This is a genomic window from Streptomyces sp. NPDC048196, assembly GCF_040652715.1.
GTDB lineage: Bacteria > Actinomycetota > Actinomycetes > Streptomycetales > Streptomycetaceae > Streptomyces > Streptomyces siderophoricus.
This window is the reverse complement of sequence record NZ_JBEZMM010000024.1, coordinates 1-56,379: the sequence shown is the minus strand read 5'-3', so window position 1 is coordinate 56,379 and position 56,379 is coordinate 1. Positions and strand designations below refer to the sequence as shown.

Genomic DNA, 56,379 nt, shown 5'->3' with positions numbered 1-56,379 from the left:
TACCCGCCCGGGCCGACGCCATCCGCGCCCAGGAATGGGGCCTGCAGGCCGTCCACGCCCAGCAGGCCTGGCGCACCACCAAGGGCGAGGGCGTCACGGTCGCCGTCCTGGACACCGGCGTCGACGCCAACCACCCCGACCTCCAGGGCCAGGTCCTCCCCGAGAAGGACCTGGTCGGCTTCGGCGCCGGCCCGGGCGACGCGGCCTGGGCCCGGCACGGCACCGGCATGGCCAGCGTCATAGCGGGCCACGGCCACGGCGCCGGCCGCCAGGACGGCGTGCTCGGCATCGCCCCCGCCGCCAAGATCCTCCCGGTCCGGGTGATCCTGGAGGACAACGACCCGCAGCGCGAACGCGCCCGCACGGAGAAGGCCGGCGCGCTCGCCGACGGCATCCGCTGGGCCGCCGACCACGGCGCCGACGTCATCAGCATGTCCCTGGGCGACGACAGCGAGTCCGCCCACCCCGAGCCGCGCGAGGACGCCGCCATCCAGTACGCCCTCGGCAAGGGCATTCCCGTCGTCGCCTCCGCGGGCAACGGCGGCGACAAGGGCAACCACGTCTCCTACCCCGCCGCGTACCCGGGCGTCATCGCCACCACGGCCGTCACCCACCAGGGCGACCGCGCCCACTTCTCCACCCGCCACTGGTACGCCACGGTCAGCGCCCCCGGCGAGGACATCCTCATGGCCGGCAACGACGACGGCTACCTCTCCGGCTGGGGCACCAGCCCCGCCGCGGCCTTCACCTCCGGCGCCATCGCCCTGATCCGCTCGGCCCATCCCCACCTGAGCCCCGCCCAGATCCGCCACCTGCTCACGTCGACCGCCCAGGACACGCCCCAGGGCGGCCGCGACGACGACTACGGCGCGGGCCTGATCGACCCCGCCGCCGCCCTCAACGCCGCGGACGGCCTACGGCCCGTCCCCCAGAAGCCGTCCCCCGCCGCCTACAACGGCCGCTACTTCGGCCCCGGCCCCACCGAGGACACCCCCGAGGACACCCCCACCAACTGGCTCCCCTGGTCAGCCGGCGCCGCAGGCGTGGCCCTGATGGCGACCGCCTTCCTCCTCTGGCGAACCCGCCCCTGAACCCACCCCAGCCCCCACCGACCTTCCCCTCCCCCAACGGGAGGTGACGGGCCTCCGGGGCCTTGTTCGTGGACTGCTGGCGCTTTACGTCCACGAACAAGGCCCCGGAGACTCGTCACCGCACCCAACAACAACCCAGCCCGCCGCAGGCGCAACGGCGAGAAGCCCTGCGGCGTCGCAGACGGGTACGTGCGGGGGCGCCGCAAGGCCCAACGGCGAGAAGCCCCGCGGCGGGTAAGCCAGCTACGTGCGGGGGCACCGCAAGGTCCAACGCCGAGCAAGCCCCGCGCCGGGAAAGCCAGCTACGTGCGGGGGCACCGCAAGGTCCAACGCCGAGCAAGCCCCGCGCCGGGAAAGCCAGCTACGTGGGGGGCGCCGCAAAGCGCAACGGCGAGAAGCCCCGCGCCGGGAAAGCCAGCTACGTGCGGGGGCGCCGCAAGGCGCAACGGCGAGAAGCCCCGCGGCGGGTAAGCCAGCTACGTGCGGGGGCGCCGCAAGGCGCAACGGCGAGAAGCCCCGCGGCGGGTAAGCCAGCTACGTGCGGGGCCGCAAGGCCCGACGGCGGCCAAGCCCCGCGGCGGGAAAGCCAGCTACGTACGAGGCGCCGCAAAGCGCAACGGCGAGCAACAACCACGGCGGCCCAGCCGAAAACGTACGCCGAGCCCCCGATACGCTCGGGCACGTGCAGAAGAACATTCCCGAGTCGACCTTTTCCGACGACGACGGGTCCGCCGATCCCGCCCTCGCCGCAGCTCTGGCGGCGTACCAGGAGGACCGGTCCACCGAGCCCGCGCTGCTGACCGCCCTGGCCGGCGCCCGCCTGCTCGTGCCGGTCGTCGCGATCCTGGGTGAGGTCGAGACGGGACCCGACGGCCTGCGTCATGAGAAGACCAGTGACATGGCCGTGCCCACCCTCCAGGCCCCGGACGGGCGGCGTGCCCTGCCCGCCTTCACCAGCATGGAGACCCTGCACCGCTGGCGCCCGGACGCCCGGCCGGTGGCCGTCCCGCTGCAGCAGGCGCTGCTGGCCGCCTCGCACGAGAAGGCCGACACCGTCGTGATCGACCTGGCGGGCCCGGTCACCTACCAGCTCACCGGGCCCGCGCTGCGCGCCCTCGCCGAGGGGCGTACGACCGCCGACCCGCTCGCCGACCCGGCCGTCACCGAGGCCCTGCGCGCCCTCCTCGCCGCCGAGCCGGCCGTCCTCGCCGCCCGGCTGGCGCCGTCCAGGGAGACCGACGGGACGCTCGCCCTGGGCCTGGCCGCCGACGCCCCCACCGCCGAGGTCGCCCAGCGGCTGGCGCAGGCGCTGGCCGCCGACGAGGTCCTGCGCGCCCGGCTCGTACGGGGCCTGGACCTGGTGCTCCTGCCGCCCGGTGCGGCGTCCACCGGGGAACCGCTCTACCAGCGCTGACGGGCTCCGCGGCGGGTGCCTCCCCGGGCCGTTGCCACGGCCGCCCGGGGAGATCGCCGACGGGCGGGTTCCCCTCCTGGGCCGCACAATGCGAGGAGAGCTCAAGATCCACGCGAGGAGAGCCCACATGGAGACAACGGAGACCCCCTCGGTCGTGACCCGCACGGTCGTATCCGAATTCCTCGGCACGCTGCTCCTGGTGTTCTTCGCCGTCGGCTCGGCGGTGCTGGCCGGCGAGTACATCGGCACCTTCGGCATCGCCCTGGCCTTCGGCTTCACGATGCTGGCCCTGGCCTACGCGCTCGGCCCGATCTCGGGCAGCCACCTCAACCCGGCGGTGACGCTGGGCATGCTGCTGTCCCGCCGCATCACCCTCCGTACCGCCGTCGAGTACTGGATCGCCCAGATCCTCGGCGCCATCGTGGGGGCCGCGCTGCTCTTCCTGGTCGCCAAGCAGATCCCGGGCCTGCAGACCCATGCGGCCTTCGGCACGAACGGCTGGGGCGACCGTTCGGCGGTGCACCTCAACCTCGGCGGTGCCTTCGTCGCCGAGATGGTGATGACCTTCCTCTACGTCTTCGTCTTCCTGGCGGTCACCCACCGGGTGGCCGTGATCGGCTTCGACGGCCTGCCGATCGGTCTGGCACTGGCCACCGTCCACCTCATCGGCATCCCGCTGGACGGCACCTCGGTGAACCCGGCCCGCTCCATCGGCCCGGCGCTGTTCGCGGGCGGCGCCGCCATCACCCAGCTGTGGCTCTTCATCGTCGCGCCCCTGATCGGCGGGGCGATCGCCGCGGTGGTCCACCAGGTCACCCACCCGCCGCAGGAACCGGTGCTCGTCGCCGACCAGGTCTCGCCCCACGAGCCGACCGCCGGCCCCGGCGAACGGGTCTGACCCCACGGATCACTGGTCGTGGGTCACGGGGCACAGGTCACGGGCCCGGCGAACCCGTCCCCTCACCACACGAGCCCCGGCCGCACCGGCCGGGGCTCGTCGTCGCGCGCAAATGGTGCGGACGAAAGGGTGCGGACTCGCCGCAACTAGCCGTAGACCGGCCCGGTGAACTTCTCCCCGGGGCCCTGACCCGGCTCGTCCGGGACGACCGAGGCCTCGCGGAAGGCCAACTGCAGCGACTTCAGACCGTCCCGCAGCGGTGCCGCGTGGTACGAGCCGATCTCGGTGGCGCTGGCGGTGACCAGACCGGCCAGCGCCTGGATGAGCTTGCGCGCCTCGTCGAGGTCCTTGTGCGTCTCGCCGCCCTCGGCGAGCCCCAGATTGACCGCCGCCGAGCTCATCAGATGCACCGCGACAGTGGTGATCACCTCGACCGCCGGGACGTCCGCGATGTCCCGGGTCATGGCATCGAAGTCGGGGCTCGCCGCGTGCGGGGTGCCGGACGGCTCGGGCGCGTCGGACGGCTGCGGGGTCTGGTCACTCATGTCTTAAGGGCTTCTTCCTGAAAGAGGGGTCGGCTCCAGCCTATGGCCCCCTTCCGCGGGCCCGGCGTCCGGGACCGGCACCCTTGACGGGCGGCGCCCGCGGAGCGGCGTACGAGTGGGGGCCAGGGCTTGACTCGTGTATCCTGGTGTTCCGACCGGCCGGACACGCATGTGACCGGCCCACAAGTGGAGGCTCCGATCTCCCACCCGGCCGACCTCAGGTTGGCGGGTCAACGGTCCGGCTGCGCCCCGCGGAGACTTCGCGGCGGTGCTCCAGATCTATGTGGAGCCCCGCCTGTGTCCCGTCCGGGGCATTTTTCATGTACCGGCGCGGTTGGTCACACCGAACAGACGTTACGCGGCAGTCCGCCAGGCCGTCGCGTGGTGCTACCGAGGAGGATCCATCAGCGCCGAGCCCCGCATCAACGACCGGATTCGCGTCCCCGAGGTGCGACTCGTCGGTCCCAGTGGCGAGCAGGTCGGCATTGTGCCGCTTGCCAAGGCCCTGGAGCTTGCGCAGGAGTACGACCTCGACCTGGTCGAGGTGGCGGCGAACGCCCGTCCGCCGGTCTGCAAGCTCATGGACTACGGAAAGTTCAAGTACGAGTCGGCCATGAAGGCCCGTGAGGCGCGCAAGAACCAGGCGCACACGGTCATCAAGGAGATGAAGCTCCGGCCGAAGATCGACCCGCACGACTATGACACCAAGAAGGGTCACGTCGTCCGGTTCCTCAAGCAGGGTGACAAGGTCAAGATCACGATCATGTTCCGTGGTCGCGAGCAGTCCCGCCCCGAGCTGGGCTTCCGACTGCTGCAGCGGCTCGCGGAGGACGTCCAGGAGCTCGGCTTCATCGAGTCGAACCCGAAGCAGGACGGCCGCAACATGATCATGGTCCTCGGTCCGCACAAGAAGAAGACCGAGGCGATGGCCGAGGCCCGTGAGGCGCAGGCCGCCCGCAAGGCGGAGCGCCAGGGTGGTGCTCCTGCGGAGGAGCCCGCCGGGGAGCCCGCCGAGGCGTGATCCATGGGCGAGAGCCCCGGATTCATGCCGGGGCAACCCGCCCCGGACACCAACCGATACATCTGACGCTCCCGCCAGCCGGCCCGTGCCGGTGGGAGCGCCACTGACGAGGAGAGAACGGCGCATGCCGAAGAACAAGACGCACAGCGGTGCCAGCAAGCGCTTCAAGGTCACCGGCTCCGGCAAGGTGCTGCGCGAGCGCGCCGGCAAGCGCCACCTGCTCGAGCACAAGTCGTCCCGCGTGACGCGTCGCCTCACCGGCAACGCCGAGATGGCCCCGGGCGACGCCGCGAAGATCAAGAAGCTTCTCGGCAAGTGAGTCGCCGCGCCCCCGCTGACCGAGCGGGGTGCGCGACTCGGACCGGGACCCAATCGATTCGGGCTGTGTGACGACAACCACGGCCCCGCTACAAGGAGTTAACAAGTGGCACGCGTCAAGCGGGCAGTCAACGCCCACAAGAAGCGCCGGGCGATCCTCGAGCAGGCCAGCGGCTACCGCGGCCAGCGCTCCCGCCTGTACCGCAAGGCGAAGGAGCAGGTCACCCACTCCCTCGTCTACAACTACAACGACCGCAAGAAGCGCAAGGGCGACTTCCGTCAGCTGTGGATCCAGCGCATCAACGCCGCTGCCCGCGCCAACGGCATGACCTACAACCGCTTCATCCAGGGTCTGAAGGCCGCCAACATCGAGGTGGACCGCAAGATCCTGGCCGACCTCGCGGTCAACGACAGCAACGCGTTCGCCGCGCTCGTCGAGGTGGCCCAGAAGGCCCTGCCGAGCGACGTCAACGCCCCGAAGGCTGCCTGAGCACCAGCCTGACGACCTGGCGTGACGACCGACGCGGTCGTGACACCGTCGTGATCGGACCCGCAGGCCCCGGGCCTGCGGGTCCGCCGCTTTTCCGGCCCGGGCCGCCCGGTCCGGTCCCGCCCCGAACCACAGAAGCGAGCCGCCGCCCATGGGCACCCCCGAGCTGATCTCCCCGCGTTCCCCGCGCGTCACCGCCGCCCGGCGGCTGGCCCGCCGCGCCTTCCGCGGCAAGGAGCGCCGGTTCATCGCCGAGGGCCCGCAGGCCGTACGGGAGGCCATCGCGCACCGCACGGACGGCGCCGCCACGCTCATCGAGCTGTTCGCCACCGTCGAGGCCGCCGAGCGGCACCACGAGATCGTCGGGGCGGCCCGCGCGGCCGGGGTCCGGGTGCACCTCGCCGACGACCGGACCATCGGGGACATCTCCCAGACGGTCACCCCGCAGGGCCTGCTCGGCGTCTGCCGCTTCCTCGACTCGCCGTTCGAGGAGATCCTCGCCGCCCGCCCGAAGCTGGTCGCGGTGCTCGCCCACGTCCGCGACCCCGGCAACGCCGGTACGGTGCTGCGCTGCGCGGACGCCGCCGGCGCGGACGCCGTGGTGCTCACCGACGCCTCCGTCGACCTGTACAACCCCAAGTCCGTACGGGCGTCGGTCGGTTCCCTCTTCCACCTCCCGGTCGCGGTCGGCGTACCGGTCGAGCAGGTGGTGTCCGGGCTCAAGGGCGCCGGGGCGCGGATCCTCGCCGCGGACGGCGCAGGTGACCGGGACCTGGACGCCGAGCTGGACACCGGATCCATGGGCGGGCCCACCGCCTGGGTCTTCGGCAACGAGGCGTGGGGCCTGCCCGAGGAGACCCGGGCGCTCGCCGACGCCGTCGTACGCGTCCCCATCCACGGCAAGGCGGAGAGCCTCAACCTCGCCACCGCCGCCGCGGTCTGCCTCTACGCCTCGGCCCGTGCCCAGCGCGGCCCCGGTGGCTGCCGCTCCGCGTCACCCGCGTGAGGGGCGTCCACCGGATCGCCCGGCACATACGGGGCGAGCTAGTAGTGTTGCGTGCCCGGGGGCCCGGAAGGGGGTAACGGGGATGAGTGTGAGGACTTCCGGCATCACAGCACGCGCTGACGGCAGCCCGTCCGACCGACCGGCCGGCGGCCCGCCGCCGGCCCGCGCGGTGGCGTCCACCGCCCCGGACACCGGGCTCGGGCTCGACCCCGACGACCTTCCGGACGGCCTGGTGGTCGCCGACGCGACCGGCCGGGTCAGCTGCTTCAACGCCGCGGCCGCCAGGATCACCGGCCTCGCCCCCGAGGACGCGCTCGGCCGCCCCCTGGAGGAGGCCCTGCCGCTCCAGGACATCGAGGGCCGCCGTTGGTGGCGGCTGACCGACCCCTACGGTGGCCTGGCCATCCGCCGCGGCCAGCCCGAGCGCAACCTCCTGCTCGGCGGCCGCGAGGTGCTGGTCTCCGCCCGCTACGTCCGCGGCCGGCCGGGCGGGCCGGTCGAGCGGCTGGTGATCGCGCTGCGCGGCACCGAGGCCCGGCGCCGTACCGAGCTCAGCCACGCCGAACTCATCGCCACCGTCGCCCACGAGCTCCGCTCGCCGCTGACCTCCGTCAAGGGCTTCACCGCCACCCTCCTCCAGAAGTGGGAACGCTTCACCGACGACCAGAAGCGGCTGATGCTGGAGACGGTGGACGCCGACGCCAACCGCGTCACCCGGCTGATCGCCGAACTGCTGGACATCTCCCGGATCGACTCCGGTCGGCTGGAGGTGCGCCGGCAGCGGGTCGACATGATCGCCGCGGTGCGCCGGCACGTCCAGGCGCAGACCACCGCGGGCCAGCGGCCGGACCGCTTTCTGATCCGGATGAGGGAACCCCTGCCCGATCTGTGGGCGGACCCGGACAAGGTGGACCAGGTGCTCGGCAACCTCCTGGAAAATGCGGTGCGCCACGGCGAGGGAACGGTCACCATCGAGGTCGGACCGGCAACGGACGCCACCAGTACGGAAGGGACGAGCGTCACCGTGAGCGACGAGGGCCCCGGCATCCCGGAGGAGTCGATGAGCCGCGTGTTCACCCGCTTCTGGCGGGGCAGCAAGCGCGGTGGCACCGGCCTGGGCCTCTACATCGTCAAGGGCATCGTCGAGGCCCACGGCGGCACGATCACGGTCGGCCGGGCGTCCACCGGCGGCGCCCAGTTCCGATTCAGCCTGCCCGTCGCGACGCCGGCCTTCATGAGCTAGGAGGAACGGACGCGGCGGGCGCCCCGCGGGGGCTCGGGCCGGCCGCGCCACCCGTCCCCCTTAGACTTGACCTTTGGCACCTTTGGCGCACAGGCATCGCGGGCGCAGCGCGGGCTCGGCCATACGACCCATGTGATCGAAGAGCCGAGGCGAAGCGAGCCAAGCCAAGCCAGTCCACCGGAAGCACGGGAAGAGATGTCCGCACCCAATAAGTCGTACGACCCTGTCGAGGTCGAAGCCCTGAAACCGGAAGAGATCGCCGCCCGGCTGGACGAGGCGCTGGCCGCCGTCGCCGCCGCGGCCGATCTGGAGCAACTGCGCGAGGTGAAGGTCGCCCACGCCGGTGACCGCTCGCCGCTCGCCCTCGCCAACCGGGAGATCGGCGCCCTGCCGCCGCACGCCAAGGCGGACGCCGGCAAGCGCGTCGGCCAGGCCCGTGGCCGCGTCAACCAGGCGCTCAAGGCCCGCCAGGAGGAGCTGGAGGCGGAGCGCGACGCGCGGGTGCTGGTCGAGGAGGCGGTGGATGTCACGCTGCCCTACGACCGCGTCCCGGCCGGCGCTCGGCACCCGCTCACCACGTTCATGGAGCGGGTCGCGGACGTCTTCGTCGCGATGGGCTACGAGATCGCCGAGGGCCCCGAGGTCGAGGCGGAGTGGTTCAACTTCGACGCCCTGAACTTCGTGCCGGACCACCCGGCGCGCCAGATGCAGGACACCTTCTTCGTCAAGGCCAACGGCGCCCAGGACGATGAATCCGGTGTCGTGCTGCGCACCCACACCTCGCCGGTGCAGGCCCGCACCCTGGTCGACCGCGAGCCGCCGGTCTACGTCGTCTGCCCGGGGCGGGTCTACCGCACCGACGAGCTGGACGCCACGCACTCCCCGGTCTTCCACCAGATCGAGCTGCTCGCCGTCGACGAGGGCCTGACCATGGCCGACCTCAAGGGCACCCTCGACCACATGGTCCGGGCGCTCTTCGGCCCCGACATGAAGACCCGGCTGCGGCCGAACTACTTCCCGTTCACCGAGCCGTCCGCCGAGATGGACATGGTCTGCTACGTCTGCCGTGGCGAGTCCGTGGGCAACCCCGACCGGCCGTGCCGTACGTGCTCCAGCGAGGGCTGGATCGAGCTGGGCGGCTGCGGGATGGTCAACCCCAAGGTGCTCATCGCCTGTGGCGTCGACCCGGAGAAGTACAGCGGCTTCGCCTTCGGGTTCGGAATCGACCGGATGCTGATGTTCCGGCACAACGTGGAAGACATGCGCGACATGTTCGAGGGCGACGTCCGGTTCACCCGGCCGTTCGGGATGGAGATCTGATGCGGGTCCCGCTTTCTTGGCTGCGGGAGTACGTCGACCTGCCGGCGACGGAGACCGGCCGGGACGTACAGGAAAAGCTCATCGCGGTCGGCCTGGAGGTCGAGACCGTCGAGCGCCTCGGCGCGGACCTCAAGGGCCCGCTCGTCGTCGGCCAGGTGCTGACCATCGAGGAGCTGGAGGGCTTCAAGAAGCCGATCCGCTTCTGCACGGTGGACGTCGGCCGGGCCAACGGCACCGGCGAGCCCCAGGAGATCGTCTGCGGCGCCCGTAACTTCGCCGTCGGCGACAAGGTCGTGGTCGTCCTCCCCGGCGCCGAGCTGCCCGGCGGCTTCAAGATCGCCGCCCGTAAGACCTACGGCAAGAAGTCGCACGGCATGATCTGTTCCGGCGACGAGCTCGGCATGGGCGACGACGGTACGCACGGCATCATCGTGCTGCCGCCGGAGTACGAGGTCGGCACCGACGCCATCGAGCTGCTGGAGCTCGTCGACGAGGTGCTGGACATCGCCGTCACCCCGGACCGCGGCTACTGCCTGTCGATGCGCGGTGTGGCCCGCGAGACCGCCACCGCCTACGGGCTGCCGCTGCGCGACCCGGCGCTGCTGGACGTCCCGCCGCCGAACGCCGCCGGCTACCCGGTCCAGGTCGCCGACCCGATCGGCTGCGACCGCTTCACCGCGCGGACGGTCACCGGTCTGGAGCCCGGCGCCCGTACCCCGCTGTGGATGCAGCGCCGGCTGCAGAAGGCCGGCATGCGCCCGATCTCGCTCGCCGTCGACATCACCAACTACGTGATGCTGGAGCTCGGCCAGCCGCTGCACGCCTACGACCGCACCACGGTCGACGGCCCGATCGGCGTCCGCCGTGCGACCCCCGGCGAGAAGCTGACCACCCTGGACGGCACCAAGCGCGCGCTGGACGCCGGGGACCTGGTCATCACCGACAACCGCGGTCCCATCGGGCTCGCCGGCGTCATGGGCGGCGCCAACACCGAGATCGCCGCCCCGGTCACCGACCCGGAGACCGGTGAGCTGCGCGGCACCACCGACGTCGTGATCGAGGCCGCGCACTTCGACGCGATCGCCATCGCCCGTACGGCGCGCCGGCACAAGCTGTCCTCCGAGGCGGCCAAGCGCTTCGAGCGCGGGGTGGACCCGGAGGCGGCGTCGGCGGCGGCGCAGCGCACCGTCGACCTGCTGGTGCTGCTCGCCGGTGGCACCGCCGGGGAAGGCGTCACCGAGGTCGTCTCGCCCCGCGGGCCGCGCACGATCACCATCCCGGCGAACCACCCGGACAAGGTCGCCGGTGTCACCTACGGCCGGGAGACCGTCGTCCGCCGCCTGCAGCAGGTCGGCTGCGACGTCTACGGCCAGGACGAACTGGTCGTCACCGTGCCGTCCTGGCGGCCGGACCTCTCCGACCCCAACGACCTGGCCGAAGAGGTCATCCGTCTGGAGGGTTACGAGAACCTGCCCTCCACCCTGCCGAAGCCGCCGGCCGGCCGCGGTCTGACGGAGCGTCAGCGACTGCACCGCCGGGTCGGCCGGGCGCTGGCCGGTGCGGGCTACGTCGAGACGCTGAACTACCCGTTCACCGGCTCGCACGTCCTCGACCAGCTCGGCATCGAGCCGGACGACCCGCGCCGCTCGGCGGTCACCCTCGTCAACCCGCTCTCCGACGAGGAGCCCGACCTCCGCACGACGCTCATCCCCGGGCTGCTGGGCGCGCTCCGCCGCAACCACGGCCGGGGCACGCACGACCTCGCGCTCTTCGAGACCGGTCCGGTCTTCCGAGCGAGCGGCGACGAGAAGCCGGCCAGCCGGCTGGTCGTCGACCGCCGGCCGACCGACGACGAGATCGCCTCGCTGGACGCCTCGCTGCCGCAGCAGCCGCGGCGCGCCGCCGTGGTCCTCGCCGGCCACCGCGAGCAGCCCGGCTGGTGGGGCGGCGGCCGTCCGTCCGACTGGGCGGACGCCATCGAGGCCGGCCGTACGGTCGCCCGTGAGGCGGGCGTCGAGCTGATCATCCGTCAGGATCAGCACGCGCCGTTCCACCCGGGCCGGTGCGCGGCGCTCCTTGCCGTCGTCGACGGCGAGGAGGTGCTCGTCGGCAACGCCGGTGAGCTGCACCCGCGGGTCATCAAGACGCTGTCCCTGCCGGAGCGCACCTGCGCGATGGAGATCGACCTGGACCGTCTGGAGCGGGCCGGTGCCGGTTCCCTGAAGGCGCCCTCGATCTCCTCGTTCCCGGTCGCCACCCAGGACGTGGCGCTCGTCGTCGACGACACCGTCCCGGCGGCGGACGTCGAGGCCGCGCTGCGCGACGGGGCCGGTGAACTGCTTGAGGCGCTGCGGCTGTTCGACATCTTCACCGGTGAGCAGCTCGGGGCCGGCAAGAAGTCGCTGGCGTACGCGCTGCGCTTCCGCGCCGCGGACCGCACGCTGACCGCGGAGGAGGCATCGGCCGCCCGGGACGCGGCGGTGGCGTCGGCCGTGGAGCGGACCGGAGCGGTGCTGCGCGGCTGACCCGCGCACGAGCCCGGTGGAGGGCGTGGACGGCACGGCCGTCCACGCCCTCTTCGCGCGCCGCGCCGTTTTGTCGACGATCCGATCCATACACCATCACCCAATCGGGTGGTGATGTACGTTTCGTCGCGGAACGGATACGGAACGTCGCGAGAATCGATCCGGTCGAGCCAGACCACCGGCTGGGGGGACCATCGGCATGATCCGAGCCTGGGCGAGGACAGGCGCACGCGACGGGGCGAGCCGTGCCCGGCGCGGTCTCGTCCTCGTGCTGCCCGGACTCTGGGTGCTGGGCGTGGTCACCTGGGAGCTCTGCGAGCCGACCGGCGGCCGGCTGCTGCAACTCCTCGCCGCGGCGCCGGCCATCGCCTGTGCGGGCACCGGCCGCCGGCAGTGCGTCCTGCTCGGCGGGGTGTGCGCACTGGCCGCCCTGGTCCCGTTCGGCGCGGGCGACGCCGGCCCCGGCCCGGGTACCCGGGTGATGACCTGCGGGGCGGTCCTCGCGGTGGTCGGCGCCAGCTATCTGACGGCCGGCCGCAGGAAGCGGCTGCTGCGGGAGCTGGAGCGCACCCGCGAGGTCGCCACGGCCGCCCAGCGGGTCCTGCTGCGGCCGCTGCCGCCACGGATCGGCGGGCTGGTCCTGGCGGCCGACCACCTCTCCGCGAGCGAGGGCGCGGTGGTGGGCGGGGACCTCTACGAGGTCGTCGGCACCCGGTACGGCGTCCGGGCGGTGATCGGCGACGTCCGCGGGCACGGCCTCGCGGCCATAGGCACGGTCGGGGCGATGCTCGGCAGCTTCCGCGAGGCCGCCCACGACGAGCCCGAACTCGCCGGTGTGCTGCGGCGGTTGGAGCGGGCGCACCAGCGGCATCTCGGGGAGCGGGCGCGACGGGCCGACCCGGCGGACGGCGGTGCGGCGAGCCCGGTAGGGGAGGAGTTCGTGACGCTGCTGCTGGTGCAGATCGCCCCGGACGGCTCGATGACGGCGCTCAACTGCGGGCACCCGTGGCCGTACCGCCTCGTGTGGCGGGCGGTGGACCCGGTGGCGCCGCTCGCCCCGGGCGAGCCGATGCCGCCGCTCGGGCTGTTCCCGCTCCCGGCGGACGCGGCGCCGGTGCGCTGCGGACGGCTGCGACGCGGGGAGGGGCTCTTCCTGCACACCGACGGTGCGGTGGAGGCCCGGGACCGGGCCGGGGAGTTCTTCCCCCTGGCGCAGCGCCTCTACAGCAGCGTGGTGACGACCGCCGGAACGCCCGGCCCCGCACCGGCCGGAGTGGTGGACGACGTACGGGAGGCGCTGCTGCGGCACGCGGGCGGGCGGCTGTCGGACGACGTGGCGTTCGTACTGCTCTGCGCGGACGGCACGGACCACGACCCGGCCGCACCGCTCCCCGCCACGGGAGGACACGCACCGTGCGAGACGGGCTTCACCACCCTCCACGGGCGAAGCGGTTGAGCGACGTGGCGATGCCGACGCCCCAGCGGCCTGCCCGGTGAACGCCGAAGGACCGGCGGACGAGCTCCGCCGGCCTTGGCATCCGCGGGGCCCGGACTCAGTACGGGTAGAACCCCGACCCGCTCTTCCGCCCCAGCCGCCCCGCGTCCACCATGCGCTGGAGCAGCGGGGGAGCGGCGTAGAGGGGCTCCTTGTACTCCTCGTACATGGATGCGGCGACCGAGGCGACGGTGTCCAGGCCGATCAGGTCGGACAGCTTGAGCGGGCCCATCGGGTGGGCGCAGCCCAGTTCCATGCCGTTGTCGATGTCCTCGCGGCTGGCGATGCCCGACTCGAACATCCGGATCGCGGAGAGCAGGTACGGGATGAGCAGGGCGTTGACCACGAAGCCGGAGCGGTCCTGGGCGCGGATGGCGTGCTTGTCCAGGACGTTCTGGACCAGCGCCTCGGAGCGCTTGATGGTCTCCTCGCCGGTGGTCAGCGCCGGGATGAGCTCCACCAGCTTCTGTACCGGCGCCGGGTTGAAGAAGTGGATGCCGATGACCTGGTCCGGGCGGGAGGTGGCCACCGCCAGCTTCACCAGCGGGATGGAGGAGGTGTTGGACGCCAGGATCGCGTCCGGGCGGCTGACGACCTGGTCGAGAACCTGGAAGATCTCGGTCTTGACCTGCTCGTTCTCCACCACGGCCTCGATGACGAGGTCGCGGTCGGCGAACTCCCCGAGGTCGGTGGTGAAGCTGAGCCGGTCGAGCGTCGCGTCGCGTTCCTCGGGGGTGATCTTGCCGCGTTCGGCGGCCTTGCCGAGGGAGTTGGTCAGGCGGGTACGCCCCAGTTCCAGGGCCTCGCCCGTGGTCTCGGCGACCATGACGTCCAGCCCGGCGCGGGCGCACACCTCGGCGATGCCTGCGCCCATCTGGCCGCAACCGACCACTCCGACGCGTTCGATGTCCGTCACCTCGTGCCTTTCGCTGATCTTCAGGACCGGCGGTGCGCCGTAAGGGTCCGGCGGCCGCCTCGGCCCCGACGTTACTCCGCGCGGTGCTGGGCCACGGCTTCCGGGGCGGGCATTCTGAGCCCGCAGGACGGGACGAACCGGACAAGCTGGGGATTTTTGATGCAACAGATCACACGCAGGGTGTTCGGCAGGGCGGCGATCGGCATCGCGGGCTCGGTACTCGGGCCGGCGGCGGCCGGACCGGCCGGGGGAGCGGCGCGGCGCGAGATGCGCGGGGTGTGGCTGGCCACCGTCGGCAACCTCGACTGGCCCTCGCGTACGAAGCTGACCGCCGCCGAGCAGCAGCGCGAACTGCGCGCCCACTTCGACGCGGCGGTCGCGCACAAGCTCAACACGGTGTTCTTCCAGGTCCGGGCCGCCGCGGACGCGCTCTGGCCGTCCCCGTACGAGCCCTGGGCCGAGTCGCTGACCGGGCGGCAGGGCGGCGATCCGGGCTGGGACCCGCTGGACTTCGCGGTCCGCGAGGCGCACCGGCGCGGCCTCGAACTGCACGCCTGGTGCAACCCGTACCGGGTCGCCAACCACACCGACCCGGACCGGCTGACCGCCGACCACCCGGCCCGCCGGCATCCGGAGTGGATCGTGCCCTACAACGGCAAGCTGTACTACAACCCCGGCCTGCCCGAGGTCCGCACGTTCGTCCAGGACGCGATGCTCGACGCGGTGGAGCACTACTCCGTCGACGGGGTGCACTTCGACGACTACTTCTATCCGTATCCGGCCGCCGGCAAGAGATTCGACGACGACGAGGCCTACGACACCTACGGCGAGGACTTCGACAACCGGGCCGACTGGCGGCGGGACAACATCGACCGGCTGGTGTACGAGATGGCGCAGCGGCTCGGCGAGGGCGGCCAACAGGACGGCCGCCGGGTGCGGTTCGGCGTCAGCCCGTTCGCGGTCTGGCGCAACCAGGCCACCGACAGGAACGGCTCCCGGACCCAGGCGGGGGTGGAGACGTACGACGACCTCTACGCCGACACCCGCCGCTGGGTGCGCGAGGGTTGGCTCGACTACATCGTGCCGCAGGTCTACTGGCCGATCGGCACCAAGGCCGCCGACTACGCCGAACTGGTGCCGTGGTGGTCACGGACGGTCGACGGCACCGGCGTCGACCTCTACATCGGCGAGGCGCTCTACAAGGCGGGCGACAGTCAGCCGGCGGCCTGGAAGAACCCGGCCGAACTCTCCCGCCATCTCACCTTCGCCCGCGGCTACCCCCAGGTCGGCGGGCACGTCTACTTCTCGGCGAAGGAGGTGGCCAAGGACCGGGTGGGCGCACTGGCCCGGGTCGTGCGCGATCACTACGGCAGCGCGGCACGGTCCTAGGGGCGTTCGCCCCGGGCCGGTCCGCGCGGCGCGGGTCGGGTGGCGGGGCCGGGTGGCCCCGCTGGGGCCTCGGCCGGTCGGTCGAGGGGGTCAGCGGCCGGGTTCGACGTCGGAGGTCTCGGCGTGCCGGACGACCGAGTCGGGCCCGGGCGACACGATCGCCTCGTGTCCGTCCTCCGCGCGGACGCGGTAGGGCGGATCGCCGTTCGTCCCCAGTACTTCGACGATTTCCACGACCCGGTCGTGATGCCCGACGGTCCTGCCGTGCACCACCAGCCGGTCGCCCTTGGTCGCGTGCATCAGGGTCCTCCCCGCTTCGGGCGGCCATGCGACCCGAACGGCCGACGAGGGGACGGCCGAGCGGTTGAACGGCCAACGGTTTAAGGGGTTACGGGCCTGGCGCGGCCCGGACGGCGCGCTATCTGCCATCGCGGCAAGTTTACGTCCGCGGGGGCGCGGCGCATCCGGGGAGCGGCCGCCGGTTCCCCCGGAACCGGCGGCCGGGCCCACGGGCGCCGCCCCCGGGTCGGTCACCCGCGGGCCCGCTGGGTGACCGCGATGCAGGCCAGGACCGCCAGCGCCGTCGCGGGCGCGGCCGGCGGCAGGTGTTCGCCGAGCAGCAGGACCGACCACACCAGGGTCAGCAGCGGCTGGGCGAGCTGCAGCTGGCTCGCCTTGGAGACGCCGATCACGGCCATCCCGCGGTACCAGACCACCAGCCCCAGGAACTGCGAACCGGCCGCCAGCCACAGCAGTCCGGTCACCGCGTGGGCGGTCAGTCGCAGCGGCTCGGTGGACAGCGCGACCGCCGCACCCGCCACCGTCACCGGCAGGCACAGCACCAGCGCCCAGCCGATCACCTGCCAGCCCGGCATGTGGCGGGCCAGCCGGCCGCCCTCGGTGTAGCCGGCCGCGCACACCAGCAGCGCCGCGAACAGCAGCAGGTCGCCCCGTCCCGGGGCGCCGCCGCTCTGCTGCACCGCGAAGCCGAGGACGACGGCGGCGCCGACCAGGGACGCCACCCAGAAGGTGCGGGACGGGCGGGCACCGGTGCGCAGGGCCGAGCAGACGGCGGTGGTCAGCGGCAGCAGGCCGACCACGACGGCCGCGTGGGAGGTGGTGGAGGTCTGCAGCGCCAGGGTGGTCAGCAGCGGGAACCCGAGCACCACACCGCCCGCCACGACCGCGATCCCGGCCCAGTGGCGGCGCTCCGGCAGGCGCACCCGGAGGACGGCCAGCGCGCTGCCGGCGAGGACGGCGGCCAGCACGCTGCGCAGCATCACCACCGTCCAGGGACCCATGCCCTCCAGCGCCCAGGCGGTCCCCGGGAAGGTGAGGGAGAACGACGCCACGCCCAGGCCGGCGAGCAGCGCCCCGCGGCCGGCCGGGGTGCGGCCGGCGGACCCGGCGGACCCGGCGGCCTCCGGGGCCTCGACGGCGGTGGCGGCGGCGGTGGCAGCGGTCCGGGGGGACGTGGCGGGGGCGTTCACCGCTATCGCCGTGGCGGTAGTAGCGCTATCGTTGGCTCTCATGCAAGAGCGTAGCAGTGTGGCTGAGCTGGCCGCGAGCCTGAGGAATGAACTGAAGCGCTACTCTCCAGGAGAGAAGCTGCCGTCGAGCCGGGTCCTCGTGGAGCGGCATCGGGTGAGCCCCGTGACCGTCTCCCGGGCGCTCGCCGAACTCGTCGCCGAGGGCCTCGTCACCACCCGGCCCGGCGCCGGCGCCTTCCGGGCGGAGCCCCCGGCAGCGGCCCCCCGGCCGGTCGACACCTCCTGGCAGGAGATCGCGCTCAGCGCCGAACCGGGCGGCGACCAGGTGCCGCGCAGCGTCGACGCGTCGGGCGTGGTGGCCACCCTCGCCCGCCCGGCCGCCGGCGTCATCGAACTCAACGGCGGCTATCTGCACCCCGATCTGCAGCCCGAACGCGCCCTCGCCGCCGCCCTGGCCCGGGCCGGCCGCCGGCCGGGCGCCTGGACGCGGCCCCCGGTCGACGGCGTGCCGGAGCTGCGCGCCTGGTTCGCCCGGGAGATCGGCGGCCCCGGGGGCGCGCTCGCCGCGAGCGACGTACAGATCACCGCGGGCGGCCAGAACGCGCTGACCGCCGCCCTGCGCGCGCTCGCCGCGCCCGGCGCCCCCGTCCTCGTCGAATCGCCGACGTACCCCGGCATGCTCGCCGTCGCCCGTGCCTCCGGGCTGCGGCCGGTGCCGGTCCCGGTGGACGCGGACGGTGTGCGGACGGACCTGCTGGCCGACGCCTTCCGGGTCAGTGGCGCCCGGCTCTTCGTCTGCCAGCCGCTGTTCCAGAACCCGACCGGGGCGGTGCTCTCCGCGGAGCGGCGGCGCGAGGTGCTCCGGGTGGCGCGGGCGGCCGGCGCCTTCGTGATCGAGGACGACTTCGCCCGGCTGCTGGTCCACGGCGACGCGGCCGCGCCGCCGCCGACCCTGATGGCCGACGACCGGGACGGCACCGTCGTGCACATCCGGTCCCTGACCAAGGCCACCTCGCCCAACCTCCGGGTGGCCGCACTGGCCGCCCGCGGCCCGGTCCGCGACCGGCTGCGCGCCGTCCAGGTCGTCGACAACTTCTTCGTGCCCCAGCCGCTCCAGGAGACCGCCCTGGAACTGGTCGGATCACCCGCCTGGGGCCGCCATCTCCGGTTCATCGCGAGCGAGTTGACCGTCCGCCGGAACGCGCTGACCGCGGCGCTCGCGGGCCGGCTGCCGGCCCTCGCCGGGCCCGGCGCCGCGTACGGCGGCATTCCCGGCCGGGACGGCGGCCCGTACGTGCCGTGCGGCGGCTACCAGCTCTGGCTGCGGCTGCCGGACGGCGCCGACGAGGCCGCGCTGACGGATGCGGCGCTGCGGGCCGGGGTCGCGGTCGCGGCCGGCCGCCCGTACTTCGCCGCCGAGCCGCCGGCCGGGCACCTCAGGCTGAGCTTCGCGGCCGCGGCCGGCCCGGCCGAGATCACCGAGGGCGTCCGCCGGCTGCGCACGGCCTGCGACGAGCTGGGGGTGGCCGTCGAGTGACGGCGTCCGGGGGCACACCGGTTCGACGACGCCGCCGTCCTTCTGGGAATCTCCCGGCATGAACGCGCACGCCCTCGACGGCTACGAGATCTCCACCGACCCGGCCCGCCTGGACGCCGACCTGGTCCACGACTGGCTCGCCACCGACGCCTACTGGGCGCTGGACCGGCCCCGGGCCCTGCACGACCGCGCCGTCGCGGGCTCGCTCAACTTCGGCCTGTACGCGTCCGGTTCCGGCCGCCAGGTCGCGTACGCCCGGGTCGTGACCGATCATGCCACCTTCGCCTGGCTCTGCGACGTCTACGTCTGCCGGGACGACCGCGGCAAGGGGCTGGGCACGGCCCTGGTCGAGGCCATCGCCGACTACCTGGCGCCCAGCGGGCTGAACCGGCTCACCCTCGCCACCAAGGACGCCCACGGCGTCTACCAGAAGGTCGGCTTCCGGCCGCTGGTGGCGCCCGAGCAGTGGATGACCCTCGGGCTGATCGACCCGGGCCCGCTCGGAATCTGAGGCGGACCGCACGGATCCGAGGCGGACCGCTCGGGATCCGCGCAAGCGAGGTCCCGTCGGCCGGTCCTCCTCTTACCATCGGCGAATGAGCGTTCGACTCTCGCTGCTGGCCGCGGCCCGCAGCTCCGCGCTGCTCGCCACGCAGTTCGACGACGACCGCCCGCTCGACGCGGTGGGCTGGCAGGAGGTCGAGCGGGCCGCGCCCGTGCTGTGCCGGCTCGCCGCCGCCGAGCTGCGCTACTGCTCGCCGTCGGCGCGCTGCCGGGAGACCGGGGAAGGGCTGGGCCTGCGCCCGCTGCCCCAACCGGCGCTGCGCGACTGCGACATGGGGCGCTGGCGCGGCCGGACGCTGGGGGAGGTCGCGGCGGCCGAGCCGGCGGCGGTCGAGACCTGGCTGGCCGACCCCCGTTCGGCCCCGCACGGCGGGGAATCACTGCTGGCCTTCATCACCCGGGTCGGCAACTGGCTGGACACCCGCCCGGTCGAGGACGCCGCCGGGCTGCTCGCGGTCGCCGAACCCGGCGTGGTCCGGGCCGCCCTGGTCTACGCCCTCCAGGCACCGCCGCACGCGTACTGGCGCATCGACGTCCAGCCGCTGTCGGTGGTGGCCCTCACCGGCCGCTCCGGCAAATGGGACCTCCGACTGGAGGCGTGACGGGCCGCGGCGCCTGCTTCCGCCTCTCGCTGACCGTCACCAACCGTCACCACCCGTAAGGCCCAGCCCGCGCGTTCCGCTGTCCGGGGCATGCGCACCCGGTGTGACCTGCGTAAACGGTGTCGGTGGCGACATTGTCCCTGGTCGCGGGCGGCAGCCGCGGTCCTCATCGAGGTGCGGGCCGCCGGGCGGGGCGCTTCTCTGTGGGGTATGCACATAAGCCACATTCCTCTCTATGCGCTGGCGGCCGGTGGTCTGGCGGTGTCCGTCCTGCTCTTCGGCGACGGGGACGGCGCGGGCGCCGCCACCGATGCGGTGAGCGAGGCGGTGGGCGGCGCCGCGTCCAAGGCCGCCTCCGGGCTCGCGCCGGACGCCTCCGGCGCGGTGACCGTCCAGCCCGAGCGGGTGGCGCCCGGCGGGGCCTTCTCGGTGTACGACGGCGGTGTCTGCGCGGGCGGGTCCGCCGAGGCCCGTTTCGACAGCCCGGACATCCCGGTCCTGCGGCTGTCCGCGACGGCCGGCCAGGCGGGCGGCACCGCGGTCCTGCCGCGGGGCGTCGCCCCGGGCACGTACCGGGTCACCGTCGTCTGCGGTGGCGCTACGGGCGCCGGGCCGCACCACGCGGTGTACCGGGCGGCCCGCGCCGGGCAGGAGGACGGCGGCGGCCGGAAGGCGGCGAAGACCGCCACCGGCACCCTGACCGTCACGGACGGCGCGCTCCTGGCCACCCCGGTCTCCGACGGCGCCGGGACCTTCTCCGGTGGTTCGGCCGCCGAGGACGGGGCCCAGGCGGACGATGTGCTCTCCGACCGCTCAGGGCTCGACGATTCCGGGCTCTCCGACGACTCCGGCGGGTATGTCCCGCAGGGCGGTTCGCGCACCGGTCTCGGCGGCGCGGCCGGCCACGACGGTGACCGGACGGCGGCGGTGCTCGGCGGCCTGGCACTGCTCGGCGCGGCCGGCTGGGGAGCCTCGGCCCACCACCGGCGCGCCCGCCGGGCCCAGGGCTGACGGCGGTGACCGGCCAGCCACCGCCCCGCCGCGGGCTGCTCCTCGGCCTGCTCACCGCCCTCCTCGCGGCCGGCGCCGTCCTCCTCGTACTCGTCGTGCCCGCGCTGTACGGCCGGGACGCGACCAGCGAGGTCGACGACGGCACCCACACCGTGCCGCGCAGCGAGATCGCCCGCACCCTCAGCGGCCAGCTCACCCTGCCGTTCCGCAGCGGCCCGGACGCGGTGCACTGCTCGGGCGACCTGCGGCCGGTGCGGTCCGCCGCGGTGCGCTGTACGGCGCACTTCCCGATCGGCCGGTACCGCCACCTGACCGTCGAGGTCACCCGCGTCCACGACAACAAGGTGACCTACCGCCGCCGCTCCGTTCCGCACTGAGCCCCTGCGGAGTCCCCAACGCGCCGACAGTCAGCGGCCGTTGGGGACCCTGCCCCGTCAGTTGAGGGCGGTGCGCAGCGCGGCCAGCCAGTGGTCGGTGGTGCGGCGGGCCAGGCCGGATTCCGGGGCGTACGCCTCGAAGAAGTGCCAGGCGCCGGGGACGTCCCTGACCTCGACCGGGACGTCCGCCTCCATGAGGCGCCGGGCGTACTCCAGTCCCTCGTCGCGGAGCGGGTCGAGGCCGCAGGTCAGGACGTACGCGGGCGGCAGTCCGGTGAGGTCGGTGGCCCGGGCGGGGGCCGCGTAGGCGGGGGTGTCGGGGCCGCGGCCGGGGCCGAGGTAGGTGTCCCAGGTGCGTGCGATGCCGGTGCCGTTGATGATCCGCGGGTCGGTGATCCGCCGCCGGGAGGCGGTCCGGTCCCGGTCGTCCAGGCAGGGGATCAGCAGGCACTGGAAGGCGATCCGCGGCCCCTGGCGGTCACGGGCCATCAGGCAGAGCGCGGCGCTCAGATTGCCGCCGGCGGAGGCCCCGGTGACGGCGATCCGCTCGCGGTCGATGCCGAGTTCGTCCGCCGCCGCGGCCATCCATTCCAGCGTGGCGTAGCAGTCCTCGACCCCGGCCGGGTAGCGGTGCTCGGGGGCCAGCCGGTAGTGGACGTTGACCACCACGGCCCCCGCGGCGACACAGGCGTGGCGCGCCATCGGGCTGGGCCCGTCCAGCTCCCCGTACGCGAAGCCGCCGCCGTGCAGGTAGAGGACGCCGGGCAGCACCCCCTCGGCGCCGGCGGGGCGCAGCACCTGTACGTCGAGGCGGTTTCCGTCCGGCCCCGGCAGGGTCATCTCGTGCACGGTCACCAGCGGGTCGTGGGCCGGCATCAGTGGTGCCATGAGCTGCCGGAAGCCGCTGCGCACCGCCTCGATGTCGGCGTACGGGTCGGCGGGGCGCGGTGGCAACTGGCCGAGGACCGCGGTCAGTTCGGGATGCGGACGGAGGGCGGTCGTGGTGGTGCGGCCGGTCATGGGATTCCCCGTTTCTGTGGCACATGGCTGGGAGACGTCACGCAACCATCTCATTGAGACGGTCTCGGTGAGAGGGAAGGTATGGTCTCAATGAGATGGTGTCAAGGTGAGTGGGAGGCGGCGGAGGATGGCGGAGTACAGCCCGGCGAGATACGTCGTGCTCGGTCTGATCGCGCGGCACGGGGCGATGACGCCGTACGAGCTCAAGTCCCGCGTCGAGGACGACATCCAGCCGTTCTGGCCGATCCTCCATGCGCAGCTGTACCGCATCCCGGCGGAGCTGGCGCAGGCCGGTCTGCTGCGCGAGGAGACCGAGACGGCGGGCCGCCGCCGGCGGATCTTCCACCTCACGGCCGAGGGCCGCACCGCCCTGGAACGCTGGCTGGCCGACCCCGACACCCCCGAGGCGGAGACCCGCGACCCGGCCCAGCTGAAACTGTTCTTCGCCGATCTCGGCACCGCCGCGGACATCGTCGCGCTGGCCACCCGGCAGGCCGAACGGCACCGCGGATGGCTCGCCCACTACGAGTCGCTGCGCGCGGCCCTCGATCCGGCCGAGGACTCCCGGCAGCGCTCCCGGGCCCGGTTGCTGCGCCTCGGGGTGCTGCACGAGCGCGCCCACGCGGAGTTCTGGGAGTCGGTGGCGGCCGACCCGGACCGGCTGGACGCCTGAAGACGACGGCGGCGGCGGACGCGCAACCGCCCCTACGGGACCGGAGGCCCAACCGCCGCTACCGGGCCGGCCGGGCAACCGCCGCTACCGGACCGCCCGCGCCGCCACCGCGTCCCGCGTCAGCCACGCGTTCGCCGCCTCGACGCGACTGCCGACCCGCAGCTTCGCGTAGACGTGCTCCAGGTGCTTGTCGACCGTGCGCGGGCTGATCGCCAGCCGGTGCGCGATCTGCTGGTTCGTCAGACCGCGGGCCAGCAGGGCGAGTACGGCGGACTCCCGGCGGGTGACCGGCGGCGGGGCGGGCAGCGCCGGGGCGAGCCGGGTGAGGACCCGGGTGAGCCGGCTGCGGAGCAGCGCGGCGGTGGCCACGTCGTCGTCGGAGAAGTCGCTGCCGTCCCGGCTGACCGCCACGCACACCCTGCGCGGCGGCTCGTCGGCGCGGCCGGCCGGGAACGACATCGCCAGCTGCTGTTCGGCGCCGAGCGGCCGGTAGACGTCCGGGTAGGCGGCCAGTGCGTGGAACTCGCGGCGGGTCTGCAGCGTCGAGCGGCGCATCGGCGTGCCGGGGCCGACGGTGGTGTGCAGGACGAGGGAGTCGGCGGCCGCCTCGCGGTCGAAGGCGTCGCGGACGTCCTGGCTCAGCAGGCCGGCGGGGACGGTGAACGGACGCTTGGCACTCCCGGCGTGCGGCGACCAGACGATGCTGTCGCCGGGGACCGCCCCGAGCAGCAGCGGAAGCAGCACCGGAACGAGGGTTTCCTCGTCGACGGCATCGATGACGGCATCCATCAGGAGGTCCACGACGGCGAGGATCCGTCGCAGGCCGACCTCCGCGGCCGGGGTCATGTACACCAGCCTGCCGAGGGGGCCGGGGCCCGTCAAGGCAGGTCCGCCCGGCCCCCGGGGTGCCACCCGGCCGGCCGGGGGAAGACCGGCCGGGCGCGTCAGGCGCGGTTAACGCCCGACGGCATAGACGCGGTTGACCGGGCTCTCGGCGGCGAGCCGCCAGTGGTGGAGCCCGGCGTCGTCGGCGATCTTCCGCATCGCCTCCTCACCCGCGTGGTTCCCCAGCGCCTGCGGTCCGTGCTGGGCCAGCGCGGACGGCAGGCAGACGGCGACCGAGGCGGCGGTCAGCGCCCGGCCGACGGGGTTGGTGTTCTCCTGGGCGTGGCCCGAGGCGTTCGGCTCGACGATCATGCAGGTGCCGCCGTCGGCCAGCGCCTGCTCGGCGTGCCGCAGCGCGCCGCCCGGGTCGCCGATGTCGTGCAGACAGTCGAAGAACGTGATCAGGTCGAAGCCCTCGCCCGGGAAGTCCTGTGCGGTGGCGACGTCGAAGCTGACCCGGTCGGCCAGTCCCCGCTCGGCCGCGATGCCGCGGGCGGCCTCGACGGACGGGCGGTGGAAGTCGAAGCCCCGGAAGTACGACCGGGGGAAGGCCCGGGCCATCAGCGTCGTGGAGTAGCCGTAGCCGCATCCGACGTCGGCGACCCGCGCACCGCGCTCCAGCTTCTCCACCACACCGTCCAGCGAGGTCAGCCACTCCGGTACCAGCGCGGCCGTGTAGCCGGGGCGGAAGAACTTCGCGGTGCCGGCGAACAGCGCCGGTCCGTGCTCCTCCCAGCCGACCCCCTCGCCGGTGCGGAAGGCGTCCATCAGGCTGTCCTCGGTGGCGTACACGGCCTGCAGCATGGTGAAGAACCCGGCGGCGTACGTGCTCCGGTCCGGGTCCGCCAGTACGGCGGCGTGCTCGTCGGGCAGCTGGTAGGTGTCGGTCCCCGGGGCGTACGTGACGTACTCGCCGGCCACCTGGGCGTCCAGCCATTCGCGGACGTAGCGCTCCACCAGGCCGGTGCGGGCGGCGAGCCGGGCGGAGGTGAGCGGACCGGCGCCGGCCATGGCCGTGTACAGGCCCAGTCGGTCGCCGAGCGAGGTGCACAGCCCGGCCACCGCGGCCCCGCCGTCGGTGATCACCTGCTCCAGGAACTGCTGCACCCGCTCCTGGTCCACGGCGCCGGAGGGGGCGCCGGCGGAGGTCGAAGTCGCCACGTCCCGCACCTCCCGTCGCCTCCAGGCGGCCACCAGATCGTCTTCCACTCCACCAGCCCCGCCGCCCCGCGCGCCATACGGGATTCGCCGTATACGGCGGGCCCCGGGCGCCCGCCGACACTGGAAGCGAGGAGGTGCGCCATGCGCAAGAAGATCGACTGCCGTGACTACCCGAGCGAGATGAACTGCTCCCTCGTGATCTCCGGCGAGGAGGAGGAAGTGGTGCGCGCGGCCACCGAGCACGCCATCTCCGTCCACGGCCACACCGACAGCCCCGAGCTGCGGGAACAGATCCGGGAGTCCCTGAAGAACGAGATGCCGCAGCCCGCCTGAGCCCCGGCACCCACCCGGCCGCCGGGGAAAGCCGAGGTCATCGGCCGCCCCGCAGCACGGGGCGGCCGTACGTACGGCAGGAAGCAGGAAGAGAGCGGGGTGTGAGTCAGCGCTTCGCGGGGGCGAGGACGCAGAACTCGTGGCCCTCCGGGTCGGCCAGGCACGTCCACGGCACGTCGCCCTGGCCGAGGTCGAGGTCGGTGGCGCCGAGGGCCCGCAGCCGGGCCACCTCCGCCGCTTTGTCGTCACCCGGGTACGGCAGGAGGTCGAGATGCACGCGGTCCGGCACGGTCTGCACGCCGGGCGTGCGGAGGAACTCCAGATACGGGCCGACACCCTTGGCGGAGCGCAACACCGCACGGTCGTCGGCCACCTCGTGCAGCGTCCAGTCCAGCGCCTCGTTCCAGAACCGGGCCATGGCCCGCGGATCCGCGCAGTCGACCACCACCGCGGCGATCGGCCCGGTGTCCCGGTAGATCTCCCGGGGCTCCAGCACGCAGAACTCGTTGCCCTCGGGATCGGCGAGGACCGTCCACGGCACGTCGCCCTGGCCCACGTCGGCGGGCGTCGCACCGAGGGCCTTCAGGCGCGCGACCAGCTCCGCCTGATGGGCCGCGGAGGCGGTGGCGAGGTCGAGGTGCACACGGTTCTTCGTGGTGGTCTTGGGTTCCGGGACGGCGACGACGTCGATGCAGACGGCGACCGGGTCCGGCCAGACGAAGCCGCCCCCGGGTTCCACGTTGGTCACGCCCGGCCCTTCGCTGGACAGCCCCCAACCGAGCGCCTCCGCCCAGAACCGGCCGACCGCCGAGTGATCAAGAGCCTTGATGTTCACCTGAACAGGTCGCAGTGCCATGCCGGCGATCTTAGGTGCCCGCTGGGAACGACATCCGCAGGTGGGCGGAAACGCGCGGGGACCGGAAGGCGGGTGGAGGGACCGGAACGGAACGGCATTGCATAAAACTGTTGCGGTCCGTATAGTCATGCCATCGACGAGGAGGGTCCATGACGGTACGAGCGGCAGTGGCCGGTGCGAGCGGATATGCGGGCGGTGAAGTCCTGCGCCTGCTGCTCGCCCACCCGGACGTGGAGATCGGCGCGCTGACGGCCAACTCCAACGCCGGGCAGCGCCTGGGCACACTCCAGCCCCATCTGTTCCCGCTGGCCGACCGGGTCCTCGCGGAGACCACCCCCGAGGTCCTCGCCGGCCACGACGTCGTCTTCCTGGCGCTGCCGCACGGCCAGTCCGCGGCCGTCGCCGAGCAGCTCGGCCCGGACGTCCTCGTCGTCGACATGGGCGCCGACTTCCGGCTCACGGACCCCGGCGACTGGCAGAAGTTCTACGGCAGCGAGCACGCCGGGACCTGGCCCTACGGCCTCCCCGAACTCCCCGGTGCCCGCGCCGCCCTTGAGGGCTCCAGGCGCATCGCGGTGCCCGGCTGCTACCCGACGGCCGTCTCGCTGGCCCTCTTCCCGGCGTACGCCGCGGGGCTCGCCGAGAACGAGGCCGTGATCGTCGCCGCCTCCGGCACCTCCGGCGCCGGCAAGGCCCCCAAGCCGCACCTGCTGGGCTCGGAGGTCATGGGCTCCATGTCCCCGTACGGCGTCGGCGGCGGGCACCGGCACACCCCCGAGATGATCCAGAACCTCAGCGCGGTCGCGGGGGAGCGGGTCTCGGTCTCCTTCACGCCCACGCTCGCGCCCATGCCGCGCGGCATCCTCGCCACGTGCAGCGCGAAGGCCCGGGACGGGGTCACCGGGGAGTCCCTCCGCGCCGCCTACGAGAAGGCGCTCGCCGACGAGCCGTTCGTCCACCTGCTCCCCGAGGGCCAGTGGCCGTCCACGGCCGCCGTCCACGGCTCCAACGCCGTACAGATCCAGGTCGCGCACGACGAGGCCGCCGGCCGCATCATCGTGATCAGCGCCATCGACAACCTCACCAAGGGCACCGCCGGCGGTGCCGTCCAGTCCATGAACATCGCCCTCGGTCTCGACGAGACCACCGGGCTCACCACGATCGGAGTCGCGCCGTGAGTGTGACGGCAGCCAAGGGATTCACGGCGGCGGGTATCGCCGCCGGGATCAAGGACAGCGGGAACCCGGACCTGGCCCTCGTGGTCAACAACGGGCCCCGCCAGGCCGCCGCGGGCGTCTTCACCTCCAACCGCGTCAAGGCCGCCCCCGTCCTGTGGTCCGAGCAGGTCCTCAAGGGCGGCACGGTCTCCGCCGTCGTCCTCAACTCCGGCGGGGCCAACGCCTGTACGGGCCCGAAGGGCTTCCAGGACACCCACGCCACCGCCGAGAAGGTCGCCGAGGTCCTCGACCTGAACGCGGGCGAGGTGGCCGTCGCGTCCACCGGCCTGATCGGCGTCCTGCTCCCCATGGACAAGCTGCTGCCGGGCGTCGAGACCGCCGCCGCGCAGCTCTCCGAGCACGGCGGTGAGAAGGCCGCCCTCGCCATCAAGACCACCGACACCGTCCACAAGACCGCCGTCCACGAGGGCGACGGCTGGACCGTCGGCGGTATGGCCAAGGGCGCCGGCATGCTCGCGCCCGGCCTCGCCACCATGCTCGTCGTGCTCACCACGGACGCCGACCTCGACGGCGACGTCCTGGACCGGGCCCTGCGGGACGCCACCAAGGTCACCTTCGACCGGGTCGACTCCGACGGCTGCATGTCCACCAACGACACCGTGCTGCTGCTCGCCTCCGGTGCCTCCCGGGTCACGCCGGCATACGCGGAGTTCGCCGAGGCCGTACGGGCCGTCTGCGACGACCTGGGCCAGCAGCTCATCCGGGACGCCGAGGGCGCCAGCAAGGACATCAAGGTCGAGGTGATCAACGCGGCGAGCGAGGCGGACGCCGTCGAGGTCGGCCGCTCCATCGCCCGCAACAACCTCCTCAAGTGCGCCATCCACGGCGAGGACCCGAACTGGGGCCGGGTGCTCTCCGCCATCGGCACCACCGCCGCCGCCTTCGAGCCGGACCAGCTGAACGTCGCCATCAACGGCGTCTGGGTCTGCAAGAACGGCTCGGTGGGGGAGGACCGCGACCAGGTCGACATGCGCTACCGGGAGGTGCGGATCACCGCCGATCTCGCCGCCGGCACCGAGTCCGCGGTCATCTGGACCAACGACCTCACCGCCGACTACGTCCACGAGAACAGCGCGTACTCCTCATGACCACCACCCGCAAGCACACCGCGCTGCCCAAGGCCCGCACGCTCATCGAGGCGCTGCCCTGGCTGACCCGCCACCACGGCAAGACCGTCGTCATCAAGTTCGGCGGCAACGCCATGGTCGACGAGGAGCTCAAGCGCGCCTTCGCCCAGGACGTGGTCTTCCTCCGGCACGCCGGACTGCGCCCCGTCGTCGTGCACGGCGGCGGCCCGCAGATCAGCGCCCATCTGGACCTGCTGGGCCTGCCGTCGGAGTTCAAGGGCGGCCTGCGGGTCACCACGCCCGAGGCGATGAACGTGGTCCGGATGGTGCTGGCCGGCCAGGTCCAGCGCGAGCTCGTCGGGCTGCTCAACGAGCACGGCCCGCTCGCCGTCGGCATGACCGGCGAGGACGCCCATCTGATGACCGCCACCAAGCACTACGCCGACATCGACGGCGAGCGGGTGGACATCGGCCGGGTCGGCGAGATCACCGACATCGACCCCGGCGCGGTCCAGGCGCTGCTGGACGACGGCCGGATCCCGGTCATCTCCTCCATCGCCCGCAGCAGCGATGACGGCGACGAATCCGGCGTCTTCAACGTCAACGCCGACACCGCCGCGGCCGCCCTGGCCGCCGCCCTCGGCGCCGAGACGCTGATGGTCCTCACCGACGTCGAGGGCCTCTACGAGGACTGGCCGCACAGCGACGAGGTGATCTCCCGGCTCACCGCCGGCCAACTGGAGAAGCTGCTGCCCGACCTGGCCAGCGGCATGGTCCCGAAGATGCAGGGCTGTCTGTACGCCGTGCGCAACGGCGTGCACACCGCCCGGGTCATCGACGGGCGGGTCCAGCACTCGATCCTGCTGGAGATCTTCACCGACGAAGGGATCGGCACGATGGTCGTGCCGGACGCGGAAACCGAGGGGGAGTCATGAGCCAGGAGGCACACGACCAGGGGCCGGCGACCAACGAGGGCCTCACCCGGCGCTGGCAGGGCGCCATGATGGACAACTTCGGCACCCCGCGCGTCCCCCTGGTCCGCGGCGAGGGCGTCAAGGTGTGGGACGCCGACGGCAAGGAATACCTCGACTTCCTCGGCGGCATCGCGGTCAACGCCCTCGGGCACGCCCACCCGGCCGTGGTCCGCGCGGTCTCCGACCAGGTCGCCACCCTCGGCCACGTCTCGAACTTCTTCGTCGCCGAACCCACCGTGGCCCTCGCCGAGCGGCTGCTCGCGCTGGCCGGCGGGCGCCCCGGCCGGGTCTACTTCTCCAACTCCGGCGCCGAGGCCAACGAAGCCGCCTTCAAGATCGGCCGGCTGACCGGGCGCACCCACATGGTCGCCACCCAAGGCGGCTTCCACGGCCGCACCATGGGCGCCCTCGCGCTCACCGGCCAGCCCGCCAAGCAGGCCCCGTTCGCCCCGCTCCCCGGAGACGTCACCCACGTCCCGTACGGGGACGTGGAGGCGCTCCGGGCCGCCGTCACCACCGACACCGCCCTGGTCGTCCTGGAGCCCGTCCAGGGTGAGAACGGCGTGGTCGTGCCGCCGCCCGGCTACCTCCGCGCCGCCCGGGAGATCACCGCCGCCACCGGCACCCTGCTGGTCCTGGACGAGATCCAGACCGGTATCGGCCGGACCGGTCACTGGCTGGAGTCCCAGGCGCAGGGCGTCGAGGCGGACGTCATCACCCTCGCCAAGGGCCTCGGCGGCGGCCTGCCGATCGGCGCCACCCTGGCCTTCGGCCCCGCCGCCGACCTGCTCACCCCCGGTTCGCACGGCTCGACCTTCAGCGGCAACCCGGTCGTCTGTGCCGGCGCCCTCGCCGTTCTCGACACCATCGAGGCGGACGGCGTGCTCGCGAACGTCAAGCGCGTCGGCGAGCGGCTGCGGGACGGGATCGAGGCGCTGGGCGACCCAATGGTCGGCCAGGTCCGCGGCGCGGGCCTGCTCCTCGGTATCGTCTTGACGGAGCCGCTCGCGCCGCGCGTGCAGCAGGCGGCTCAGGACGCGGGTCTCCTGGTGAACGCGGTCGCGCCGGACGTCATCCGGCTCGCCCCGCCGCTGATCGTCTCCGACGACGAGGCGGACACGTTCCTGCGGAGGCTCCCCGCCGTCCTCAACACGGTCCGCCAAGGGGCCGACGGGGAACAACGATCCGGAGACTGACGAGACCGATGAGCGAGCCGCAGGACAACGAGGTGCACAACGGCCAGGCCGTACCGCAGACCCGCACCGCCCGCCACCGCCGGATCGTGGACATCCTCAACCGGCTGCCGGTCCGCTCCCAGAGCCAGCTCGCGAAGCTGCTCGCCGACGACGGCCTGTCCGTCACCCAGGCGACGCTCTCCCGCGACCTGGACGAACTGGGTGCGGTGAAGATCCGCAACACCGGTGGCGAGCTGATCTACGCGGTGCCCAGCGAGGGCGGCGACCGCAAGCCGCGCGCCCCGCTGGGCGAGGCCGCCAAGGAGGAGCGGATGCGCCGCCTCTCCGGCGAACTCCTGATCTCCGCCGAGGCGTCCGCCAACCTCGTCGTCCTGCGCACCCCGCCCGGCGCCGCCCAGTTCCTGGCCTCCGCCATCGACCAGGCGGAGCTGCACGACATCCTCGGCACCATCGCCGGCGACGACACCCTGATGCTCATCAGCCGCGACCCGCTCGGCGGCCAGGCCCTCGCCGACCATCTGCTCCGCCTGGCCCAGAAGGCCCGCTGAACCACCCGCACCGCCGTCCCGCCCGGCCCCCCGGGCGGGCACGCACCGCCCGTGGCCTCCCGCCCGCCTCACGCCGGCGGGACCACGTCCATCCGGCCGGGTGGCCGGCTGCGGGCGGGTCGGCGGTGCCCGCCCGCAGGAACGCCGAAGGCCCTGCCGCACCGAAGTGTGGCAGGGCCTTCACGTGGGCCATGGGCCCTTTGCACCGTCGGGACGACAGGATTTGAACCTGCGACCCCTTGACCCCCAGTCAAGTGCGCTACCAAGCTGCGCCACGTCCCGGTGCTGCGGCCGGCCGGAGGAGTCCCGGCCGGGGCGTGCAGAAGAAAAATACCCTGTCCCGGGCCGCGAATCCAAAGCGGGGTCCCCGAGGGGCGCTTCCCGGCCTCGCGGCGGGGCGGTGGCTTCCGTGTTTCGATGGGGATATGGGTGAAATGTCCGATGGTGCGGGGATCCGGGTGCGGCGGGTGTACGAGCCGGCCGAGAAGGCGGACGGGGCGCGGGTGCTGGTGGACCGGCTGTGGCCGCGCGGGCTGTCCAAGGAGGACGCGCGGCTGACGGAGTGGTGCAAGGAGGTGGCGCCCTCCTCGGAGCTGCGGCGCTGGTACGGGCACGAGGAGGGGCGGTTCGAGCGGTTCGCCGAGCGGTACCGCGCGGAGCTGGCGCAGGAGGAGGCGGCCGGGGAGGCGCTGGAGCGGCTGCGGGGGCTCGCCGACCAGGGGCCGCTGACGCTGCTGACGGCGACGAAGGAGGTGCCGCTCAGTCATGTCGCCGTGCTGGTCGAGGTGCTGGAGAAGGGGCTCTGACGGGGTTCTGAGGGGTTCGGCGGGCGGTCGATGCGTCCGGCCCGTCGCTGATCCGACGTCGTTGACCTGGACCTTTCCCGGTTCATTGACGAAACATACGGTGGAGTGCATACTTATGCCTATCGAGGAATGCACGTAAGGAGAGACCCGTGACCGAGCGCGTCGTACTCGCCTACTCGGGCGGCCTGGACACCTCCGTCTGCATCGGCTGGATCGCCGAGGAGACGGGCGCCGAGGTCATCGCCGTCGCCGTGGACGTCGGTCAGGGCGGCGAGGACCTGGACGTCATCCGCAAGCGGGCGCTCTCCTGCGGCGCGGTCGAGGCCGAGATCGCGGACGCCAGGGACGAATTCGCCGACGAGTACTGCCTCCCGGCGATCAAGGCGAACGCGCTGTACATGGACCGGTACCCGCTGGTCTCGGCGCTCTCCCGGCCGGCGATCGTCAAGCACCTCGTGGCCGCCGCCAAGAAGCACGGCGCCACCACCGTCGCCCACGGCTGCACCGGCAAGGGCAACGACCAGGTCCGCTTCGAGACCGGCATCTCCTCCCTCGCCCCCGACCTGACGTGCATCGCCCCGGTCCGTGACTACGCCATGACCCGGGACAAGGCCATCGCCTTCTGCGAGGCGAAGAACCTCCCGATCGCCACCACCAAGAAGTCGCCGTACTCCATCGACCAGAACGTCTTCGGGCGGGCCGTGGAGACCGGCTTCCTGGAGGACATCTGGAACGCGCCCATCGAGGACGTCTACGAGTACACCCAGAACCCGGCCACCCCGCGCGAGGCGGACGAGGTCGTCATCACCTTCCACGAGGGCGTGCCGGTCGCCCTCGACGGCAGGCCCGTCACGGTCCTGCAGGCCATCAAGGAGCTCAACAAGCGGGCCGGTGCCCAGGGCGTCGGCCGGATCGACCTGGTCGAGGACCGCCTCGTCGGCATCAAGTCCCGCGAGGTGTACGAGGCGCCCGGCGCGATCGCGCTGATCACCGCCCACCAGGAGCTGGAGAACGTCACCGTCGAGCGCGAACTCGCCCGCTACAAGCGCCAGGTCGAGCAGCGCTGGGGCGAGCTGGTCTACGACGGCCTGTGGTTCTCACCGCTCAAGCGGGCGCTGGACGGCTTCATCGAGGAGGCCAACCAGCAGGTGTCCGGTGACATCCGGATGACCCTGCACGGCGGCCGCGCCGTGGTCACCGGCCGGAAGTCCGACCGGTCGCTGTACGACTTCAACCTGGCGACCTACGACACCGGCGACACCTTCGACCAGTCGCTCTCGAAGGGCTTCATCGAGCTCTTCGGCATGTCGAGCAAGATCGCGGCACAACGTCAACTGCGGGCCTAGGCCCGAACGCGACCCGGCCCGGGCCCGGCTCGTTGGCCCGGCGGCAGTTCGTACCACGGCCGCCTCCCCGCCCAGCGGTGGGGAGGCGGCCGCACATCCCATCCCTTGCGAGGAGCAGCAGTGAGCAGCAACAGCGGTGACGTCCGGCTCTGGGGCGGCCGGTTCGCCGACGGTCCCGCCGAGGCCCTGGCCCAGCTGTCGGCGTCCGTCCACTTCGACTGGCGCCTCGCGCCGTACGACATCGCCGGGTCGAGGGCGCACGCCCGGGTCCTGCACCAGGCCGGGCTGCTCAGCGAGGACGAGCTGGCGCGCATGCTCGCCGGGCTCGACCAGCTGGAGGCGGACGTCGCCGACGGCTCGTTCATCGGCACCGTCGCCGACGAGGACGTGCACAGCGCCCTGGAGCGCGGGCTGCTGGAGCGGCTCGGCCCGGACCTGGGGGGCAAGCTGCGGGCCGGCCGGTCCCGCAACGACCAGGTCGCCACCCTCTTCCGGATGTACCTGCGCGACCACGCCCGGATCATCGGCGGCCTGATCGCCGACCTCCAGGAGGCGCTGATCGGCCTGGCCGAGGCCCACCCGGACGTGGCGATGCCGGGCCGTACGCATCTGCAGCACGCCCAGCCGGTGCTGTTCGCGCACCACGTGCTGGCGCACGTGCAGCCGCTGTCCCGGGACGCCGAGAGGCTGCGGCAGTGGGACGAGCGGACCGCCGTCTCGCCGTACGGCTCGGGCGCGCTGGCCGGTTCGTCCCTCGGCCTCGACCCGGAGGCCGTGGCCCGCGACCTCGGCTTCGAGCACGGCAGCGCCGGCAACTCCATCGACGGCACCGCCTCCCGCGACTTCGTCGCCGAATTCGCCTTCATCACCGCGATGATCGGCGTGAACCTCTCGCGGATCGCGGAAGAGATCATCATCTGGAACACGAAGGAGTTCTCCTTCGTCACCCTCCACGACGCCTTCTCCACCGGCTCGTCGATCATGCCGCAGAAGAAGAACCCGGACATCGCGGAGCTGGCGCGCGGCAAGTCGGGCCGCCTCATCGGCAACCTGACCGGCCTGATGGCCACGCTCAAGGCGCTGCCGCTGGCGTACAACCGCGACCTCCAGGAGGACAAGGAGCCGGTCTTCGACTCCTGCGACCAACTGGAGGTGCTGCTCCCGGCGTTCACCGGCATGATGGCCACCCTGACCGTCCACCGCGAGCGGATGGAAGAGCTCGCCCCGGCCGGGTTCTCGCTCGCCACCGACATCGCCGAGTGGCTGGTCAAGCAGGGCGTGCCGTTCCGGGTGGCGCACGAGGTCGCCGGCGGTTGCGTCAAGGAGTGCGAGGCGCACGGCATCGAGCTGGACGAGCTCACCGACGAGCAGTTCGCCAAGATCTCGCCGCATCTGACCCCCGAGGTCCGCGAGGTGCTCAACGTCCCCGGCGCGCTCGCCGCGCGCAGCGGCCGCGGCGGCACCGCGCCCTCGGCGGTGGCGGTCCAGCTCGCCGAGCTGCGCGCCGACCTGGTGCGGCAGCAGGAGTGGGCGGCGGCCAAGCAGCCGCGGTAGACGACGACGGACCCGTACCGACGGCCCGCATCCGGGAAAGACCCCGGATGCGGGCCGTCGGCGTACGAGAAGAGATGTCTCGCGTGAGACATTGATGTCTCATTCGGCTATCCTGCGTCTCATGGCCGTGGATCGTGAACGGGTACTCAAAGAAGCCGCCGCGCTGCTGACGCGCCGGGCGTCGACGTCGATGGACGAGATCGCCCGCGCCGCCGGCATCAGCCGCGCCACCCTGCACCGGCACTTCGCCGGCCGGGACGCCCTGATCAGAGCGCTGGAGGAGCACGGGATCGCCCGGTTCGCGCAGGCGATGGACACCGCCCGGCTCGACGAGGGCGACGCCCCCGCCGCGCTGCGCCGGCTGATCCGAGAGGCCGAACCGGTCGCCGCCGTCCTCGGGTTCCTCTTCACCGAGAACCAGCTCTTCGAGGACGGCGAGATCAACGCCGGCTGGGCGGAACTCGACGCCCGCATCACCGCCCTCTTCCGCCGCGGCCAGGAGGACGGCGACTTCCGCCTCGACCTGAGCGCCGCCTGGTTCACCGAGGCGTTCTACGGCCTGCTCGGCGCCGGTGCCTGGTCCGTCCACGAAGGACGGGTCGCCCGCAACGACCTCACCCACTCGATCGCCGAGCTGCTGCTCGGTGGCATCCGACGGAGCATGGAGAAATGACCGAGACCATAGCGTCAGGCCGGGCCGGTTCGGCCCATGTGGACGACCAGCCCCGCCCGGGACGCTGGCTCGCGCTGGCCGTCCTGGTGCTGGCCGTCCTGCTGGTCGGCGTCGACGCCACGGTCCTCGGCCTCGCCACGCCCTTCCTCAGCGAGGACCTCCGCCCGTCCGGCACCCAACTGCTGTGGATCGGCGACATCTACTCCTTCGTCATCGCCGGACTGCTGGTCTCCATGGGCAGCCTCGGCGACCGCATCGGCCGCAAGAAGCTGCTGCTGATGGGCTCGGTCGCGTTCGGCGCGATGTCGGTGCTCGCCGCCTACGCCACCAGCCCGGAGATGATGATCGCCGCCCGGGCGCTGCAGGGCGTCGCCGGCGCCACCCTGATGCCGGCCACCCTCGCGCTGATCCGCAACCTCTTCCACGACCCCAGGGAACGCAGCCTGGCCATCGGCATCTGGGGCGCCATGGCGTCGGCCGGCATGGCCGTCGGCCCGGTCCTCGGCGGCTTCCTGCTGGGGCACTTCTGGTGGGGCTCGGTCTTCCTCATCAACCTGCCGGTGATGCTGCTGCTGGTCGTCGTCGGCGCCAAGGTGATCCCCGAGTCCCGCAACCCCGACCCCGGCCCCTGGGACATCCCCAGCGTGCTGCTGGCCCTGGTGGGCATCGTCGGTGTGGTCTACGCCGTCAAGGAAGCCGCGGTGGACGGCTACCGCTGGGACGTCGCGCTGACCGCCGTCCTCGGCGTCCTCGCCCTGGTCGTCTTCGCCCGCCGGCAGCTCACCCTGGAATCCCCGCTGCTCAACATGAAGCTCTTCCACCACCGGGGCTTCTCGGGGGCCGTCCTCGCCGACCTGCTGACCATCCTCGGACTGTCCGGCCTGGTCTTCTTCCTCTCCCAGTTCCTCCAGATGGTGCAGCTGCGCTCGCCCCTCAACGCCGGCCTCGTCGAACTACCGGCCGCCGTCGGCGCGGTGGGCGCCGGGCTCGCCGCCGGCTGGGTCGCCCGCAAGCTGTCCGTACGGATCGTGGTGGCCGGCGGCCTGGCCATGGTCGGCATCGCGCTGGCCGGCTGCACGACCCTGCACGGCGACACCGGCACCGCCGCGATGTGCGTCATCCTCTTCGTCGTCGGCGTCGGTGCCGGCTTCTCCTTCACCGTCACCGCCGACGTGATCCTCTCCAGCGTGCCCAAGGAGGAGGCCGGCGCCGCCTCCGCGGTCTCCGAGACCGCCTACGAACTGGGCGCCGCGCTCGGCATCGCCCTGCTCGGCTCCATCGTCACCAGCATCTACCGGGGCTTCCCCGCCCCGGCGGGCGTGCCCGAGCACGCCGTCGGCGCGGCCCGCGAATCGCTCGGCGGCGCCGTCGAGACCGCCGTCCAGCTCCCCTCCCACCAGGGCGCGGTCCTGATGAGGGCGGCTCAGCACTCCTTCGTGGACGGCGTGGACTCCGCCGCCGCGGTCGCCTCCGCCGTGCTGCTCGCCGCGGCGGTCGCCGCCTGGTTCCTGCTCCGCGGCCAGGAACTCGCCGACAGCAGGTAACCCCGCCGCACGCCCCCCGCTCCGCCGGACGGCGGGCGCACCCCCGCCCCAGGGCGTGTCTGGTGGATCACCCCGCCCCGCACCCGCGATGATCCACAGGACACGCCCTGGGGGCGACTGTCCCCCGCCCGTTCACGCCCGGTACGCGCGCTGGTGACCGGCCGTCAGGCGCGGCTCGTTTGACTCTCCGGTCGTCCCCCTACGGACGGCCCGCTCAGGAGAGTGACGCAGTGCGCGACATCGGACGACGGTCCTTCTTCACCGCCGCAGGGGCTTTGGCCACCGCGAGCGCCATCGGAAGCAACGCCTACGCCACCGGCCACGCCCGCGACGCGGCCACCGCCGACGAATACGTCGACGTCCAGCTCCTCAACATCACCGACCTGCACGGCTATCTGCAGGGCGCCCCGGGCGCCCACTCCGTCATCACCGGAGCCGGCGGGAAGACCTACACCGTGGGCGGCGTCGCCTATATGGCCGCCCACCTGGAGCGGCTGCGCGACGGCCGCTCCAACTCCCTGTTCTTCGCCCCCGGCGACCTCTTCTCCGGCTGGGAGTTCGACGCGGCCGCCTTCGCCGACGAGCCCACCATCGAGGCGCTCAACGCCATGGGCCTGGACTTCGCCTCCGCCGGCAACCACGAATTCGACAAGTCCGCCCGCTTCCTGACCTCGCACATGGAGGACGGCGACGCCTTCCCCACCGCCGGCCGCGACGACGACTTCAAGGACTCCACCGGCCGCCGCTTCCGCGGTGCGGACTTCCCGTACTACAGCGCCAACATGGTGTGGAACGCCACCGGCGAACGCGTCCTTCCGCCGTACAACATCGTGCACGTGGACGCCGGCGGCGGCCGCCGGCTGCCGATCGGCTTCATCCACCTGACCGCCATCGGCACCGAGTCCTTCCCCGGGTCCTACCAGCCCGGCCTGCGCACCCTGGACGAACTGGAGACCGCCAACCGCTGTGCCGCCGAGCTGAAGTCACGCGGCGTCAACGCGATCGTGCTGAGCATGCACGACGGCGCGGTCGCCGGCAGCGACTTCTCCAGCGGCAAGAACCCCTCCGGACCCGCCTACGAACTGGCGCTGCGCGCCTCGCCGGACATCGACGCCATCGTCACCGGCCACTGGCACTGCGCCTTCACCATGATGCTGCCCGACCCCGACGGCGAGCCCCGCCCCTTCGTCGAGGCCGGCTGCTACGGCCAGATCATCAACGAGATCAATCTGCGCCTCGACCCCGACACCGGGTCGGTGGTCCGGGAGCTGACCACCTCCGTCAACCACCCCAACGCCCGCGATGTGGCGCCCGATCCCGAGCTCAAGTCGATCGCCTCCTACTGGGCCGGCTACGGCAGCCGGCGGGCCCGCACCAAGATCGGCACCCAGACCGCCTCCTTCACCCGGCGCCGCAACGCACTGGGGGAGTCCACCATGGGCAACCTCGTCGCCGACTGGGCCCTGTGGGCGGGCCGGCAGCCGCCCGGCCCGACGGCCGACCCCGCCGAGCACCCCGACACCCCCGCCGACCTCGCGGTCATCGCGGTCGCCCCGCGCGTCGGCCAGGCGGTCATCGCCGGGGACCTGATCCTCGACGAGGAGTCGGACGGCACCGTCACCTTCGCCCAGGCCTGGAACGCGGTCGGCTTCGGCGACCCGATCGTCACCGTCACCGTCACCGGCCGGCAGATCCACGACGCCCTGGAGGAACAGTGGGCGCCGACCCCCGGCGGCGGCCTCGGCTTCTCCCCCCTCGCCGTCTCCGCCAACGTCCGCTACACCTTCGACGCCGCCGGCAGGGTCGGCCGCCGGGTGGACCCCGCCGAGGTCCTCATCGACGGCAGGCCCCTCGACCTCAAGCGCAGCTACCGCCTCGCCGCGCCCTCCTACACCCTCATCAACCAGGACGGCTTCAGCGCCTTCACCGGCTTCACCGCACCCGTCCGGCACACCCGCGACTTCGAGAGCTTCATCGCCTTCGTACGGGCCCGGAAGCGGCTGGTGCCCGCCCCGCTCGACCGGGTCGCGGTCAAGAACGCCGCGGTGCGCGGCGCCCGCACCGGCACCGTCACCCAGCGCCAGCAACTGCTCCAGGACGGCAGCGTGGTGCCGCGCCCCGAGGCGGCCCTGCGCTCCGCGCTGACCGGCGGCGCCGAGGGCCAGCGCGCCCCCGGCGGCTTCCGGGTGCCCTGCTGACACACGAAGGGCCCCGTCCGCAGCTGCGGACGGGGCCCGGTGACGCCGGATCGGACCGCCGGCTCAGGCGGCGGCCCTGGCCTTGGTGGCGTAGATGTCGACGTACTCCTGGCCGGACAGCTCCATGACCTCGCTCATCACCTCGTCGGTGACGGCCCGCAGCACGTAGCGGTCCCGGTCCATCCCGTCGTACCGGGAGAAGTCCAGCGCCGCACCGAAGCGGACCGTGACCGGGGCGATCCGCGGCCGGCCCTTGCCGCCGGGCTGCACCTTGTCCGTGCCGACCATCGCGAACGGGACGACGGGCGCGCCGGTCATCAGGGCGAGCCGGGCGATGCCGGTACGGCCGCGGTAGAGGCGGCCGTCGGGGGAGCGGGTGCCCTCGGGGTAGATGCCGAACGCCTTGCCCTGCTCCAGGACCCGGCGGCCGGTCATCAGGGCCGCCACCCCGCCGTGGCCGCCGTCCCGGTCCACCGGGATCATGCCGGAGCTGGTGAAGAACCAGGCCATCAGGCGGCCCTTGATGCCGGTGCCGGTGACGTACTCGTCCTTGCCGATGAAGTACACCGGCCGCTTGACCACCAGGCTCAGGAACAGCGAGTCGATGAAGGTCACGTGGTTACCGGCCAGGATCACCGGTCCGGTCGCCGGAATGCGCTCCATACCCTCGACCTTCGGGCGGTAAAGGACACGCATGACGAATCCGAGAATCGCCTTGAGCACAATGCGGGACAACGGGTCCTCCGGGTCGTGGCTGTCTGGTCAGCGTCAAGCGGGCGCAGAACTCTGCAGCCCAGGACGATACTCGCGGGTTACTCCCGCGCGCACATCGGGTTCATGAGGTCGATACGCACAGTTGACTCACGGTTGACGTGTGTTACCACCATGTTCCCCCCGGAGTCGTCGTGCGTCTCCCCGGCATGACCCGTCCGTGCCTACGATCGGCCCGGTTGCCCGGGTACCCGGGCAACACGCCTTGACGCGGGCCGGAAAACACCCGGAAGCACTCGGCGGCACCGGAAAGCACCGAAGCGCCCGGGCGCACCCGGAAACGTACGAAACGACGCACAACAAGGAGCGTGGGCATGCAGAAGCGGCAGCAGCCGGGACGGCGGACGGTGCTGGGGGCGGCGGCCCTCGGTGCGGGCGCGGCGGTGCTCGGCGGGGCCGGGCAGGCGGGCGCCGCCGGGCGCGGCACGGCGGGCCGGGAGCTGCCCGTGCCGCTGATCGTCGGCCACCGCGGCGCCAGCGGCTACCGCCCCGAGCACACCTTCGGCTCCTACCAACTCGCCCTCGACATGGGCGCGGACGTCATCGAGCAGGACCTCGTCCCCACCAAGGACGGCCATCTGGTCTGCCGGCACGAGAACGACATCACCGCCACCACCGACGTCTCCGCACACCCGGAGTTCGCCGGCCGCAGGACCACCAAGACCGTCGACGGACAGCAGCTGACCGGCTGGTTCACCGAGGACTTCACGCTCGCCGAACTCAAGACCCTGCGCGCCAAGGAGCGCATACCGGGCACCCGGCAGCACAACACCCTCTACGACGGCCGGTGGCAGGTGCCCACCTTCGAGGAGGTCCTGCAGTGGGCCGAACGGGAGGGCCGCAAGCGGGGCCGCCGGGTCTGGCTGCACATCGAGACCAAGCACCCCACCTACTTCCGGGGGCTCGGCCTCGGCCTGGAGGAGCGCCTCGCCAAGGCCCTGCGCGCGCACGGCCGGCACCGCCGCAACTCCCCGAACTTCCTGCAGTCCTTCGAGCCCAGCAGCATCCGGCGCCTCGGCGAGCTCGTCGACTGCCCCAAGGTCGTCCTGCTGGGCACGCTCAAGGACCGCCCCTGGGACTTCACCGAGGCGGGCGACCCGCGCACCGTCGCCGACCTGGTCACGCCCGAGGGCCTCGGCTGGATCGCCGGCTTCGCCGAGGGCATCGGCCCGGACCTGACCGTGATCGTCCCGCGGGACAAGGACGGCAAGCTCGGCACGCCCAGCTCCGTCGTCAAGGACGCGCACGCGGCCGGGCTGGTCCTGCACCCGTACACGGTCCGTAACGAGAACACGTTCCTGCCGACCGACTTCCGCCGCGGCACCGACCCCAACGCCTACGGCGACTCCCTCGGCGTCTTCAAGGCGTACCTCGGCACCGGCATCGACGGACTGTTCTCCGACAACCCCGACACCGCACTGCTGGCCGCCGAGGAGTTCCGCACGCGCTGACCGGCCGCCCGGCCACGCACCGGCACCGGGTCCTGAGTGACCTCCCCGTGCTCTCATCTGAGTTGGGAATGTCACAGAGGAGCTCGGTGCCGGTCCGTTCCGCTTGCCCCAATTGCCTGCGCAGAATGCTCCCGGCGGCGATTGCCGCCGCCACATTCCGGGGAGTCCGGAAGTCAGGGCACCACGTCCGGGCGCACACCCCTCACACCCTCGCGCGCCCGGGCCAACCGAATAAGGGGAGGCATACGCGCATGGGCACGAGCGTGACCATCTCTGCGGCGACCGACGAGGACGCCGAGCAGATCCTCAAACTGCAGTACCTCTGTTACCAGTCGGAGGCCGCGCTGTACGACGACTACGGAATCGAGCCGCTCACCCAGACGCTGGCCGCGCTGCGTGCTGAACTCGGCGAGGGCTGCGTGCTGGTGGCCCGGCTCGGCGACGAGGTGGTCGGATCCGTGCGCGGCACCGTCGACGCGTCGGGCACCGCGGCGATAGCCAAGCTCATCGTGCACCCCCGGCTCCAGCGGCACGGTCTCGGCGGCCGGCTGCTGGCCGCGGTCGAGCAGCGGCTCGCCGAGGAGCGCTCGGCCACCCGGTTCCGCCTCTTCACCGGCCACCGCAGCGAGGGCAATCTGCGGCTGTACCGCAGCCACGGCTACGCGCCCGTGGGCACCGAGGAGCTCAGCCGGCGGCTGAGCCTGGTCACGCTGGAGAAGGAGGCCGTGGCCGAGGAGTTCGTGGCCCAGGCGTAGCGGCCCGCGCGTCGCTGGACGTCACGGAAGGGAACGGGCCCGCACCGCGGCGGGCCCGTCCACCGGCGACGTGCCGCAGGTGCCCGTGGAGGCGACCGTTACGCCGTGCGCGCCCGGCGCAGCCACAGCATCCCGGTGACCGGCAGCAGCACCGGGATGAAGAGGTAGCCCCTGCCGTAGTCGGACCAGACCGTGGCGTCGGGGAACGCCGACGGCTCGATCAGCGTCCAGGTGCCCACGGTCAGCACGCCCACCAGCTCCGCCGCACAGCACACCAGCGCCGCCCGGCGGGCCCGGTCGCCGCCGCGGACCAGCGAGTAGGTGATGAAGCCGTAGACCACCCCGGCGAGCGCGGAGAGCGCGTACGCCAGCGGGGCCCGGTCGAAGTCCGTGGCGATCTGGAAGACCGAGCGCGACACGGCGCCGACCACCATCACGCCGTACAGCCAGACCAGCAGGATCCCCGGGCCGGTGATCAGCTTCCGGCGGGTGCCCGGCGCACCCTCCTCGGTGGTGCGGTCGGTCGCCGTCACGTCAGCCTCCCCAGATGTCGAACAGCCGCACTTCGAGCACGGCCAGCACCACGCCGCCGGCGGAGACCGTCAGCGAGCCCCAACGGGTGCGTTCCGCAAGGGACATGAAGCCCGCGGCGGGCACACAGGCGAACGCGCCGAGCAGATACGCCACGAAGATCGCCGTGCCTTGCGCGGGCTTCTCGCCGCGCGCCAGCTGGACGATGCCGACGACCAGCTGCACCACGGCGAGCAGCGTCACCACGGCCATGCCGAGGAAGTGCCAGTCCATGGTCCGCTGGTCCCGGTAGGCGGCGAAACCGCACCAGGCGGCGAGCGCGAGCGCGGCCACACCGGTCGCGATCGTCAGGGCATCGAGCATGCCGAGACCCTATTACGGGCCAAAAGACCCGATGCGCCCGCCCCCGGACCGCACATACGCTCGGTCCCCATGAAGATCCACGCGGACGCACTCCTCTTCGACAACGACGGCACCCTGATCTCCTCCCTCGACTCCGTCCACCGCTGCTGGACGCGGTGGGCCAAGGAGTACGGCATCGCCCCCGAGGACTTCGCCCGGGTCGAGCTGCACGGCCGTCCGGCCGCCGAGATCGCCGCCGATCTGCTCCCGGCCGGGCAGGTGCCCGGTGCGCTGGCACGCATCGAACAGCTGGAGGTCGAGGACGTCGCCGGGGGAGTGACCCTGCTGCCCGGCACCCGCGCCCTCCTCGCGGGCCTGCCTCCCGAGCGGTGGGCGGTGGTCACCTCCGCCACCCGGCGGCTGGCCGAGGCCCGCCTCGGTGAGGTCGGGGTCCGGCCGAAGAAGCTGATAGCCGCCGACGACATCACCCGCGGCAAGCCCGACCCGGAGCCGTTCCTGCTGGCCGCCCGCCGGCTCGGCGTGGACCCGGCCCGCTGCGTCGTCTTCGAGGACGCCCCGGCCGGGCTGGCGGTCGGCCGCGCGGCCGGCATGACGACCGTGGCGTTGACCACAACCCACCCGGCCGCCGAGCTCTGTGCCGACGTCGTCGTCCCCGACCTGTCGGCGGTATCCGCGCAGGCCACGGACGGGACGGTGGAGCTCACCCTGGCCGGATGAGGCGCTGTCCACAAGCCGGTCGGTCGGGTCCGCCATTCGGACACGGTTGATCGGCCCGCACGGCCGTCTGGTTTACTTGCCGCCATGACCACGACGAGCAACCGCACCCCTGCGACCGAGGCGAACCTGACGCCCGGTGCTCGTTGCATGTGTCGAATGTGTGACCGCTGAGGGCCCCCGCCTGAGCCTCGCGCCCCGAAGCGAGACCCCATGCCGTGCACCGGTCCCCGACCGCGACGGCCGCCCCGCGTCACCGGAACCAGGAGCCGGGCCCCGCGCCCGCCACCGCTCCCGTTCCCCCCTGCCGCACTCGCAAGAATGCCCCGTGCCGGCGGCGACCCCGCCGCGCACTCGACAGTGACGGAATTCCCTGTGATCACCACAACGGGCCTGACCAAGGTCTACCGTTCAGGAGACCGCGACGTCACCGCCCTGGACGGCGTCGACCTGCACGTCCGCGAGGGCGAGGTGTACGGCGTCATCGGCCAGAGCGGCGCCGGCAAGTCCACCCTCATCCGCTGCCTCAACCTCCTGGAGCGCCCCACCTCCGGCACGGTCACCGTCGCCGGCCAGGAGCTGACCTCCATCGCCGGGCGCGGCAAGCGCGCCGGCGCCCAGCTCCGGGCCGCCCGCAGCCACATCGGCATGGTCTTCCAGCACTTCAACCTGCTGTCCTCGCGCACCGTCCAGGACAACGTCGAACTGCCGCTGGAGATCCTCAAGGTCGACCGCCGCGAACGCTCCCGCAAGGCCCTGGAACTGCTGGACCTGGTCGGCCTCGCCGACAAGGCCCAGGCGTACCCCGCCCAGCTCTCCGGCGGCCAGAAGCAGCGCGTCGGCATCGCCCGCGCCCTGGCCGGCGACCCCAAGGTGCTGCTCTCCGACGAGGCCACCAGCGCCCTCGACCCGGAGACCACCCGCTCCATCCTGACCCTGCTGCGCGACCTCAACCGCCAGCTCGGCCTGACCATCGTCCTCATCACGCACGAGATGGACGTCGTCAAGACCATCTGCGACTCGGCCGCGCTGATGAAGAACGGCCGCGTCGTCGAGCAGGGCACCGTCGCCGAACTGCTCGCCACCCCCGGCTCCGAACTCGCCCGCGAGCTCTTCCCGGTCGGCGGTGAGCCCTCCGCCGACGACCGCACCGTCGTCGACATCACCTTCCACGGCTCGGCCGCCACCCGCCCGGTGATCTCCGAGCTGGCGCGCACCTACAACGTCGACATCTCGATCCTCGGCGCCGCCATGGACACCGTCGGCGGCAAGCAGATCGGCCGGATGCGGATCGAGCTGCCCGGCCGCTTCGAGGAGAACGTCGTCCCCATCGGCTTCCTGCGCGAGCAGGGCCTCCAGGTTGACGTGGCCGACGTGGCCGACGTGGCCGATGCCGCCCCCGCCCCCGCCGCCGTGGCCGTCCCGGCGCCCGCCGCCGCCCCGCTCCTGAAGGAAGGTGCCAAGTGAGCTGGACCGAGATGCAGCCGCTGCTCTACGACGCCACCCTCGACACCCTCTTCATGGTGTGGTGGTCGACGTTCTACGCGGTCCTCTTCGGCATCCCCGTCGGCATCCTGCTGCACCTGACCGACCGCGGCGCCCTGCTGCAGAACGCCGTGGTGAACAAGGTCCTCGGCGCGATCGCGAACATCGGACGGTCCTTCCCGTTCCTGATCCTCATCGTCGTGCTGCTGCCCTTCACCCGGCTCGTCGTCGGCACCTCCATCGGCCCCACCGGCGCGGTCGTCCCGCTCGCCATCGCCGCGATCCCGTTCTTCGCCCGCCTCGTCGAGGCCGCGCTGCGCGAGGTCGACCACGGCCTGGTGGAGGCCGCCCAGGCCATGGGCGGCGGCACCTGGACCATCATCTTCAAGGTGCTGCTGCCGCAGGCCCTGCCCGCGCTGGTCGCGGCCGTCACCACCACCGTCATCACGCTGATCGGCTACTCCGCGATCGCCGGTGCGGTCGGCGGCGGCGGACTGGGCTCCCTCGCCTACAACTACGGCTACCTGCAGTACGAGACCAAGCTGATGGTCATCACCGTCATCGAGCTGATCGTCATCGTCACCGCCGTCCAGCTGCTCGGCGACCTCATCGTCCGCCGACTCGCCGGCCGCGGCACCCGTCCCTCCTCGCCCGTACGCGTCGGCCTGCGCCGCGCCCGCGCCGAGGAGCCGGCGGCCGTCACCGAGGCCGCCTGACTCCCCAAGCCACCCGCGTCACCCGCACCACCCGAGAGCCCGGACCCTTTGCCGGGCGGACAGCACACGGACACCCCGTGTGGCAACAAGAAAGAGGCACTCTTCGTGCGCAACACCGTCAAGATCACCGTGGCCGTCGCCGCCGCCTCCGCCGTCGCCCTGGGCGCGAGCGCCTGCTCCGCGCCCTCCGACACCACGGCCAGCAGCGACAAGAGCGACAAGAACGCCCCCCTCGTCGTCGCCGCGAGCCCCACCCCGCACGCCACCATCCTCGACTTCGTCAAGAACGAGCTGGCGGCCAAGGCGGGCCTCAAGCTCGTCGTCAAGCCGTTCAACGACTACAAGATCCCCAACAAGGTCACCGACGACGGCCAGGTCGACGCCAACTTCTTCCAGCACAAGCCCTTCCTGGACACCTTCAACAAGGAGAACGGCACCCACATCGTGCCGGTCCAGAACGTGCTCATCGAGCCCCTCGGCCTGTACTCCAAGAAGATCCACAAGCTCTCGGAGCTCAAGTCCGGCTCGACCGTCTCGGTCCCCAACGACCCGTCCAACGAGGGCCGCGCGCTCAAGCTGCTCGCCGACAACGGCGTGATCACCCTCAAGCCCGGCGTCGGCGCCGACGCCAAGCTCACCGACGTCAAGGACGACAAGGGCATCAAGATCACCGAGCTGGAGGCCGCGCAGACCGCGCCGCGCATCGACGACGTCGACGCCGCCGTCATCAACGGCAACTTCGCCATCGGCGCCCACCTCAAGCCCTCCAAGGACGCCCTCGCGCTGGAGAAGGCCAAGGGCAACCCCTACGCCAACTTCCTCGCCGTCAAGAAGGGCAACGAGAACGACCCGCGGATCAAGAAGCTGGCCAAGCTCCTGAACTCCCCCGAGGTCAAGAAGTTCATCGAGGACAAGTACAAGGACGGCTCGGTCATCCCCGCCTTCGGTCCCGCCAAGGCCTGACCCCCCAAGCCACCACCGGGCCCCGGCAGCGCACCCCGCGCGGCCGGGGCCCGGGCGCGTGGCACACCCACCCACCGATGCTGCATGCTGGTGCATTCAAGACGGTCAGACGGCCCGTGACCTCGCGCTGAACCATCCCGCGACGTCCCGGAGCACCCACGGTCAACGGCGTTGGAGCAGCGGCATGACATCCACCTTCCCGGACATCTCCCTCAGCACGGACCGGCTGGTGCTGCGCCCCTTCGAAGAGGCCGACGTCCCCGCCCTCGCCGAGATGATGTCCGACGAGCTGGTCACCGCCTGGACCGCACTGCCGCACCCGTACACCACCGCCGAGGCCCGCGCCTGGGCCACCGGCAAGGCCGCCGCGCTCCGCACCACCGGCCGCGGCCTCGCCCTCGCCGTCACCGAATTCCTCACCCAGCGCCTGGTCGGCACCGTCCACCTCGAAAACACCGACTGGCGCATCCGCTCCACCGAGATCGGCTACGTCACCGCCCCCTGGGCCCGCGGCGAGGGCTACGCCTCGGAATCCGTCCTCGCGGTCGCGCAGTGGCTCTTCCACCACGAGAAGTTCGAACGCCTCGAACTGCGCACCGCCGCCGACAACACCGCCTCCCAGCAGGTCGCCCAGAAGATCGGCTGCATCAGTGAGGGCGTGCTGCGCAACGCCTGGATAGCCCGCAGCCGCACGGAGGACGGCGGCTGGACGGACATCCGCACCGATCTGATCGTCTGGAGCCTGCTGCCCGAGGACCTCGACGGGATCCCCGGCCGGATGGCCGACGCGAACGGATTCACCTACCCCGAGTGGAACTGACCCACGCCCGCGCCCAGGTCCGTACCTCTCGGGGTACCCTCGGCCTGCCGCGCACCCGCGCGACCAGCACGGACCTGCGTCCGGCGCACCACAGCGGCGCGCCACCGGCCCGCGGCCACCCCGCGGCCGCCACCGCCCGCGTACCCACAGCAGCCCCAGGAGACTGACGAGCATGGCCGACCGGGTCACGGTGATCGGATGGGACGGCTCTCCGCTGACCGCCGCCGCCCGCTCCGCCCTCGGCGCCGCCACACTGGTGGCCGGCGCCGCCCACCACCTCGCACTGCCCGAAGTCCCGCCGCACGCCGAGCGGATCCGGCTCGGCAGCGTCACCCTGGCCGCCCGCCGGATCGCCCAGCACCGCGGCACCGCCGTCGTCCTCGCCGACGGCGACCCCGGCTTCTTCGGCGTCGTCCGCACCCTGCGGGCCCCCGAGCACGGCCTGGAGGTCGAGGTCGTCCCGGCCGTCTCCTCCGTCGCGGCCGCCTTCGCCCGCGCCGGCATGCCCTGGGACGACGCCCAGATCGTGGTGGCCCACAGCCGCGACCTGCGCCGCGCGGTCAACGTCTGCCGCGCCCACACCAAGGTCGCGGTGCTCACCTCGCCCGGCGCCGGCCCCGCCGAACTCGCCCTGCTGCTCGGCGGCGTCCACCGCACCTTCGTCATCTGCGAGGAACTGGGCACCGAACGCGAGCAGGTGACGGTCCTCACATCCGACAAGGCCGCCGACCACGTCTGGCGCGACCCCAACGTCGTCATCGTCGTCGGCGGTTCACCCGGCGGCGCCGCGGCCCAGGGCACCGGCTGGATCGCCGGCCACGAGGTCGGCCATCCGACCGGACCGCGCGGCTGGGGACTGCCCAACCGCGCCTACGGCGGAGCCCTCGCCGAGGGGGAGACCGTCCAGCTGCGCACCGCCCAACTCGCCCGCCTCGGGCCCCGGGTGGGCGACCTGGTCTGGGACATCGGCGCCGGCAGCGGAGCCGCCGCCGTGGAGGCCGCGCGGTTCGGCGCCGCGGTCATCGCGGTGGACGCCGACCCGGACGCCTGCGGACGCACCGCCGCCGTCGCCCGCCGGCACGGCGTCCAACTCCAGGTCGTCCACGGGCGGGCGCCGCAGATCCTGGAGGACCTGCCCGAGCCCGACGTCGTACGGATCGGCGGCGGGGGAGTGGAGGTCGTCACCGCCTGCGCCGCCCGCCGTCCCGAACGGATCGTCACCCACGCCGCCACCCGCGACGAGGCCGAGCTGCTGGGCCGGGCACTGGCCGACGGCGGGTACGACGTCGAGTGCGCCCTGCTGCAGTCCGTGGACCTGGACACCTCCGTCTGGGTCGAACGCGAGCGGTCCGTGGTCTTTTTGCTCAGCGGGTATCGCGTTCCTCACCCGTGACCAGGAAGGCAACCCGCGCGAGGTAGGCTGGCGGATCGTTGCGCCGCCGTTCCACGTTCGGCTTCGTACGCCAATATCCGGAAAATGCCGTGGTTTTGGACGAATATGAAGCTGTGAGCGTGGTCGTGCCGCGAGGCGTGCTCGCTCGTTCTAGCTATCGGGGCGTCGGGGCGCCCCGGTCGAGCGTGTCGCACGAGCGGTTGGAAGGAGCACTACCAATGGGCGAGGGGTACGCATGACCGACACCGGCCAGGTCCCGGGCGAGGGACAGCCGGAGAACGCAGGCGGACATCCCGGGCAGCCGCAGCCGGCGGCCGCTCCCTCCCCTGCCGACGCCGGACCCACGGAGCTGCCGGGCATGGTGACCCCTCAGGGCGACTACCCCTACCTCGACCAGACCGATCCCGCCGTCGAGGACGACGACCTGCTGCTCATGCCGGGCGCCCAGGGCGCCTGGAGCGAGCAGCCCGCGGGCCAGCCGCTGCCGCACGAGACCCTCCAGGGCCCGGCCCAGCAGCCGCAGCAGGGCGTGCCGTTCGACGCCGCCGCCCAGGGCGCCACCGGCTACGAGGCGATGCCCGCCCAGGCCGGCGACCACGAGAGCGGCGGCCGGGACTCCGGCTCCGTCGACCTGAGCGCGGTCCGCATCCCGCAGCCCGCGGCGCCCCAGCAGCCGGACCGGGCCCGCGCGGCCGCGCCCAACCGCCGCCCGCTGCACATGGGCCCGCCGGTGCCCGACGCGACCGGCGGCGTGGTCCGCTCGCTCGCCGACCGCGGCCCCGCAGACGCCCCCGCCCCCGCCCGGCACGCCGCCCCGCCCGCCGGCGCCCCCGAATACTTCGACGCCGCCGCCGCCCCCGCCCAGGCCCCCGTGGCCCCGGAGGCCGCCGCGGCCGCCCAGCAGGTCCCCGCCGCACCCCAGGACGCCCAGCCGGCCCCGGCCCAGGCGTACGCCGCACCCCAGCCGCAGGCCGGGGCGGCGCCGTACGCCGAGCAGACATACGGCGGCCAGTCCTACGGCGGCCAGTCCTACGGTGGGCAGTTGTCTCCCGAGCAGACCTACGGTGCCGCCGGCCAGGGCCCGTTGCCGGGCCCGCAGCTCGGCGAGATCCCGGCCCAGATGCCGGCCTGGAACGACGCCGCGGCCCAGGCCGCACCGGCCCCCGCCCCCGAGCCGGCACCGGCTGCCGAACCGGCCGCGGTGGCCGCACCGGCGCCGGTGGCCGATCAGCTGCCGCCGGTCGAGGAGACCGCAACCGCCGCGGAAGCGGCCCCGGTTGCCGACGCGGCACCGGCGGCGGAGGAGGCGGCCGCGCCCGCGGAAGCCCTCGCCGCGCCGGCGGTGGAGACCGCGCAGCCGGTCGCACAGCCCGTGACCCAGGACCCCGAGCTGCCCGCCGAACAGCCGCAGGCCGCCGAACAGCCGCCCGTGGCGCAGCCGCAGGCACAGCCCGAGCCGGTGGCGCAGCCCGCGGAGGGCACCGCGGACGGGACCGCACCGGGCGAGCCCGCCGAGGCCCCGACGGAGGAGCAGCCGACCGCCCAGGCCCCGGAGGCTCAGATTCCGGACGCTCAGATTCCGGACACTCAGGCACAGGAGGCCCCTGTCCAGGACGCACCTGCCCAGGAAGTGCCTGCCCAGGAAGTGTCCGCCCAAGAAGTGCCCGTGCAGGACGTTCCTGAGCAGGGCGCGGCCGAGGGCACGGAAGACGAAGACAACGTCACGGTCGACGCCGCCGCCCAGCCGCAGCCCGAGGCCGCCGCGCCGGAAGCCGCCGCCTCCGAGGCCGTTGCCTCCGAGGCCGTTGCCTCCGAGGCCGCCGCGGCGCCACAGGGCCCCGTCGCCCTGCCCGGCACCGAGGACGGCGCCCCGGTCGAGCAGGCGGTCGCCCCCGTCGAGCAGGAGCAGACCGTCATAGAGCCGCCGGAGGCGACTACTCCTGACCCCTCGGCCGCCGCTGCCGTCACGGCCGCCCCCGAGGGAGAGGCGACCCCGGCCGCCGAGTCCGCAGCACCCGCCGCGGACGCCACACCGGACGCCACGCCGGACACCCCCGCCGACGCGTCCCCCGAGGCCGCAGTGACGCCTGAGGCCGCAGCGACTCCCGAGGCTGCCCCGGCTCCGGAGCCCGCCGCAACCACCCCGGAGACCTCGGCAGCCCCCGTGACCACAGAGCAAGCAGCAACGGCAGAGGCGGCGGAACCGGACGTAACCGAAGAAGCGGCAGCAGTGGCAGCAGAAGAGGCAAGGGAGCCGGCGCAGGCTGCGGACACGGCCCCCGCGCCCGAGCTGCCGCAGGCCGCCGACGAGCAGCCCGCCACCCCGGCCGACGCCCCCGCGGCCCGGCCCGGCACCGTTCACATCCCGGCCCAGCAGGTCGCCGAGCAGCCGGCCGGCGAACAGCCGTCGGACGCCGAACAGCAGCCGCAGGCCGCCGCGGACGACACCCTTCCGCAGGCCCAGGACCCCGCCGGCACCCCGGCCGCCGGAGAGGCGCCCGAGGAGGCCCCCGCCGACGAGGCCCCCCACCAGCAGGACGCCGAGGCGCTCCTCCAGCGCGGTGAGGGCGCGGACGAGGACCAGCCGCAGGAGCCCGCCGCGGTTCCGGCGGCCGACCAGCCGCAGGCCGTTGACCAGCCGGCCGCCGACGAGCAGCCCGCCGCCGAGGAGAGCGACGCCGCCGACGGAGCCCCCGAGGCGGAGGAGGTCCCGGCCGGGCCCCCGGCCGCCGGCTACGACGACTCCGAGCGCGCCGCCGTCCACCGCGTGATGCGCGAGCGCCGCGACATCCGCAACGGCTTCCGCAGCGACCCGATCCCCAACGAGGTCCTGCTGCGCGTCCTGGAGGCGGCCCACACCGCCCCCAGCGTCGGCCACTCCCAGCCCTGGGACTTCGTCGTCATCCGGTCCGCCGAGACCCGCGAGAAGATGCACCAGCTCGCGATGCAGCAGCGCGACGCGTACGCCAAGTCGCTGCCCAAGGCGCGTGCCAAGCAGTTCCGCGAGCTGAAGATCGAGGCGATCCTCGAAACACCGGTCAACATCGTCGTCACCGCGGACCCGACCCGCGGCGGCCGGCACACCCTCGGCCGGCACACCCAGCCGCAGATGGCCCCGTACTCCTCCGCGCTCGCCGTCGAGAACCTCTGGCTCGCGGCCCGCGCCGAGGGCCTCGGCGTCGGTTGGGTCAGCTTCTTCGACGAGCGTGAGATGGTCCGCGAACTGGGCCTCCCCGAGCACCTCGAAGTCGTCGCCTACCTGTGCGTCGGCTACGTCGACGAGTTCCCCGAGGAGCCCGAGCTGCTGCAGGCCGGCTGGTCCAAGCGCCGCCCGCTGTCCTGGGTCGTCCACGAGGAGACCTACGGCCGCCGCGCGTTGCCCGGCGAGAACCCGCACGACCTCCTCCAGGAGACCCTCCAGGGCATCCGCCCGCTGGACGCCAAGGCGCTCGGCGAGGCGTGGGAGCGCCAGAAGCGGATGACCAAGCCCGCCGGCGCGCTCGGCATGCTGGAGATCATCTCCGCGCAGCTGAGCGGTCTGTCCCGCAAGTGCCCGCCGCCGATCCCGGAGCCGGCCGCCGTGGCGATCTTCGCCGGCGACCACGGCGTGCACGCCCAGGGCGTCACCCCCTGGCCCCAGGAGGTCACCGGCCAGATGGTCGCCAACTTCCTGGGCGGCGGCGCGGTCTGCAACGCCTTCGCCAACCAGGTCGGCGCCGAGGTGTGCGTCGTGGACGTCGGCGTGGCCGGCGAACTCCCCGCCACCCCCGGCCTGCTGCCCCGCAAGGTCCGGCCCGGCACCGCCGACTTCACCCAGGGCCCCGCGCTCACCCAGGAGGAGGTCCTCAAGGCCGTCGAGGTGGGCATCGAGACCGCCCGCGACCTCGTCGCGGCCGGCAACAAGGCCCTGCTCACGGGCGAGATGGGGATCGCCAACACCACCACCTCAGCCGCGCTGATCGCCGTCTACACCGGCGTCGACCCGGCCGAGGTCACCGGCCGCGGCACCGGCATCAACGACGAGACGCACGCCCGCAAGGTCGACGTGGTCCGCCGCGCCCTGGAACTCCACCAGCCCGATCCGGCCGACCCGATCGGCGTGCTCGCCGCGGTCGGCGGCCTGGAGCACGCGGCCCTGGTCGGCCTGATTCTCGGCGGCGCCTCGCTGCGCACCCCGGTGATCCTCGACGGCGTCAGCGCCGGCGCCGCCGCCCTGGTGGCCCGCGCCATCGCCCCCGAGGCACTGGCCGCCTGCATCGCCGGCCACCGCAGCGCCGAGCCCGGCCACGTCGCGGCCCTCAACAAGCTCGGCCTGCGCCCGCTCGTCGACCTCGACCTGCGCCTCGGCGAGGGCACCGGCGCCCTGCTGGCTCTCCCCGTCGTGCAGAGCGCGGCCCGCGCCATGCACGAGGTCGCCACCTTCGACTCCGCCGGAGTGACGGAGAAGAGCTGATGCGGTGCGGCCGGAACACGGCCGCCCCGCATGACCCCCGGCCCGCAGCCCCCTAGGCTGTGGGCCGGGGCCGTACGCCCTCAAGCGTCGTATCATCCCTGATCAGCCGCTCCAGAGCCGCAGCGACCGATCCGGTCTCGAACTCGCACCATCCGCACAAGGAGCCGCCCCGCCATGGCCGAGCACGTCGCCGAACACGCTGCCTACCCCGTCGGACTGCGGCTGTCCGGCCGCCGGGTGGTCGTCCTGGGAGCCGGTCAGGTCGCCCAGCGCCGCCTCCCCTCGCTCGTCGCCGCGGGCGCGGACGTCCTGCTCGTCTCCCCGTCCGCCACCCCCTCCGTCGAGGCGATGGCCGACGCCGGCGAGATCCGCTGGGAGCGCCGCCGCTACCGGGCCGGTGACCTCGCCGAGGCCTGGTACGCGCTGATCTCCACCGACGACCCCGAGGCCAACGCCGCCGCCTCCCAGGAGGCCGAGGAGCGGCGGGTGTGGTGCGTACGCGCCGACGACGCCGAGGCGGCCACCGCCTGGACCCCGGCCACCGGGCGCAGCGAGGGCGTGACCGTGGCCGTCCTCACCGGCCGCGACCCGCGCCGCTCGGCCGCCGTACGCGACGCCATCGTGGAGGGCCTGCGCGACGGCAGCATCGCCGCCCCGCACCACCGCCGCCCGCACACCCCCGGCGTGGCGCTGGTCGGCGGCGGTCCCGGCGACCCCGATCTGATCACCGTCCGCGGCCGCCGTCTCCTCGCCGAGGCCGACGTCGTCATCGCCGACCGCCTCGGCCCCCGCGACCTGCTGGCCGAGCTGCCCCCGCACGTCGAGGTCATCGACGCCGCGAAGATCCCCTATGGCCGGTTCATGGCCCAGGAGGCCATCAACAACGCGCTGATCGAGCACGCCAAGGCCGGTAAGGCCGTGGTCCGCCTCAAGGGCGGCGACCCGTTCGTCTTCGGCCGCGGCATGGAGGAGGCCCAGGCGCTCGCCGAGGCCGGCATCCCCTGCACGGTCGTGCCCGGCATCTCCAGCACCATCTCGGTGCCGGGCGCCGCCGGCATCCCCGTCACCCACCGCGGCGTGGCCCACGAGTTCACCGTCGTCAGCGGCCACGTCGCCCCCGACGACGAGCGCTCCCTGGTCGACTGGCCGGCCCTCGCCAAGCTGCGCGGCACCCTGGTCGTCCTCATGGGAGTGGAGAACAGCGGCGCCATCGCGGCCAAGCTCATCGAGCACGGCCGCCCCGCCGACACCCCGGCCGCCGTCATCCAGGAGGGCACCACCGCCACCCAGCGCCGGGTCGACGCCACCCTCGCCACCCTCGGCGAGACGGTCCGCTCCGAGGGCATCCGGCCGCCGGCGGTCATCGTCATCGGCGACGTCGTCACCGTCGGCGCGACGACCACGGCGGACTAGCTGATTCGTTTCCCCGGGCATTCCCCCGGCATTGGAACCCCGACACCGACAAGGCACTATCTCCCCGTGGCAGAAATCATCACCGTCGACGACCCGGACGACCCGCGGCTGGCCGACTACACCGGCCTGACCGACGTCGAACTGCGGCGCCGGCGCGAGCCCGCGGAGGGACTCTTCATCGCCGAGGGCGAGAAGGTCATCCGGCGCGCCCGGCACGCCGGCTACGAGATGCGCTCGATGCTGCTCTCCTCGAAGTGGGTCGACGTCATGCGCGACGTCATCGACGAGGTCCCGGCCCCGGTCTACGCCGTCAGCCCGGCCCTCGCCGAACAGGTGACGGGCTATCACGTGCACCGCGGCGCGCTCGCCTCCATGCAGCGCACCCCGCTGCCCGAGGCCACCGAACTCCTCGCCGGGGCGCGCCGCATCGTGGTCATGGAGGCCGTCAACGACCACACCAACATCGGCGCGATCTTCCGCAGTGCGGCGGCCCTCGGCATGGACGCGGTGCTGCTCTCCCCGGACTGCGCCGACCCCCTCTACCGCCGCTCGGTCAAGGTCTCCATGGGGGCGGTCTTCTCCGTCCCGTACGCCCGCCTGGAGAGCTGGCCCCGCGACCTGTCCGTCGTACGGGAAGCGGGCTTCAAGCTGCTCGCCCTCACCCCGGCCGAGAAGGCCTCCACCATCGACGAGGCCGCCCCGCACACGCTGGACCGCGTCGCCCTGATGCTGGGCGCGGAGGGCGGCGGCCTCACCACCGGCGCCCTGCGCGCCGCCGACGAATGGGCCCGCATCCCGATGGCCCACGGCGTCGACTCCCTCAACGTCGGCGCCGCCGCAGCGGTGGCCTTCTACGCGGTGACGTCGGGGCGACCGGCTTAGGGGGGAGGGGCCTACGGGGGCCACGCGGGCCGTTTGCCCCGGGGGCCCGTGGGCCCGTACCGCTCGCACGGGTCAGACGGGCCGAACTACACCCGATTCCCCCCGTGGTGTTCCTCTCATACGGGCCGAACTACACCCACTTCCCCCGTGGTGTTCCTCCCGTGGTGACGCCGTCCCCTCCCGGGAATACCGCCACGTCCCGCCACGTTGTCGGCCCCGAGGGGGCTCTCGCGCCCCTTAGGGGATCTGTTCGCCTAACCCCTAAGGGGCGCCGCCGCCAGCGCCGGGGCGAGCTTCCAGGCGGCCATCAGGATCGGGAAGTTCCACGGGATGATCTGTGCGACC

53 protein-coding genes and 1 tRNA gene (1 of these 54 only partly in view) are annotated in these 56,379 nt (G+C 73.0%); 41 read left to right on the top strand and 13 right to left on the bottom strand.

Annotation, left to right across the window (positions count from 1 at the left end; translation table 11 throughout):
- From mycP to AB0E02_RS22835, 3 genes are all read left to right on the top strand, one after another.
- Window positions 1-1,091, top strand: the 3' portion of a protein-coding gene (gene mycP / locus AB0E02_RS22845; RefSeq protein WP_362142104.1) for a type VII secretion-associated serine protease mycosin. It extends 70 nt beyond the left edge of the window; only the last 1,091 of its 1,161 coding nucleotides appear in the window; its start codon lies off the left edge, out of view; the stop codon is at window positions 1,089-1,091.
- Between the two features lie 682 nt (window positions 1,092-1,773).
- On the top strand, window positions 1,774-2,505 hold the full coding sequence (locus tag AB0E02_RS22840; protein WP_362142102.1) for an SseB family protein: 732 nt from the start codon (window positions 1,774-1,776) through the stop codon (window positions 2,503-2,505).
- 127 nt (window positions 2,506-2,632) lie between these two features.
- Window positions 2,633-3,403: an MIP family channel protein gene (locus tag AB0E02_RS22835; RefSeq protein ID WP_362142101.1), complete on the top strand. Its 771-nt coding sequence runs from the start codon at window positions 2,633-2,635 to the stop codon at window positions 3,401-3,403.
- A 146-nt stretch (window positions 3,404-3,549) separates the two neighbouring features.
- Here AB0E02_RS22835 and AB0E02_RS22830 read toward each other — a convergent pair whose 3' ends face one another.
- A complete protein-coding gene (locus tag AB0E02_RS22830; RefSeq protein WP_030413045.1) occupies window positions 3,550-3,948 on the bottom strand; it encodes a DUF1844 domain-containing protein in 399 nt (132 codons plus the stop codon).
- A gap of 334 nt (window positions 3,949-4,282) precedes the next feature.
- Between AB0E02_RS22830 and infC the strand changes: the two genes are divergently transcribed.
- The 8 genes from infC (at window position 4,283) to AB0E02_RS22790 (ending at window position 13,327) form a co-directional block, all read left to right on the top strand.
- On the top strand, window positions 4,283-4,969 hold the full coding sequence (gene infC / locus AB0E02_RS22825; protein ID WP_078866077.1) for a translation initiation factor IF-3: 687 nt from the start codon (window positions 4,283-4,285) through the stop codon (window positions 4,967-4,969).
- A 124-nt stretch (window positions 4,970-5,093) separates the two neighbouring features.
- Window positions 5,094-5,288, top strand: coding sequence for a 50S ribosomal protein L35 (gene rpmI / locus AB0E02_RS22820; protein ID WP_016576627.1), 195 nt, complete (start codon window positions 5,094-5,096; stop codon window positions 5,286-5,288).
- Between the two features lie 105 nt (window positions 5,289-5,393).
- Window positions 5,394-5,777, top strand: a complete 384-nt coding sequence (gene rplT / locus AB0E02_RS22815) for a 50S ribosomal protein L20 (RefSeq protein WP_030413047.1) — start codon at window positions 5,394-5,396, stop codon at window positions 5,775-5,777.
- A 151-nt stretch (window positions 5,778-5,928) separates the two neighbouring features.
- Window positions 5,929-6,783, top strand: a complete 855-nt coding sequence (locus AB0E02_RS22810) for an RNA methyltransferase (RefSeq protein WP_030808716.1) — start codon at window positions 5,929-5,931, stop codon at window positions 6,781-6,783.
- Window positions 6,784-6,865: 82 nt separating this feature from the next.
- Window positions 6,866-8,026, top strand: a complete 1,161-nt coding sequence (locus tag AB0E02_RS22805) for an ATP-binding protein (RefSeq protein WP_362142098.1) — start codon at window positions 6,866-6,868, stop codon at window positions 8,024-8,026.
- A gap of 195 nt (window positions 8,027-8,221) precedes the next feature.
- Window positions 8,222-9,346, top strand: coding sequence for a phenylalanine--tRNA ligase subunit alpha (gene pheS / locus AB0E02_RS22800; RefSeq protein WP_030808721.1), 1,125 nt, complete (start codon window positions 8,222-8,224; stop codon window positions 9,344-9,346).
- Entirely contained in the window at window positions 9,346-11,871 is a 2,526-nt protein-coding gene (pheT, locus tag AB0E02_RS22795; RefSeq protein ID WP_362142095.1) for a phenylalanine--tRNA ligase subunit beta, read from the top strand. Before pheS ends, pheT begins: the two co-directional genes overlap by 1 nt.
- A 199-nt stretch (window positions 11,872-12,070) precedes the next feature.
- Window positions 12,071-13,327 carry a PP2C family protein-serine/threonine phosphatase gene (locus AB0E02_RS22790; protein WP_362142094.1) on the top strand — a complete coding sequence of 419 codons (1,257 nt, stop codon included), beginning with the start codon at window positions 12,071-12,073 and terminating at the stop codon, window positions 13,325-13,327.
- A gap of 97 nt (window positions 13,328-13,424) precedes the next feature.
- Here AB0E02_RS22790 and AB0E02_RS22785 read toward each other — a convergent pair whose 3' ends face one another.
- Window positions 13,425-14,282 carry a 3-hydroxybutyryl-CoA dehydrogenase gene (locus AB0E02_RS22785; RefSeq protein WP_030413063.1) on the bottom strand — a complete coding sequence of 286 codons (858 nt, stop codon included), beginning with the start codon at window positions 14,280-14,282 and terminating at the stop codon, window positions 13,425-13,427.
- Window positions 14,283-14,441: 159 nt separating this feature from the next.
- Between AB0E02_RS22785 and AB0E02_RS22780 the strand changes: the two genes are divergently transcribed.
- The gene (locus AB0E02_RS22780) at window positions 14,442-15,671 is read left to right on the top strand and encodes a family 10 glycosylhydrolase (protein ID WP_362142091.1); all 1,230 of its coding nucleotides are present in this window, start codon (window positions 14,442-14,444) and stop codon (window positions 15,669-15,671) included.
- 90 nt (window positions 15,672-15,761) lie between these two features.
- On the opposite strand, the gene AB0E02_RS22775 is transcribed toward AB0E02_RS22780, so the two are convergent.
- Both AB0E02_RS22775 and AB0E02_RS22770 read right to left on the bottom strand, forming a co-directional pair.
- Window positions 15,762-15,971 carry a DUF1918 domain-containing protein gene (locus tag AB0E02_RS22775; RefSeq protein WP_030808734.1) on the bottom strand — a complete coding sequence of 70 codons (210 nt, stop codon included), beginning with the start codon at window positions 15,969-15,971 and terminating at the stop codon, window positions 15,762-15,764.
- Window positions 15,972-16,201: 230 nt separating this feature from the next.
- Window positions 16,202-17,203, bottom strand: a complete 1,002-nt coding sequence (locus AB0E02_RS22770) for a DMT family transporter (protein ID WP_362142088.1) — start codon at window positions 17,201-17,203, stop codon at window positions 16,202-16,204.
- On the opposite strand from AB0E02_RS22770, the gene AB0E02_RS22765 reads away from it, so the two are divergent.
- The 5 genes from AB0E02_RS22765 (at window position 17,202) to AB0E02_RS22745 (ending at window position 21,252) form a co-directional block, all read left to right on the top strand.
- Entirely contained in the window at window positions 17,202-18,698 is a 1,497-nt protein-coding gene (locus AB0E02_RS22765) for a PLP-dependent aminotransferase family protein (RefSeq protein WP_362142087.1), read from the top strand. The two genes, AB0E02_RS22770 and AB0E02_RS22765, sit on opposite strands and share 2 nt — an antisense overlap.
- A 58-nt stretch (window positions 18,699-18,756) precedes the next feature.
- Entirely contained in the window at window positions 18,757-19,209 is a 453-nt protein-coding gene (locus tag AB0E02_RS22760; protein WP_362142085.1) for a GNAT family N-acetyltransferase, read from the top strand.
- A gap of 85 nt (window positions 19,210-19,294) precedes the next feature.
- The gene (locus tag AB0E02_RS22755; protein WP_362142083.1) at window positions 19,295-19,864 is read left to right on the top strand and encodes a histidine phosphatase family protein; all 570 of its coding nucleotides are present in this window, start codon (window positions 19,295-19,297) and stop codon (window positions 19,862-19,864) included.
- A 210-nt stretch (window positions 19,865-20,074) separates the two neighbouring features.
- Window positions 20,075-20,875, top strand: coding sequence for a hypothetical protein (locus tag AB0E02_RS22750; RefSeq protein WP_362142082.1), 801 nt, complete (start codon window positions 20,075-20,077; stop codon window positions 20,873-20,875).
- A 5-nt stretch (window positions 20,876-20,880) separates the two neighbouring features.
- Window positions 20,881-21,252 carry a DUF4333 domain-containing protein gene (locus AB0E02_RS22745; RefSeq protein WP_362142080.1) on the top strand — a complete coding sequence of 124 codons (372 nt, stop codon included), beginning with the start codon at window positions 20,881-20,883 and terminating at the stop codon, window positions 21,250-21,252.
- Window positions 21,253-21,309: 57 nt separating this feature from the next.
- Here the strand turns inward: AB0E02_RS22745 and AB0E02_RS22740 are convergent, their stop codons facing one another.
- Complete coding sequence (locus AB0E02_RS22740) at window positions 21,310-22,272, bottom strand: alpha/beta hydrolase (protein WP_362142078.1); 963 nt, start codon at window positions 22,270-22,272, stop codon at window positions 21,310-21,312.
- 127 nt (window positions 22,273-22,399) lie between these two features.
- On the opposite strand from AB0E02_RS22740, the gene AB0E02_RS22735 reads away from it, so the two are divergent.
- Window positions 22,400-22,945 carry a PadR family transcriptional regulator gene (locus tag AB0E02_RS22735; protein ID WP_362142076.1) on the top strand — a complete coding sequence of 182 codons (546 nt, stop codon included), beginning with the start codon at window positions 22,400-22,402 and terminating at the stop codon, window positions 22,943-22,945.
- Between the two features lie 84 nt (window positions 22,946-23,029).
- Here the strand turns inward: AB0E02_RS22735 and AB0E02_RS22730 are convergent, their stop codons facing one another.
- The gene (locus tag AB0E02_RS22730; RefSeq protein WP_362142074.1) at window positions 23,030-23,791 is read right to left on the bottom strand and encodes a helix-turn-helix transcriptional regulator; all 762 of its coding nucleotides are present in this window, start codon (window positions 23,789-23,791) and stop codon (window positions 23,030-23,032) included.
- Between the two features lie 108 nt (window positions 23,792-23,899).
- Window positions 23,900-24,991 carry a class I SAM-dependent methyltransferase gene (locus tag AB0E02_RS22725; RefSeq protein ID WP_362142072.1) on the bottom strand — a complete coding sequence of 364 codons (1,092 nt, stop codon included), beginning with the start codon at window positions 24,989-24,991 and terminating at the stop codon, window positions 23,900-23,902.
- 141 nt (window positions 24,992-25,132) lie between these two features.
- On the opposite strand from AB0E02_RS22725, the gene AB0E02_RS22720 reads away from it, so the two are divergent.
- The gene (locus AB0E02_RS22720) at window positions 25,133-25,324 is read left to right on the top strand and encodes a DUF1059 domain-containing protein (protein ID WP_351531436.1); all 192 of its coding nucleotides are present in this window, start codon (window positions 25,133-25,135) and stop codon (window positions 25,322-25,324) included.
- A 106-nt stretch (window positions 25,325-25,430) separates the two neighbouring features.
- Here the strand turns inward: AB0E02_RS22720 and AB0E02_RS22715 are convergent, their stop codons facing one another.
- Window positions 25,431-26,180, bottom strand: a complete 750-nt coding sequence (locus AB0E02_RS22715; protein WP_362142070.1) for a VOC family protein — start codon at window positions 26,178-26,180, stop codon at window positions 25,431-25,433.
- 149 nt (window positions 26,181-26,329) lie between these two features.
- On the opposite strand from AB0E02_RS22715, the gene argC reads away from it, so the two are divergent.
- From argC to AB0E02_RS22690, 5 genes are read left to right on the top strand one after another with little or no spacing between them, the layout of a single operon-like run.
- Window positions 26,330-27,358: an N-acetyl-gamma-glutamyl-phosphate reductase gene (argC, locus tag AB0E02_RS22710; RefSeq protein WP_362142068.1), complete on the top strand. Its 1,029-nt coding sequence runs from the start codon at window positions 26,330-26,332 to the stop codon at window positions 27,356-27,358.
- The gene (gene argJ, locus AB0E02_RS22705; protein WP_310724257.1) at window positions 27,355-28,506 is read left to right on the top strand and encodes a bifunctional glutamate N-acetyltransferase/amino-acid acetyltransferase ArgJ; all 1,152 of its coding nucleotides are present in this window, start codon (window positions 27,355-27,357) and stop codon (window positions 28,504-28,506) included. Before argC ends, argJ begins: the two co-directional genes overlap by 4 nt.
- Window positions 28,503-29,420, top strand: a complete 918-nt coding sequence (gene argB, locus AB0E02_RS22700) for an acetylglutamate kinase (RefSeq protein ID WP_362142066.1) — start codon at window positions 28,503-28,505, stop codon at window positions 29,418-29,420. The genes argJ and argB overlap by 4 nt, the downstream gene beginning before the upstream one ends.
- Window positions 29,417-30,655: an acetylornithine transaminase gene (locus AB0E02_RS22695; protein ID WP_362142064.1), complete on the top strand. Its 1,239-nt coding sequence runs from the start codon at window positions 29,417-29,419 to the stop codon at window positions 30,653-30,655. The genes argB and AB0E02_RS22695 overlap by 4 nt, the downstream gene beginning before the upstream one ends.
- Window positions 30,656-30,663: 8 nt before the next feature.
- Window positions 30,664-31,203: an arginine repressor gene (locus AB0E02_RS22690; RefSeq protein WP_362142062.1), complete on the top strand. Its 540-nt coding sequence runs from the start codon at window positions 30,664-30,666 to the stop codon at window positions 31,201-31,203.
- 208 nt (window positions 31,204-31,411) lie between these two features.
- On the opposite strand, the gene AB0E02_RS22685 is transcribed toward AB0E02_RS22690, so the two are convergent.
- Window positions 31,412-31,485: transfer RNA gene (locus AB0E02_RS22685), tRNA-Pro, on the bottom strand.
- Window positions 31,486-31,637: 152 nt separating this feature from the next.
- Here AB0E02_RS22685 and AB0E02_RS22680 point away from each other — a divergent pair.
- The 6 genes from AB0E02_RS22680 to AB0E02_RS22655 all read left to right on the top strand — a co-directional run bounded on the left by AB0E02_RS22680 (window position 31,638) and on the right by AB0E02_RS22655 (window position 39,324).
- The gene (locus AB0E02_RS22680) at window positions 31,638-32,009 is read left to right on the top strand and encodes a DUF488 family protein (RefSeq protein WP_362142188.1); all 372 of its coding nucleotides are present in this window, start codon (window positions 31,638-31,640) and stop codon (window positions 32,007-32,009) included.
- 149 nt (window positions 32,010-32,158) lie between these two features.
- Window positions 32,159-33,355, top strand: a complete 1,197-nt coding sequence (locus AB0E02_RS22675) for an argininosuccinate synthase (protein ID WP_362142060.1) — start codon at window positions 32,159-32,161, stop codon at window positions 33,353-33,355.
- A 120-nt stretch (window positions 33,356-33,475) separates the two neighbouring features.
- Window positions 33,476-34,909: an argininosuccinate lyase gene (gene argH, locus AB0E02_RS22670; protein ID WP_362142058.1), complete on the top strand. Its 1,434-nt coding sequence runs from the start codon at window positions 33,476-33,478 to the stop codon at window positions 34,907-34,909.
- Between the two features lie 121 nt (window positions 34,910-35,030).
- Window positions 35,031-35,582, top strand: a complete 552-nt coding sequence (locus AB0E02_RS22665; protein WP_201802514.1) for a TetR/AcrR family transcriptional regulator — start codon at window positions 35,031-35,033, stop codon at window positions 35,580-35,582.
- Entirely contained in the window at window positions 35,579-37,126 is a 1,548-nt protein-coding gene (locus AB0E02_RS22660) for an MFS transporter (RefSeq protein WP_362142056.1), read from the top strand. The genes AB0E02_RS22665 and AB0E02_RS22660 overlap by 4 nt, the downstream gene beginning before the upstream one ends.
- A 230-nt stretch (window positions 37,127-37,356) precedes the next feature.
- On the top strand, window positions 37,357-39,324 hold the full coding sequence (locus tag AB0E02_RS22655; protein ID WP_362142054.1) for a bifunctional metallophosphatase/5'-nucleotidase: 1,968 nt from the start codon (window positions 37,357-37,359) through the stop codon (window positions 39,322-39,324).
- Between the two features lie 63 nt (window positions 39,325-39,387).
- Here AB0E02_RS22655 and AB0E02_RS22650 read toward each other — a convergent pair whose 3' ends face one another.
- Window positions 39,388-40,059, bottom strand: coding sequence for a lysophospholipid acyltransferase family protein (locus AB0E02_RS22650; protein ID WP_362142052.1), 672 nt, complete (start codon window positions 40,057-40,059; stop codon window positions 39,388-39,390).
- Between the two features lie 350 nt (window positions 40,060-40,409).
- Here AB0E02_RS22650 and AB0E02_RS22645 point away from each other — a divergent pair, with 350 nt between their 5' ends.
- Window positions 40,410-41,546 (top strand): glycerophosphodiester phosphodiesterase, encoded by a 1,137-nt coding sequence (locus AB0E02_RS22645; protein ID WP_362142050.1) that lies wholly within the window; start codon window positions 40,410-40,412, stop codon window positions 41,544-41,546.
- A gap of 251 nt (window positions 41,547-41,797) precedes the next feature.
- On the top strand, window positions 41,798-42,301 hold the full coding sequence (locus tag AB0E02_RS22640; protein ID WP_362142048.1) for a GNAT family N-acetyltransferase: 504 nt from the start codon (window positions 41,798-41,800) through the stop codon (window positions 42,299-42,301).
- Between the two features lie 98 nt (window positions 42,302-42,399).
- On the opposite strand, the gene AB0E02_RS22635 is transcribed toward AB0E02_RS22640, so the two are convergent.
- A complete protein-coding gene (locus AB0E02_RS22635) occupies window positions 42,400-42,834 on the bottom strand; it encodes a hypothetical protein (RefSeq protein ID WP_362142046.1) in 435 nt (144 codons plus the stop codon).
- A gap of 1 nt (window position 42,835) precedes the next feature.
- Window positions 42,836-43,195 (bottom strand): hypothetical protein, encoded by a 360-nt coding sequence (locus tag AB0E02_RS22630; protein ID WP_030413092.1) that lies wholly within the window; start codon window positions 43,193-43,195, stop codon window positions 42,836-42,838.
- A 69-nt stretch (window positions 43,196-43,264) separates the two neighbouring features.
- On the opposite strand from AB0E02_RS22630, the gene AB0E02_RS22625 reads away from it, so the two are divergent.
- From AB0E02_RS22625 to AB0E02_RS22585, 9 genes are all read left to right on the top strand, one after another.
- Window positions 43,265-43,912, top strand: a complete 648-nt coding sequence (locus AB0E02_RS22625; protein ID WP_362142044.1) for an HAD family hydrolase — start codon at window positions 43,265-43,267, stop codon at window positions 43,910-43,912.
- 372 nt (window positions 43,913-44,284) lie between these two features.
- Complete coding sequence (locus AB0E02_RS22620) at window positions 44,285-45,376, top strand: ATP-binding cassette domain-containing protein (protein WP_362142042.1); 1,092 nt, start codon at window positions 44,285-44,287, stop codon at window positions 45,374-45,376.
- The gene (locus tag AB0E02_RS22615) at window positions 45,373-46,110 is read left to right on the top strand and encodes a methionine ABC transporter permease (RefSeq protein ID WP_362142040.1); all 738 of its coding nucleotides are present in this window, start codon (window positions 45,373-45,375) and stop codon (window positions 46,108-46,110) included. The genes AB0E02_RS22620 and AB0E02_RS22615 overlap by 4 nt, the downstream gene beginning before the upstream one ends.
- 105 nt (window positions 46,111-46,215) lie before the next feature.
- Window positions 46,216-47,073, top strand: a complete 858-nt coding sequence (locus tag AB0E02_RS22610; protein ID WP_362142038.1) for a MetQ/NlpA family ABC transporter substrate-binding protein — start codon at window positions 46,216-46,218, stop codon at window positions 47,071-47,073.
- Window positions 47,074-47,257: 184 nt separating this feature from the next.
- Entirely contained in the window at window positions 47,258-47,893 is a 636-nt protein-coding gene (locus tag AB0E02_RS22605) for a GNAT family N-acetyltransferase (protein ID WP_310724272.1), read from the top strand.
- A 172-nt stretch (window positions 47,894-48,065) separates the two neighbouring features.
- Window positions 48,066-49,286 carry a precorrin-6y C5,15-methyltransferase (decarboxylating) subunit CbiE gene (cbiE, locus tag AB0E02_RS22600; RefSeq protein ID WP_362142036.1) on the top strand — a complete coding sequence of 407 codons (1,221 nt, stop codon included), beginning with the start codon at window positions 48,066-48,068 and terminating at the stop codon, window positions 49,284-49,286.
- Between the two features lie 235 nt (window positions 49,287-49,521).
- Window positions 49,522-53,739, top strand: coding sequence for a nicotinate-nucleotide--dimethylbenzimidazole phosphoribosyltransferase (gene cobT / locus AB0E02_RS22595; RefSeq protein ID WP_362142034.1), 4,218 nt, complete (start codon window positions 49,522-49,524; stop codon window positions 53,737-53,739).
- Between the two features lie 174 nt (window positions 53,740-53,913).
- A complete protein-coding gene (gene cobA / locus AB0E02_RS22590; protein WP_362142032.1) occupies window positions 53,914-55,152 on the top strand; it encodes a uroporphyrinogen-III C-methyltransferase in 1,239 nt (412 codons plus the stop codon).
- 66 nt (window positions 55,153-55,218) lie between these two features.
- The gene (locus AB0E02_RS22585; RefSeq protein ID WP_362142030.1) at window positions 55,219-56,034 is read left to right on the top strand and encodes an RNA methyltransferase; all 816 of its coding nucleotides are present in this window, start codon (window positions 55,219-55,221) and stop codon (window positions 56,032-56,034) included.
- 254 nt (window positions 56,035-56,288) lie between these two features.
- On the opposite strand, the gene AB0E02_RS22580 is transcribed toward AB0E02_RS22585, so the two are convergent.
- Window positions 56,289-56,369, bottom strand: a complete 81-nt coding sequence (locus AB0E02_RS22580; protein WP_362142186.1) for a hypothetical protein — start codon at window positions 56,367-56,369, stop codon at window positions 56,289-56,291.
- Window positions 56,370-56,379 lie beyond the last annotated feature (10 nt).

Coding starts and splice junctions, on each gene's coding strand:
- AB0E02_RS22835 (WP_362142101.1), top strand. CDS start 2,633: ATGGAGACAACGGAGACCCCCTCGGTCGTGACCCGCACGGTCGTATCC.
- AB0E02_RS22830 (WP_030413045.1), bottom strand. CDS start 3,948: ATGAGTGACCAGACCCCGCAGCCGTCCGACGCGCCCGAGCCGTCCGGC.
- rpmI (WP_016576627.1), top strand. CDS start 5,094: ATGCCGAAGAACAAGACGCACAGCGGTGCCAGCAAGCGCTTCAAGGTC.
- AB0E02_RS22810 (WP_030808716.1), top strand. CDS start 5,929: ATGGGCACCCCCGAGCTGATCTCCCCGCGTTCCCCGCGCGTCACCGCC.
- AB0E02_RS22805 (WP_362142098.1), top strand. CDS start 6,866: ATGAGTGTGAGGACTTCCGGCATCACAGCACGCGCTGACGGCAGCCCG.
- pheS (WP_030808721.1), top strand. CDS start 8,222: ATGTCCGCACCCAATAAGTCGTACGACCCTGTCGAGGTCGAAGCCCTG.
- pheT (WP_362142095.1), top strand. CDS start 9,346: ATGCGGGTCCCGCTTTCTTGGCTGCGGGAGTACGTCGACCTGCCGGCG.
- AB0E02_RS22790 (WP_362142094.1), top strand. CDS start 12,071: ATGATCCGAGCCTGGGCGAGGACAGGCGCACGCGACGGGGCGAGCCGT.
- AB0E02_RS22780 (WP_362142091.1), top strand. CDS start 14,442: ATGCAACAGATCACACGCAGGGTGTTCGGCAGGGCGGCGATCGGCATC.
- AB0E02_RS22775 (WP_030808734.1), bottom strand. CDS start 15,971: ATGCACGCGACCAAGGGCGACCGGCTGGTGGTGCACGGCAGGACCGTC.
- AB0E02_RS22765 (WP_362142087.1), top strand. CDS start 17,202: ATGCAAGAGCGTAGCAGTGTGGCTGAGCTGGCCGCGAGCCTGAGGAAT.
- AB0E02_RS22770 (WP_362142088.1), bottom strand. CDS start 17,203: ATGAGAGCCAACGATAGCGCTACTACCGCCACGGCGATAGCGGTGAAC.
- AB0E02_RS22760 (WP_362142085.1), top strand. CDS start 18,757: ATGAACGCGCACGCCCTCGACGGCTACGAGATCTCCACCGACCCGGCC.
- AB0E02_RS22755 (WP_362142083.1), top strand. CDS start 19,295: ATGAGCGTTCGACTCTCGCTGCTGGCCGCGGCCCGCAGCTCCGCGCTG.
- AB0E02_RS22750 (WP_362142082.1), top strand. CDS start 20,075: ATGCACATAAGCCACATTCCTCTCTATGCGCTGGCGGCCGGTGGTCTG.
- AB0E02_RS22740 (WP_362142078.1), bottom strand. CDS start 22,272: ATGACCGGCCGCACCACCACGACCGCCCTCCGTCCGCATCCCGAACTG.
- AB0E02_RS22735 (WP_362142076.1), top strand. CDS start 22,400: ATGGCGGAGTACAGCCCGGCGAGATACGTCGTGCTCGGTCTGATCGCG.
- AB0E02_RS22730 (WP_362142074.1), bottom strand. CDS start 23,791: ATGACCCCGGCCGCGGAGGTCGGCCTGCGACGGATCCTCGCCGTCGTG.
- AB0E02_RS22720 (WP_351531436.1), top strand. CDS start 25,133: ATGCGCAAGAAGATCGACTGCCGTGACTACCCGAGCGAGATGAACTGC.
- AB0E02_RS22715 (WP_362142070.1), bottom strand. CDS start 26,180: ATGGCACTGCGACCTGTTCAGGTGAACATCAAGGCTCTTGATCACTCG.
- argC (WP_362142068.1), top strand. CDS start 26,330: ATGACGGTACGAGCGGCAGTGGCCGGTGCGAGCGGATATGCGGGCGGT.
- argB (WP_362142066.1), top strand. CDS start 28,503: ATGACCACCACCCGCAAGCACACCGCGCTGCCCAAGGCCCGCACGCTC.
- AB0E02_RS22695 (WP_362142064.1), top strand. CDS start 29,417: ATGAGCCAGGAGGCACACGACCAGGGGCCGGCGACCAACGAGGGCCTC.
- AB0E02_RS22690 (WP_362142062.1), top strand. CDS start 30,664: ATGAGCGAGCCGCAGGACAACGAGGTGCACAACGGCCAGGCCGTACCG.
- AB0E02_RS22680 (WP_362142188.1), top strand. CDS start 31,638: ATGTCCGATGGTGCGGGGATCCGGGTGCGGCGGGTGTACGAGCCGGCC.
- AB0E02_RS22665 (WP_201802514.1), top strand. CDS start 35,031: ATGGCCGTGGATCGTGAACGGGTACTCAAAGAAGCCGCCGCGCTGCTG.
- AB0E02_RS22660 (WP_362142056.1), top strand. CDS start 35,579: ATGACCGAGACCATAGCGTCAGGCCGGGCCGGTTCGGCCCATGTGGAC.
- AB0E02_RS22645 (WP_362142050.1), top strand. CDS start 40,410: ATGCAGAAGCGGCAGCAGCCGGGACGGCGGACGGTGCTGGGGGCGGCG.
- AB0E02_RS22640 (WP_362142048.1), top strand. CDS start 41,798: ATGGGCACGAGCGTGACCATCTCTGCGGCGACCGACGAGGACGCCGAG.
- AB0E02_RS22630 (WP_030413092.1), bottom strand. CDS start 43,195: ATGCTCGATGCCCTGACGATCGCGACCGGTGTGGCCGCGCTCGCGCTC.
- AB0E02_RS22625 (WP_362142044.1), top strand. CDS start 43,265: ATGAAGATCCACGCGGACGCACTCCTCTTCGACAACGACGGCACCCTG.
- AB0E02_RS22605 (WP_310724272.1), top strand. CDS start 47,258: ATGACATCCACCTTCCCGGACATCTCCCTCAGCACGGACCGGCTGGTG.
- cbiE (WP_362142036.1), top strand. CDS start 48,066: ATGGCCGACCGGGTCACGGTGATCGGATGGGACGGCTCTCCGCTGACC.
- cobT (WP_362142034.1), top strand. CDS start 49,522: ATGACCGACACCGGCCAGGTCCCGGGCGAGGGACAGCCGGAGAACGCA.
- cobA (WP_362142032.1), top strand. CDS start 53,914: ATGGCCGAGCACGTCGCCGAACACGCTGCCTACCCCGTCGGACTGCGG.